The 57,671-nt window shown below is 59.9% G+C and carries 53 protein-coding genes; 31 read left to right on the forward strand and 22 right to left on the reverse strand.

The window, feature by feature from the left end:
- A partial coding sequence (locus KGA85_RS15955) for an Ig-like domain-containing protein (RefSeq protein WP_223543219.1) occupies positions 1-5,987 on the forward strand: 5,987 nt, incomplete at its 5' end.
- A gap of 391 nt (positions 5,988-6,378) precedes the next feature.
- Here KGA85_RS15955 and KGA85_RS15960 read toward each other — a convergent pair.
- The 5 genes from KGA85_RS15960 to KGA85_RS15980 all read right to left on the reverse strand — a co-directional run bounded on the left by KGA85_RS15960 (position 6,379) and on the right by KGA85_RS15980 (position 11,529).
- The gene (locus KGA85_RS15960) at positions 6,379-7,620 is read right to left on the reverse strand and encodes a carboxypeptidase-like regulatory domain-containing protein (RefSeq protein WP_223533294.1); all 1,242 of its coding nucleotides are present in this window, start codon (positions 7,618-7,620) and stop codon (positions 6,379-6,381) included.
- 134 nt (positions 7,621-7,754) lie between these two features.
- Entirely contained in the window at positions 7,755-9,695 is a 1,941-nt protein-coding gene (lapD, locus tag KGA85_RS15965) for a cyclic di-GMP receptor LapD (protein ID WP_223533295.1), read from the reverse strand.
- A 22-nt stretch (positions 9,696-9,717) separates the two neighbouring features.
- On the reverse strand, positions 9,718-10,425 hold the full coding sequence (gene lapG, locus KGA85_RS15970; RefSeq protein ID WP_223456407.1) for a cysteine protease LapG: 708 nt from the start codon (positions 10,423-10,425) through the stop codon (positions 9,718-9,720).
- Between the two features lie 110 nt (positions 10,426-10,535).
- Positions 10,536-10,931, reverse strand: coding sequence for a YbaN family protein (locus tag KGA85_RS15975; RefSeq protein WP_223456408.1), 396 nt, complete (start codon positions 10,929-10,931; stop codon positions 10,536-10,538).
- Positions 10,932-10,941: 10 nt separating this feature from the next.
- A complete protein-coding gene (locus KGA85_RS15980; protein WP_007975277.1) occupies positions 10,942-11,529 on the reverse strand; it encodes a YecA family protein in 588 nt (195 codons plus the stop codon).
- A gap of 372 nt (positions 11,530-11,901) precedes the next feature.
- Between KGA85_RS15980 and recQ the strand changes: the two genes are divergently transcribed.
- The 4 genes from recQ (at position 11,902) to KGA85_RS16000 (ending at position 16,281) form a co-directional block, all read left to right on the forward strand.
- Positions 11,902-14,028 (forward strand): DNA helicase RecQ, encoded by a 2,127-nt coding sequence (recQ, locus tag KGA85_RS15985; RefSeq protein ID WP_223456409.1) that lies wholly within the window; start codon positions 11,902-11,904, stop codon positions 14,026-14,028.
- A gap of 119 nt (positions 14,029-14,147) precedes the next feature.
- On the forward strand, positions 14,148-14,582 hold the full coding sequence (locus KGA85_RS15990) for a MarR family transcriptional regulator (RefSeq protein WP_150724407.1): 435 nt from the start codon (positions 14,148-14,150) through the stop codon (positions 14,580-14,582).
- Positions 14,583-14,709: 127 nt separating this feature from the next.
- A complete protein-coding gene (locus KGA85_RS15995) occupies positions 14,710-15,960 on the forward strand; it encodes a FimV family protein (protein WP_223533297.1) in 1,251 nt (416 codons plus the stop codon).
- Positions 15,961-15,993: 33 nt separating this feature from the next.
- On the forward strand, positions 15,994-16,281 hold the full coding sequence (locus KGA85_RS16000) for a SelT/SelW/SelH family protein (RefSeq protein ID WP_223456411.1): 288 nt from the start codon (positions 15,994-15,996) through the stop codon (positions 16,279-16,281).
- Here KGA85_RS16000 and KGA85_RS16005 read toward each other — a convergent pair.
- Positions 16,275-17,168, reverse strand: a complete 894-nt coding sequence (locus KGA85_RS16005; protein WP_056721458.1) for a DMT family transporter — start codon at positions 17,166-17,168, stop codon at positions 16,275-16,277. The two genes, KGA85_RS16000 and KGA85_RS16005, sit on opposite strands and share 7 nt — an antisense overlap.
- Before the next feature lie 71 nt (positions 17,169-17,239).
- On the reverse strand, positions 17,240-18,004 hold the full coding sequence (locus tag KGA85_RS16010) for a helix-turn-helix transcriptional regulator (protein ID WP_223456412.1): 765 nt from the start codon (positions 18,002-18,004) through the stop codon (positions 17,240-17,242).
- 136 nt (positions 18,005-18,140) lie between these two features.
- Between KGA85_RS16010 and KGA85_RS16015 the strand changes: the two genes are divergently transcribed.
- The gene (locus tag KGA85_RS16015; protein ID WP_223533298.1) at positions 18,141-18,956 is read left to right on the forward strand and encodes a UDP-2,3-diacylglucosamine diphosphatase; all 816 of its coding nucleotides are present in this window, start codon (positions 18,141-18,143) and stop codon (positions 18,954-18,956) included.
- Between the two features lie 127 nt (positions 18,957-19,083).
- Here the strand turns inward: KGA85_RS16015 and KGA85_RS16020 are convergent, their stop codons facing one another.
- Together KGA85_RS16020 and KGA85_RS16025 are read right to left on the reverse strand one after the other, a co-directional pair.
- Positions 19,084-19,674 carry an HD domain-containing protein gene (locus KGA85_RS16020; protein WP_223456414.1) on the reverse strand — a complete coding sequence of 197 codons (591 nt, stop codon included), beginning with the start codon at positions 19,672-19,674 and terminating at the stop codon, positions 19,084-19,086.
- A gap of 27 nt (positions 19,675-19,701) precedes the next feature.
- Entirely contained in the window at positions 19,702-20,013 is a 312-nt protein-coding gene (locus KGA85_RS16025) for an Mpo1-like protein (protein WP_223533299.1), read from the reverse strand.
- 160 nt (positions 20,014-20,173) lie between these two features.
- Here KGA85_RS16025 and KGA85_RS16030 point away from each other — a divergent pair, with 160 nt between their 5' ends.
- Positions 20,174-21,235: an AraC family transcriptional regulator gene (locus KGA85_RS16030; protein ID WP_223456416.1), complete on the forward strand. Its 1,062-nt coding sequence runs from the start codon at positions 20,174-20,176 to the stop codon at positions 21,233-21,235.
- Here KGA85_RS16030 and KGA85_RS16035 read toward each other — a convergent pair.
- Positions 21,192-22,646, reverse strand: coding sequence for a TrkH family potassium uptake protein (locus KGA85_RS16035; RefSeq protein ID WP_223456417.1), 1,455 nt, complete (start codon positions 22,644-22,646; stop codon positions 21,192-21,194). The genes KGA85_RS16030 and KGA85_RS16035 overlap by 44 nt on opposite strands.
- Before the next feature lie 121 nt (positions 22,647-22,767).
- Between KGA85_RS16035 and KGA85_RS16040 the strand changes: the two genes are divergently transcribed.
- A complete protein-coding gene (locus KGA85_RS16040; protein WP_223456418.1) occupies positions 22,768-23,334 on the forward strand; it encodes an NAD(P)H nitroreductase in 567 nt (188 codons plus the stop codon).
- A 108-nt stretch (positions 23,335-23,442) separates the two neighbouring features.
- Here the strand turns inward: KGA85_RS16040 and KGA85_RS16045 are convergent, their stop codons facing one another.
- The 6 genes from KGA85_RS16045 to KGA85_RS16070 form a co-directional block, all read right to left on the reverse strand.
- Entirely contained in the window at positions 23,443-24,786 is a 1,344-nt protein-coding gene (locus tag KGA85_RS16045) for an ATP-binding protein (RefSeq protein ID WP_223456419.1), read from the reverse strand.
- A gap of 189 nt (positions 24,787-24,975) precedes the next feature.
- Positions 24,976-25,425: an LTXXQ domain protein gene (locus tag KGA85_RS16050; RefSeq protein ID WP_223456420.1), complete on the reverse strand. Its 450-nt coding sequence runs from the start codon at positions 25,423-25,425 to the stop codon at positions 24,976-24,978.
- A 125-nt stretch (positions 25,426-25,550) separates the two neighbouring features.
- Positions 25,551-26,228, reverse strand: coding sequence for a response regulator transcription factor (locus KGA85_RS16055; RefSeq protein WP_056721476.1), 678 nt, complete (start codon positions 26,226-26,228; stop codon positions 25,551-25,553).
- 7 nt (positions 26,229-26,235) lie between these two features.
- Positions 26,236-26,649, reverse strand: a complete 414-nt coding sequence (locus KGA85_RS16060; protein ID WP_223533300.1) for a translation initiation factor 2 — start codon at positions 26,647-26,649, stop codon at positions 26,236-26,238.
- A gap of 123 nt (positions 26,650-26,772) precedes the next feature.
- Entirely contained in the window at positions 26,773-27,072 is a 300-nt protein-coding gene (locus KGA85_RS16065) for a YciI family protein (RefSeq protein WP_057715934.1), read from the reverse strand.
- Between the two features lies 1 nt (position 27,073).
- Positions 27,074-27,670, reverse strand: coding sequence for a septation protein A (locus tag KGA85_RS16070; protein ID WP_223456422.1), 597 nt, complete (start codon positions 27,668-27,670; stop codon positions 27,074-27,076).
- 87 nt (positions 27,671-27,757) lie between these two features.
- On the opposite strand from KGA85_RS16070, the gene KGA85_RS16075 reads away from it, so the two are divergent.
- From KGA85_RS16075 to arfB, 9 genes are all read left to right on the forward strand, one after another.
- Positions 27,758-28,621: a PHP domain-containing protein gene (locus tag KGA85_RS16075; RefSeq protein WP_046037738.1), complete on the forward strand. Its 864-nt coding sequence runs from the start codon at positions 27,758-27,760 to the stop codon at positions 28,619-28,621.
- Positions 28,622-28,634: 13 nt separating this feature from the next.
- The gene (locus KGA85_RS16080) at positions 28,635-29,264 is read left to right on the forward strand and encodes an L-threonylcarbamoyladenylate synthase (protein WP_223456423.1); all 630 of its coding nucleotides are present in this window, start codon (positions 28,635-28,637) and stop codon (positions 29,262-29,264) included.
- A 60-nt stretch (positions 29,265-29,324) separates the two neighbouring features.
- Positions 29,325-30,083 (forward strand): segregation and condensation protein A, encoded by a 759-nt coding sequence (locus KGA85_RS16085; protein ID WP_172435389.1) that lies wholly within the window; start codon positions 29,325-29,327, stop codon positions 30,081-30,083.
- Between the two features lie 11 nt (positions 30,084-30,094).
- Positions 30,095-31,084, forward strand: coding sequence for an SMC-Scp complex subunit ScpB (gene scpB / locus KGA85_RS16090; RefSeq protein ID WP_223456424.1), 990 nt, complete (start codon positions 30,095-30,097; stop codon positions 31,082-31,084).
- A 163-nt stretch (positions 31,085-31,247) separates the two neighbouring features.
- Positions 31,248-32,468: a 23S rRNA pseudouridine(2605) synthase RluB gene (rluB, locus tag KGA85_RS16095; protein ID WP_223456425.1), complete on the forward strand. Its 1,221-nt coding sequence runs from the start codon at positions 31,248-31,250 to the stop codon at positions 32,466-32,468.
- Positions 32,469-33,337: 869 nt separating this feature from the next.
- Entirely contained in the window at positions 33,338-34,759 is a 1,422-nt protein-coding gene (locus KGA85_RS16100; RefSeq protein ID WP_223543220.1) for an amino acid permease, read from the forward strand.
- 142 nt (positions 34,760-34,901) lie between these two features.
- Positions 34,902-35,402 carry an Hcp family type VI secretion system effector gene (locus tag KGA85_RS16105; protein ID WP_223533303.1) on the forward strand — a complete coding sequence of 167 codons (501 nt, stop codon included), beginning with the start codon at positions 34,902-34,904 and terminating at the stop codon, positions 35,400-35,402.
- Positions 35,389-36,066, forward strand: coding sequence for a DUF4225 domain-containing protein (locus KGA85_RS16110; protein WP_223533304.1), 678 nt, complete (start codon positions 35,389-35,391; stop codon positions 36,064-36,066). Before KGA85_RS16105 ends, KGA85_RS16110 begins: the two co-directional genes overlap by 14 nt.
- 460 nt (positions 36,067-36,526) lie before the next feature.
- Positions 36,527-36,940, forward strand: a complete 414-nt coding sequence (arfB, locus tag KGA85_RS16115) for an alternative ribosome rescue aminoacyl-tRNA hydrolase ArfB (protein WP_008021374.1) — start codon at positions 36,527-36,529, stop codon at positions 36,938-36,940.
- On the opposite strand, the gene KGA85_RS16120 is transcribed toward arfB, so the two are convergent.
- The 6 genes from KGA85_RS16120 to phhA form a co-directional block, all read right to left on the reverse strand.
- On the reverse strand, positions 36,937-38,136 hold the full coding sequence (locus tag KGA85_RS16120) for an MFS transporter (protein WP_223456426.1): 1,200 nt from the start codon (positions 38,134-38,136) through the stop codon (positions 36,937-36,939). The genes arfB and KGA85_RS16120 overlap by 4 nt on opposite strands.
- A 99-nt stretch (positions 38,137-38,235) precedes the next feature.
- Positions 38,236-38,421, reverse strand: a complete 186-nt coding sequence (locus KGA85_RS16125) for a hypothetical protein (protein ID WP_223456427.1) — start codon at positions 38,419-38,421, stop codon at positions 38,236-38,238.
- A 72-nt stretch (positions 38,422-38,493) separates the two neighbouring features.
- Positions 38,494-38,625: a hypothetical protein gene (locus tag KGA85_RS31155; RefSeq protein ID WP_256590294.1), complete on the reverse strand. Its 132-nt coding sequence runs from the start codon at positions 38,623-38,625 to the stop codon at positions 38,494-38,496.
- Positions 38,626-38,899: 274 nt separating this feature from the next.
- Positions 38,900-40,093, reverse strand: coding sequence for an amino acid aminotransferase (locus tag KGA85_RS16130; protein WP_223456428.1), 1,194 nt, complete (start codon positions 40,091-40,093; stop codon positions 38,900-38,902).
- Positions 40,093-40,449 (reverse strand): 4a-hydroxytetrahydrobiopterin dehydratase, encoded by a 357-nt coding sequence (locus KGA85_RS16135; protein ID WP_046037728.1) that lies wholly within the window; start codon positions 40,447-40,449, stop codon positions 40,093-40,095. Before KGA85_RS16135 ends, KGA85_RS16130 begins: the two co-directional genes overlap by 1 nt.
- 104 nt (positions 40,450-40,553) lie before the next feature.
- Entirely contained in the window at positions 40,554-41,345 is a 792-nt protein-coding gene (phhA, locus tag KGA85_RS16140; RefSeq protein ID WP_223456429.1) for a phenylalanine 4-monooxygenase, read from the reverse strand.
- Between the two features lie 279 nt (positions 41,346-41,624).
- Here phhA and KGA85_RS16145 point away from each other — a divergent pair, with 279 nt between their 5' ends.
- The 14 genes from KGA85_RS16145 (at position 41,625) to fliT (ending at position 57,580) form a co-directional block, all read left to right on the forward strand.
- Positions 41,625-43,184, forward strand: coding sequence for a sigma-54-dependent transcriptional regulator (locus KGA85_RS16145; RefSeq protein ID WP_223456430.1), 1,560 nt, complete (start codon positions 41,625-41,627; stop codon positions 43,182-43,184).
- Between the two features lie 326 nt (positions 43,185-43,510).
- Positions 43,511-44,251, forward strand: a complete 741-nt coding sequence (locus tag KGA85_RS16150; RefSeq protein ID WP_223456431.1) for a flagellar basal body rod protein FlgF — start codon at positions 43,511-43,513, stop codon at positions 44,249-44,251.
- Positions 44,252-44,296: 45 nt separating this feature from the next.
- Entirely contained in the window at positions 44,297-45,082 is a 786-nt protein-coding gene (flgG, locus tag KGA85_RS16155) for a flagellar basal-body rod protein FlgG (protein WP_015096282.1), read from the forward strand.
- 52 nt (positions 45,083-45,134) lie between these two features.
- On the forward strand, positions 45,135-45,830 hold the full coding sequence (flgH, locus tag KGA85_RS16160; protein WP_223456432.1) for a flagellar basal body L-ring protein FlgH: 696 nt from the start codon (positions 45,135-45,137) through the stop codon (positions 45,828-45,830).
- Between the two features lie 18 nt (positions 45,831-45,848).
- Positions 45,849-46,958, forward strand: coding sequence for a flagellar basal body P-ring protein FlgI (locus KGA85_RS16165; RefSeq protein WP_095963833.1), 1,110 nt, complete (start codon positions 45,849-45,851; stop codon positions 46,956-46,958).
- Positions 46,959-46,969: 11 nt separating this feature from the next.
- On the forward strand, positions 46,970-48,256 hold the full coding sequence (flgJ, locus tag KGA85_RS16170; protein WP_223533306.1) for a flagellar assembly peptidoglycan hydrolase FlgJ: 1,287 nt from the start codon (positions 46,970-46,972) through the stop codon (positions 48,254-48,256).
- Positions 48,257-48,279: 23 nt separating this feature from the next.
- Complete coding sequence (gene flgK, locus KGA85_RS16175; RefSeq protein WP_223543221.1) at positions 48,280-50,292, forward strand: flagellar hook-associated protein FlgK; 2,013 nt, start codon at positions 48,280-48,282, stop codon at positions 50,290-50,292.
- A gap of 13 nt (positions 50,293-50,305) precedes the next feature.
- Positions 50,306-51,898 (forward strand): flagellar hook-associated protein 3, encoded by a 1,593-nt coding sequence (locus KGA85_RS16180; protein ID WP_223533308.1) that lies wholly within the window; start codon positions 50,306-50,308, stop codon positions 51,896-51,898.
- Between the two features lie 300 nt (positions 51,899-52,198).
- Complete coding sequence (locus KGA85_RS16185; protein WP_223456436.1) at positions 52,199-53,128, forward strand: ketoacyl-ACP synthase III; 930 nt, start codon at positions 52,199-52,201, stop codon at positions 53,126-53,128.
- A gap of 247 nt (positions 53,129-53,375) precedes the next feature.
- A complete protein-coding gene (locus KGA85_RS16190; protein ID WP_223456437.1) occupies positions 53,376-54,821 on the forward strand; it encodes a flagellin in 1,446 nt (481 codons plus the stop codon).
- 74 nt (positions 54,822-54,895) lie between these two features.
- Positions 54,896-55,246, forward strand: a complete 351-nt coding sequence (locus KGA85_RS16195) for a flagellar protein FlaG (protein WP_223456438.1) — start codon at positions 54,896-54,898, stop codon at positions 55,244-55,246.
- Between the two features lie 81 nt (positions 55,247-55,327).
- Complete coding sequence (fliD, locus tag KGA85_RS16200) at positions 55,328-56,713, forward strand: flagellar filament capping protein FliD (RefSeq protein WP_223456439.1); 1,386 nt, start codon at positions 55,328-55,330, stop codon at positions 56,711-56,713.
- 156 nt (positions 56,714-56,869) lie between these two features.
- Positions 56,870-57,259: a flagellar export chaperone FliS gene (gene fliS, locus KGA85_RS16205; RefSeq protein ID WP_223456440.1), complete on the forward strand. Its 390-nt coding sequence runs from the start codon at positions 56,870-56,872 to the stop codon at positions 57,257-57,259.
- A 24-nt stretch (positions 57,260-57,283) separates the two neighbouring features.
- Complete coding sequence (fliT, locus tag KGA85_RS16210) at positions 57,284-57,580, forward strand: flagellar protein FliT (protein ID WP_223456441.1); 297 nt, start codon at positions 57,284-57,286, stop codon at positions 57,578-57,580.
- The last annotated feature ends 91 nt before the right edge of the window (positions 57,581-57,671 follow it).

Consider the following 57,671-nt stretch of genomic DNA (forward strand, 5'->3'; position numbering starts at 1 on the left):
GCGGTGCCGACTTTAAAGCCCTGCACGGTGGCGGCAATGGCAGCGAATCCTTCACCTACACCCTCACCGACTCGGACGGCGACAGCAGAACCGCGAACCTGGTGCTGCAGATCCACAACAACAATGACTCGATCACGATTGACGGATTGAACGTCGAGGGCGGCGAGTTGACCGTCTTCGAGAAAAACCTCAGCGATGGCAGCGCACCGGACTCCACGGCGTTGACCCAGAACGGCACCTTCACCGTCACCGCACTGGACGGCGTCACGAGCCTGAGCGTGGGCGGTATCGCCGTGGTCAGCGGTGGCGTGTCCGCCGGCTTCCCGCAATCGATCACCACGCCGTTGGGCAGTACCCTGACCATCACCGGGTTCAATGCCGCGACCGGTGTCGTGAGCTACAGCTACACCCTCAACGATAACGAAGCCCACCCTAACGCCAACGGCGCCAACACCCTGCCTGAGCAGTTCGCCGTCACCGTGGTCGATGACAACGGCACCACCGCGACGGGCAGCCTCGACGTGAACATCGTCGACGACCTGCCAAAAGGCGTGTACGACAGCAATGCTTCAACGGCCTCGGAAACCCTGCTGACCCTCAACGGCAACGTACTGACCAATGACGTGCAAGGCGCTGACCGAATGACGGTCGGTGAAAACACCGGCCCGATCACCCCCGGCACCTTCACTGGCGCTTACGGCACCCTGGTGCTGAACGCCAACGGCACTTACACCTACACCCTGAACACCAGCGATGCCGATTTCAAAGCCCTGCACGGCGGTGGCGATGGCACCGAATCCTTCACCTACACGATCACCGATTCGGACGGCGACAGCAGCACCGCCAACCTGGTGTTGAACGTCTACAACAACGACGATCCGGTGACCCTCAACGGTCTCAACGTGTATGGCGGTGAGCTGACGGTCTACGAAAAAAACCTCAGCGACGGCAGCAGCCCCAACACGCCGGCCCTGACTCAAAGCGGCACCTTCACCGTCAACGCACTGGACGGCGTGACAACCCTGACCGTCGGCGGCATTGCCGTGGTCACCGCTGGTGTGGCCGCCGGTTTCCCGCAATCGATCACCACGCCGTTAGGCAGCACCCTGACCATCACCGGGTTCAATGCCGCGACCGGTGTCGTGAGCTACAGCTACACCCTCAACGATAACGAAGCCCACCCTAACGCCAACGGCGCCAACACCCTGCCTGAGCAGTTCGCCGTCACCGTGGTCGATGACAACGGCACCACCGCGACGGGCAGCCTCGACGTGAACATCGTCGACGACCTGCCAAAAGGCGTGTACGACAGCAATGCCAATACCGCTTCGGAAACCCTGCTGACGCTCAACGGCAACGTGCTGAGCAATGACGTGCAAGGCGCGGACCGGGTGACGGTCGGCGAAAACGCCGGCCCGATCACCCCCGGCACCTTCACCGGCGCTTACGGCACTCTGGTGCTCAATGCCAATGGCACCTACACCTACACGCTCAACTCCAACGATGCGGACTTCAAAGCCCTGCACGGCGGTGGCGACGGCAGCGAATCTTTCACCTACACCATCACCGATTCAGACGGCGACAGCAGCACCGCCAACCTGGTGCTCAACGTCTACAACAACGACGATCCGGTGACCCTCAACGGCCTCAACGTGTATGGCGGCGAGCTGGCGGTTTACGAAAAAAACCTCAGCGACGGCACCAGCCCCAACACGCCGGCCCTGACTCAAAGCGGCACCTTCACCGTCACCGCACTCGATGGCGTGACAACCCTGACCGTCGGCGGCATTACCGTGGTCACCGCTGGTGTGGCCGCCGGCTTCCCGCAATCGATCACCACCCCGTTGGGCAGCACCCTGACCATCACCGGGTTCAATGCCGCGACCGGTGTCGTCAGCTACAGCTACACCCTCAACGATAACGAAGCCCACCCAACCGCCAACGGCGCCAACACCCTACCTGAGCAGTTCGCCGTCACCGTGGTCGATGACAACGGCACCACCGCGACGGGCAGCCTCGACGTGAACATCGTCGACGACCTGCCAAAAGGCGTGTACGACAGCAATGCCAATACCGCTTCGGAAACCCTGCTGACGCTCAACGGCAACGTGCTGAGCAACGACGTGCAAGGCGCCGACCGGGTGACGGTCGGTGAAAACACCGGACCGATCACCCCCGGTACCTTTACCGGCACTTACGGCACCCTGGTGCTCAACGCCAACGGCACTTACACCTACACGCTGAACCCCAATGATGCCGACTTCAAAGCCCTGCACGGTGGTGGCGACGGCACCGAATCCTTCACCTACACCATCACCGATTCGGACGGCGACAGCAGCACTGCCAACCTGGTGCTCAACGTCTACAACAACAACGATACGGTGACCCTCAACGGCCTCGACGTGTATGGGGGTGAGCTGACGGTCTACGAAAAAAACCTCAGCGACGGCACCAGCCCCAACACGTCGGCCCTGACCCAGACCGGGACGTTCACCGTGGCTGCCCTCGACGGCCTGCAGACACTGACCGTGGGCGGCATCACTGTGGTCAGCGGTGGCGTGGTCGCCGGCTTCCCGCAAACCGCCGTCACGCCACTGGGCAGCACTCTGACCATCACCGGGTTCGCCGCCGCCACCGGGGTGATCAGCTACAGCTACACGCTGAACGATAACGAAGCCCATCCAACGGCCAACGGCGCCAACAGCCTCACCGAGAACTTCAACGTCGTGGCCACCGATACGGACGGCGACAGTGCGACCGGGCAGATCAACGTCAACATCGTCGATGACCTGCCGAGCGCCAAACCTGACTCGTCGTCGGTAGTGGAGGGCGGCACCGTCAACATCAGTGTGCTGGGCAACGACATCAGCGGCGCCGATGGTCCGGCGACGGTGGTCGGCGTACGCGCCGGCAGCAATACCTCGACGTCGGCCATCGGCGGGCTGGGCAACCCGATCAACGGCACTTATGGCTACCTGACCCTCGATGCCAACGGCAACGCGGTGTATCACAGCAACCAGAACTCGGTCGGCGATGCGGGGGCCACTGATACGTTCACCTATACCGTGCGTGATTCCGATGGCGATGAAAGCACCACCACCATCACCATCGACGTGGCCGACAGCATTATCAAGGCCAACCCCGATAGCGACGTGACGGTCTACGAAAAAGCCCTCGACCTGAGCAAGGACGGGCAGGACCTGGCCGCCGGCACCGTCACCGGCAGCGACCCGGGCAACACTGGCGAAACCGCGTCCGGGACCCTGGTCGGTTCGGTCTCGGGTGGCAGCGGCGCGCTCACCTACACCCTGGTCGGCAGCGCCACCGGCACCTACGGGCAGATCCTGCTCAACCCCGACGGCAGCTACACCTACACCCTGACCTCGGCACCGAAAACCTCGCCTAATGCCAACGACGGGCCGAACAGCCTGAGTGAAAGCTTCACCTACAAAGCCACCGATGCATTGGGCAACAGCAGCACCAGCACCATCGTGGTCAACATTGTCGATGACGTGCCCAAGGCGGTGGCAACGGACCGCTCGGTGGCGGCGGTGGAGATCGATTCCAACCTGCTGATCGTGCTCGACGTCTCCGGCAGCATGGCCGACCCTTCCGGTGTGTCGAACCTGTCGCGGCTGGATCTGGCCAAGCAGGCCATCAGTGCCTTGCTGGATAAATACGACGACTTGGGGGATGTGAAAGTGCAGCTCGTCACCTTCAGCAGCAGCGCCACCGACATGACCTCGGTGTGGGTCGATGTAGCGACCGCCAAGACACTGCTGGCCGGCCTCATCGCGAACGGCGGCACCAACTACGACGCGGCCGTGGTGACCATGCAGACCGCGTTCAACACCTCGGGCAAACTGACCGGTGCGCAAAACGTCGGCTACTTCTTCTCCGACGGCAAGCCCAACACTGGCCTGGAAATCGGCACCGCCGACGAGACCGCGCTGAAAGTCTTCCTCAATGCCAACAACATCAAGAACTACGCGATCGGCCTGGGCAGCGGTGTGAGCAATGACAATCTCAATCCACTGGCCTATGACGGCAGCAGCCACACCGACACCAATGCGGTGGTGGTGACCGACCTCAACCAGCTCAACTCGGTGCTGTCCGGCACGGTGATCGGCGCACCGGTAACCGGTTCGCTGCTGGGCGAGGGCGGCACATTCGGCGCCGATGGCGGCTTCATCAAGACCATCACGGTGGACGGCACCACGTACACCTACGATCCGAGCGGCAATAGCAATCAGGGCTCGCTGAGCTTCAGCGGCGGGCTCAACCACAGCACGTTCAACACCGTGGACAACACGTTGAGCATTGCCACCAACAACAGCGGTACCTTGCAGATCAATCTCGACACCGGTGAATACGCCTACATTTCGCAGAAAACCACGTCGGTGTTGATCACCGAAAACATCGGATTCACCGCCAGCGACAACGACGGCGACCTGGCCAGCGCCACCCTGACGGTCAAAGTCATACCGAATGCACCGCCAGTGGCCGCCGATGATAACGTCATCACCAACGTGCTCTCGGGCACTGTCGTGGTGCCGGGCGAACTGTTGCTGGCCAACGACACCGACCCCAATGGCGATCAACTCTCGGCGACTCCGACCTCGTTCAACACCGGCTGGATAGCGAAGGGCGCGGACTTCACTGGCACCGGCGCGATCAGCTTCACCGGCACCAACAACAACCCCGCCAACCAGAGTCTGGCAGACGTGCGCAATGCCTTTGCGGCCAACGCGGCGACCATGACGGCGCTGCTGGTGATCAGTGGCTATCTCGGCGCAGCGAACAACTCCAATGGCAACAATGAAGACCTCATCACGGTCAAGCTGAAACAAGGCGAGACGCTCAATCTCGATCACAACCTGGATGCCGGGCACGTCACGATGGAGTATTCGCTCAACGGTGGGGCGTTCGTCAGCATCGCCGATGGCGGCACCATCACCGCAAGCGCGGATGGCACCTACCAGATCCACCTGACCAACATCACCAACCCCGGTAACGGCAATACGAATGCGGCGGAAGACTATCAGCTGACCATGACCGTGAATTACGCCGGGGCACACGACGTCACCCCGGACTACCACGGCACCTACACCGCCAACGACAACCATGGCGGCAGCGACTCGGCCAACCTGACCATCAGCTATCAGGACGGCCACACCCTCACGGGCACCAGCGGCGATGACGTACTGGTGGCAGGCCCGGGCAACAACATCATCAATGCCGGCGACGGCAACGATGTGCTCACTGCCGGCTCCGGCAACAACGAGATGCACGGCGGCGCCGGCAATGATCTGCTCTTCAGCGGGCAGGGCAATGACATCCTCGATGGCGGTACGGGCATCGACACGGCCAGTTACGCCCATGCCAGCGCCGGAGTGACGGTCGACCTCAGCCTGCTCGCTGCACAGAACACCCTGGGCGCGGGCTCGGACACCCTGACCGGTATCGAAAGCCTAACCGGCTCAAACTTTAACGACACCCTGACCGGTGACAACAATGGCAACGTGATCAATGGCGGCCTGGGCAACGACATCCTCAACGGCGGGGGCGGCGATGACTTGCTGATCGGCGGCCTGGGCAACAACACCCTGACCGGCGGAACCGGGGCCGATACTTTCCAGTGGCTCAAGGGCAACAGTGGCCATGACGTGATCACCGACTTCACGCCCGGCACCGACAAGCTCGATCTGTCGCAACTGCTGCAAGGGGAGAGCGGCACCACGGCTTCACTGGATGACTACCTGCACTTCACCGTCACCGGTAGCGGGCCGTCGACGGTGACCAGCATCGACGTCAGCGCCATGGCCGGCGCCGCGCCAAACCAGACCATCGACCTGGCTGGCGTCAACCTCGCCAGCCATTACGGTGTAACGCCGGGAGCGGGTGGGGTGATCGCGGGCGGGCATGACACGGCGACCATCATCAACGGCATGCTCAATGACCATTCGTTGAAGGTGGACACCGTGTGATCTGAAAAACCATTAAAGAACCCGCCATCCCTGTGAAGGAGTGGCGGGTTTAATGAGATGGTCAGCCTGACCGAGAAGCCCTGCAGGTTTACGCTTGCAGGGCTTTTCTCGTTTTCGGGCGTATGTCAGCTTTTTCGAACAACCGCCGGTTTTTGATTTTACCGGGCGTCAGATAGCTACACCGTTGGCGCATTGTGTCCGGTCACGGAAAGGAACTACGAAATGTCGACATTCAAAAAATTGTCTGCTCAACAGCAACGGTTGCTCGATTACAAAGCGATGCTGCGCGGGCGCCGATCTTGATCTACAACCAGGAGCGCCCGCACCTCTCCTTTGAAATACAAAACGCCCGATGCGGTGCATCGGGCGTTAGGGTGAAACAGGTGTAAACCTATTTCAGGACTAGGCAAGGATCGGCACGAAGGCGCTCGCTTTCTACAGAAATAGTCCATGAATCGGACTCTGAATTTTCTCCATACTCTGCCACCGCACGGAATTCATAAGTGGTTCCGTAGTTCAGATTTGAAACGAGTCTGGCCCATTTACCCTTATCGTCGGTCGCTTCCGGCCTAGGGTCGGTGACGTCGTTGATTTTCAGCTTGATCTCGGCTGACGGTTCAGCATCACCCCTGACAACGACATAGTTGTATCGGGTATTACCGTTGTCTTCGATCAGGCCGTCCGTATCGTACACCCGGGTATTGTGCGGCTTGATGGTGGATTCCACGGTAAAGGTGCGTGGCGGCTTGGAAATCTCGCTCTCGTCATCAAGCGCCTGAGCGTCAAGGCTGTACGAACTGGGGGACACCTCAAGTACGATTTCCCAGAGTCCGTCGCCCTCCCGGGCGGTCGCCGTTGCTCCGTCGATGGGGGTCTCGTTATTGCGCAGTTGCACCTTTTTGCCGGGCTTGGCATAGCCACTGACCGTAACCTTGTCGTCGTAGGTGGTGGTGCCTTCAGCGATCACCCTCCCCTCGGAATCGAGGACCGTATCAAGGATCAGTTTTACATCCGATACGACGCGGAATTCGAACACGCTGGACGCTTTGCCATTGGTTGCCTTGATCTTGATGCTGTAGGTGCCAGCGGTAATCCCATCGAAGGTGAGATTGAACAGGCCGTCACGATCAACAGTGGCTTTCTTGCCCGTGGATGTGTCGCTGTTGAAAGCTACAACTTCCATATCGGGAGGTGCGTAGCCGGAGATCACCAACCAGTCGCCGTCGTAGATCGCGCCACTTTCAATCGGACCATCCTTGCCAGTGACTTTGTCGATGATCGGTGTCTCGGTCGCCAGAACGAACGTATACGATGTGGAGAAGTCGTAAGGTCTCTTTGTTTCAATAGCACTAAGGCTGTAACGCTTGAATCCCTGTTGAAAGTCGAGTTCTTTGTTCCAGTTTCCTGTACTACCGCTGGTCACATTACTGATAGGGGATGAGCGATCGCGAATATTGAGCTCCCTATCAGGGGCGGCGGTACCCCTTAATTCCAGGATTGGGTCAAAAGTAACGCTGTTTTTGTCAACGAGAGCACCGCTGCTGTCTAGGATTTCATCGAGGGTTACTCTAGCGATTACTTCACTCTGTGTGTCTGGCGTGAGTGCTGAGGTGTTCGGTGGTTTAGCAGTCATGATGATGACTCCGGGTATTGAAAAGTGAGGGTGCCGGAGTGATTTAAAACCTGGTCAGATAGCTTGCCTACTGTCATAAATAACAGCTGCAGGTTGGTTTCCAATCAATGGTTGAAGTTGTATAGGCTGCCTTGCTACGTTGGCTTCGGTGGTCCGATTAACCTCCCCATCGCCCCGAATACGCCCAACTCCCGGATGATTTCCAGTTCCCCCGGTGTCTCGACCATCTCGGCAATCAGCGGCAGATCAATGTTGTGGGTCGCGCGAAAGATCGCGTCGATGAACAGCGGCTTGTCAGGCTGCTCGTCGATGTTGCGAATGTAGGCCCCATCGATTTTCAGGTACGCCAACCCCAACTGGGTCAGGTTGCCGATCTGGCTGAAGCGCCCGCCAAAGTGCTGCAGGCCGACTCGATAACCGGTCTTGAGCAATGTTCTGCAAAGGTTCTGCAGCACTTCGGGGGATGGCAACTGGCGCTCGTCGATTTCCAGGGTCAGCAGCGGCGCCAGTTCGGGAAGGGAATCAAGCAGGTCGAGGATTGTTCGCCATTGCACCTGGTCGCGCAGGGTGCTCCCGGACAGGCTTAGCGCCAAGGGCCTGCGGTTGACCACCAGGTCGTCCAGCGTGGCTTCGAGCATCGCCAGGTCGAAGCGTGCCGACCAGCCGAGACGCTCGATCCATGGCAGGAAATGTCCGGCGGTAATCGCCTCGCCCTGCGGGTCGAGCAGGCGTGCGAGCACTTTGTGATGCAGCACCTGGCGGGTGTCGGCGCATTGCACGACGGGCTGGAAGTACAACTGCATTTTGCCGTGGGTCAGGGCGTCGTCGATCCAGGTGCGCCAGTCGTGCTGGGAGTGATTCGGCGCCGTGTCACGATGGCTCAAATGAACCCAGGGTCGTTCGGGATGCTGCCGGGACTCGGTCAGTGCCTGATCAAGGCGCAGGAGTACGGTGCTGATCGGCTCACCGGGGTGGTAGGCGACAACGCCCAGATGGGCGACCGGCATGCAATCGCTGGCGCCGGTCAGGTGCAGGTTCTCCAGGCTGACGCTGACATCGGCAGCCAGGCGCGCGGCACTTTCAGCATCCAGACCCGGTGTCAGCAGGCTGAATTCGCCGCCACGGTTGCGCGCCGCCAGCCAGGTGTGACGCTGCGGCAATTGAGTCAGGCGCTTGAGCAATTCACCGACGGCAGTGATCAGCGCGTCAGTCCGTTGGCCACCCAGGCGCTGGTTGAGGCCGTTCAGGTCGTTGATCCGCAACATCAGCAAATGGCCGTCGCGGCTCTGTTCGCACACGCGTAAATGGTCGGTCAGTTGCTCGTCGAGCAGGCGCCGGTTGGCCAGGCCGGTGAGGCTGTCCAGATAGGATTCGGCCCGCAGTTTTTCGCTGCGCGCAGCCTCTTCGACGAACAGGGTCTTGAGCTTCTCGACCATTTGGTTCATCGCCAGCACCACCCGTTTCAGTTCCGGTGTGCGCGGCAGTTTCGGCAGGCTGAGAAACTCGCGTTTACTGATGGCCTCAGCCTGTCGGACCATGCTGTCGAGTGGGCGAAATTGCCGGCGCAGCATCCATCCACCAATCACCGCGCTGAACAACCCGCACAACAGCAACCAGATCAGGCTGCCGAGGGTGCTGTCCCAGAGCTTGGCCAGGGCGAATTGCGGATTGCTCAGCACTTCGACCCGTGCCAGTTGTTCCCAGCCGCGCATGATCAGTGCATCGCCACCTTCCGGGCGCAGGTCGACCAGGTTGACGAACCAGTCAGGCACACCGTCGACTTTTGTCGGTGCGGTGCGTTCCACCAGGGTTTGCTGATCCTTGAGCCTGATGACGCGAATGCTGCTGAAATAGCCGCTGTCGAAAATCGAACTGACCATCAGCTCCATTATTGCCGGGTCATCGACCTGTGCCGTCAGCGACAGCCCCAGTGCGGTGGCCGCGTCCTGGGCGTGGGCGCGCAGCTGGCTGAGCGTTTGCTCGCGGGAGCTTTCCAGGCTGGCAAAAAAACTGCCGCTGAACGCCACCAGCAGGAACAGGCAGATGGCCAGGAACAACTGTTTACGCAGTGTCATGCTTCGCTCCTTGCCAAGGCGGTTAACCGTCGCCGATGTCGAACCCTTCGGCCTGCATCTTTTTCAACACGTCCTGCCAGCGCGACAGCTTTTTCGAGTCGCTGCTGCGCTGACCGCCGTTCTTGCCCGGCAAGTACAGCCCTTCGGCGTTGAAGGCGTATACCGGCAGCAAGTCTTTGCGTTGGGATGCGGGGCGGATATCGCCAATCAGGTTGTCCAGCACCAGTGGGTCGCTCGTGGGGGTGCTGTAGAACGTCAGCACCATGTGCGCCTGGTTCTGGCTCAGGGCCTTGACGTAGGTGATGCGCAGTTTTTCGCTGGGAATACCGAGTCGGCGCAGGCTTAAATACTTCGCCAGAGCGTAGTCCTCGCAATCGGCGGCGCCCTTGATCAGGGCTTCGACGGGCGTGGCCCAGTAATCGTTCTGTTGCCAGATGCGCGTGTCGTCCTGGAAGTTCAGCTGCTGATCGAAGAAACGGTTCACCGCGTTGAGCTGATCGCGTTCGGGGGCGCCGCGTGCACTTTGCAGCATTTGACTCCACGCCTCGATCCGGCCACGCGCCGGTCCGAGCGGGCCGTAGCGTTTTTCAACGGTTAGCAGAATCTGCGCAAAATCCCAATCGGCCCGGACCCCGTTGAATGCGACCAGTAGCAAACCTGCCAGCAGTAACCACCCGCCGAGCCGAAGTCGGAGCGTTGGCCATCCTGGACTACGCAGACTGCGGGCCATGTCTGGCTGCTCGAGTGTAGATGGGTGAAGTTTAGGTGGGGTTTTTGCGGGGGGAGGGCAGATCGTCGGGATTGCGCAGAGCCCCCTCGCCACAAGGGTCCCGGGAGACTTCAGGATTTGCGCAGGGTTTTCTGCTTGAGGATGTAGACGGTCACCAGCACCGCACTGGTCAGCATGAAGCTCCGTGCCCAGGGAAGCGGCACCAGGTAGCAGGAGAACAGGATGCTCGCCCACATCAGGCCGATGGCGTAGACCTTGCCCTTGAGCGGGATGCCGTTGCCATCGAGGTAATCGCGAATCCACGGGCCAAGCCGTGGATGCTCAACCAGCCATTGATAGAAACGCGGAGAGCTGCGGGCGAAGCAGGCGGCCGCCAGTAGCAGGAAAGGGGTGGTGGGCAATACCGGCAGGAAAATCCCGATTACCCCCAGCGCCACGCTCAGCCAGCCGATGGCCAGCAGCCCGTAGCGCAACATCAGGGGGCGGTTGCCTATGGGGTTGTCCATAGGCAGAACCTTAGTGGTGACGTGGCTTGAGGATCGCCGGTTTTTCGTCTGGTGCGTTGCACAGCAGGTACAGCGCGGTCAGGGCTTCCGGGATCTGCACGATCATGTCGTCCATCAGGTTGGCATCGGCGGCAATGTCGGAGAACTCCGGTTGCTCGTCGAACAGGCCCGAACCGACCATGATCGGCAGCAGCATTTCGCTGACTTCGTCTTCGGCGGTTTCGAACCAGGCTTCTTCGCGCAGGAACACGCCTTCCATGAAACCGATGCACCAGCCGCGCAGTTCGGAATCGTCCGGGTCGTCGCCCAGGTCGAGGTCGCACGGCAGCTCGAATTCTTCGTCGGAGGCCAGTTGACGGGCGATGTGAGCCTTGAGGCCGATCAGCGTGGCTTCGATCTCTTCGCGCTGGGCTTCGCCGCTGTAATGCGGCTCTTCGGCGAAGAGGGCATCGATCCATTCGCGGTCCGGAACCACTTCGGAGCAGATCGACAGCGCAGTGAGGTAGCCGTGGGCGGCCACGTAGTCCAGCGCCTCGTCATGCAGTTCATCAGCATCGAGGAAGACTTGCAGGCGGGTTAGTTGCTCAGCGAAGGACATTAAAGGACTACCTTGGGGAATGTTCGATGCGGGAATTCTAGGCCTTCTTGAGCGCTTGGGCCAGCCGCACGGCATATTTGCACCTTTGTGGGAGTGGGCTTGCTTGCGAAGGCGGTGTGCCAGGCTGCATTAATGTCGACTGACACTCCCTCTTCGCGAGCAAGCCCGCTCCCACAGTCCGATTGTGTGAGTCTTATCAGCGGCACCCTTTGCCGAACGGGGCTCGGGTATACTCGCGCGTTTTGTGATGCCCTGCTGGCGTTACGGCTGAAATGTGAAGCGTCATGCAATGCGCACTTACGATTTGTCGGTGCAGCATCGCGGGTTCTGAACCAGCATTGCAGGGATGTTTCGGTGATTTTTGGAGTTTCTATGCTCGAACAGGCTCAACGCGTCCTCAAGGACATCTTCGGCTACGACAGTTTCCGTGGCCGCCAGGGTGCAATCATTGAGCGCGTGGCCAGTGGCGGCGATGCCCTGGTCCTGATGCCTACCGGTGGCGGCAAGTCCCTGTGCTTCCAGGTCCCGGCGCTGTTGCGTGAAGGCCTGGCCGTGGTGGTCTCGCCGCTCATCGCACTGATGGACGATCAGGTCGCCACCCTCGAAGAGCTGGGCGTGGCGGCCGCCGCATTGAACTCCACCCTCAGCGCCGAGCAGCAGCGCGATCTGGCCGCCCGCATCCGTCGCGGTGAAGTGAAAATGCTCTATCTGGCGCCGGAACGTCTGGTCCAGCCGCGCATGCTGTCATTTCTGCAGGGGCTGAACATCTCCCTGTTCGCCATCGACGAAGCACACTGCGTGTCGCAATGGGGCCACGATTTCCGTCCGGAATACCTGCAACTGGGCCAGTTGGCGGAAATGTTCCCCGACGTGCCGCGCATTGCCCTGACCGCCACGGCCGACAAGCGCACCCGGGAAGAAATCGTCACCCGTTTGCACCTGCAAGACGCCGAGCGCTTCCTGTCGAGCTTCGACCGGCCGAACATCTTTTATCGCATCGTGCCCAAGGAACAGCCGCGCAAGCAGTTGCTGGCATTCCTCGCCGAGCGCCGTAGCGATGCGGGCATCGTGTATTGCCTGTCGCGCAAGAAAGTCGAGGAAGTCGCCGCGTTTCTCAGCGAGCAAGGCTTCCCCGCGCTGCCGTACCACGCCGGCCTGCCCAATGATTTGCGGGCCTACCATCAAAAACGCTTCCTCAATGAGGAAGGCTTGATCATGGTCGCGACCGTGGCGTTCGGCATGGGCATCGACAAGCCCAACGTGCGCTTTGTCGCGCACCTCGACCTACCGAAATCCCTTGAGGCCTATTACCAGGAAACCGGTCGCGGCGGTCGTGACGGCCTGCCAGCGGATGCCTGGATGGCCTACGGCCTGCAAGACGTGGTGATGCTCAAGCAGATGCTGCAGAACTCCGAAGGCGACGAGCGTCACAAACGCCTGGAGCAACACAAGCTCGACGCCATGCTCTCGCTCTGCGAAGAAACCCGCTGCCGTCGGCAAACGCTGCTGGCCTACTTCGACGAAGACATGCCCGAGCCTTGCGGGCATTGCGACAACTGCGTCGACGGCGTGCAGACATGGGATGCCACCGAGCCGGCGCGTCAGGCGTTGTCGGCGATCTACCGCACCGGTCAACGCTACGGCGTCGGGCACCTGGTGGATGTACTGCTCGGCAAGGACAACGAAAAGGTCCGCAACTTTGGCCATCAGCACCTGTCGGTGTTTGGTGTTGGCAAGGCGATGGCTGAGGGCGAATGGCGCTCGTTGTTCCGCCAACTGGTGGCCCGTGGTCTGGCGGACATCGACCTCGAAGGCTACGGCGGCTTGCGCCTGAGCGACAGTTGCCGGCCGCTGCTCAAGGGCGAAGTGACCCTGGAGCTGCGCCGCGATCTCAAGGCGCAAACCGTGGCGAAAAGCAGCAAGAGCCAGGCGAGCCAACTGGTCCGTGGCGAGGAGCGCGAACAATGGGAAGCCTTGCGCGCCTTGCGGCGCAAGCTCGCCGAAGAACATGGCGTGCCGCCGTACGTCATCTTCCCCGACTCGACCTTGCTGGAGATGCTGCGCAGCCAGCCGACCTCGCTGGCGGAAATGGCCACGGTCAGCGGTGTCGGCGCGCGCAAGCTGGAGCGTTATGGCGAGGCCTTCCTCGAAGTGCTTGGCGGCCAGGTCGAGGCGCCGAAACCGGTGGCCGACGTGCGTCATGAACTGATCACTCTGGCGCGGGCCGGGATGACGCCGGTACAGATCGCCGGTCAATTGCAGTGCTCGGAAAAGAACGTCTACACCATGCTGGCCGAAGCGATCGGCAAGCAGCAGTTGTCGTTGGAGCAGGCACTGGATCTGCCTGAAGACCTGATGGGTGAAATCCAGGACGCCTTCCTCGACGGTGAAGGCGAATTGCCGGCGGTTTCCGAGATCGCCGCGCTGTTTGCAGGCAGGGTGCCGGAAGGGGTGTTGTACTGCGTTCGTGCTGCCTTGCAGTCGGAGTTCGAGATTTGAGGCATCTGTTGTGCTGATGTAACGATTCAGTGCAGATCAAGCCTTGCCTCAAGCCGAGGCTCATGCTTAGCTGACTAATAATTAGTTTTTATTTATTTCAGTCTAATCATGAGTGTTTTATGCCGTTAACCGATCAACACCGCTTTGGCATGCAATTGGCCCAGATGTCCCGTGGCTGGCGTGCCGAACTGGACCGCCGACTGGCGGGCATGGGCTTGTCCCAGGCGCGCTGGCTGGTGCTGCTGCACCTGGCGCGTTTCGATGAAGCACCGACCCAGCGTGAGCTGGCACAAAGCGTTGGCGTCGAAGGCCCGACCCTGGCCCGTTTACTCGACAGCCTGGAAAGCCAGGGCCTGGTGCAACGCCAGGCGGTGCTGGAAGACCGTCGGGCGAAGAAAATCGTGCTCTGCGCGCCGGCGCGTCCCCTGATCGAACAAATTGAAACCATTGCCACACAACTGCGTCACGAACTGTTCGAAGGCGTCGATGAGGCGGACTTGAAGGTGTGCATGCGGGTTCACGGGCACATCCTGGGCAACCTTGAAAAGTCTTGAGGCATAACCGAACGCCAGGTTTTTGAGATACCGCATTGGGCAAACTATAAGAACTACTCGGCAATATCGTGTTCGTAACGGATGTACGAACGCGTACGGGTAGTTTCTGTAGATCTCAAGGATGCTCATGCTCAAGTGTTGGCGATTGGTTTTACGCGGTGGTTCTCAGTGGTTGCTGGCCGGGGCCGCAGTCACTTACTCGGCATGGGCACCTGCGCTGGGCCTGGGTGAAATCACCCTGCATTCGGCGCTGAATCAACCGCTGCGTGCCGAGATTGCACTGGTGGATGCGGCTGGCTTGGAAGAGAACGAGTTGTCGGTGAGCCTGGCAACGGCGGACGAGTTCAGCCGTGCCGGGGTTGACCGGGTATTTTTCCTCAATAACCTGAAGTTCACCCCGGTCCTGCGCGGTAATCGCAGCGTGATCCAGGTGACCTCCAGCAAACCGGTCAGTGAGCCGTTCCTGAATTTCCTCGTACAGCTCAATCGGCCTAATGGGCGATTGCTGCGTGAGTACACGGTACTGATCGATCCGCCGGGTTCGTCGGGGGTTGTTCCCGCCGCCGATGAACTGGTTTCCCGTTCCCCTGCGTCCGCATTCCCCCGTGTTCAACCGGTCGTACCGCCGTCACCCGAGACAAAGACGACGTCAGAAACGGACGTCGCCGTGGTTGATCCCGCTGTTGAACAACTGGCCGCCAGCGCCCTGCAAAACCACCAGTTGCAAACCACTGTCGATGAGCTCAACGCGAAGCTTCAAGACCAGGATGAGCTGATCACCGGCCAGAAAAAACAGTTGGCCGAACTGCAAACCCAACTGGCGGAGCTCAAGAAGGTAAAGGCGCAACCCATTGCTTCCGACGCAGTGGCGCCAGCCCCCGCTATTGCTGAAAACCCCGGGATTGGCTGGCTGCCGATCGCTGGTGTGGCGGCGCTGATGTTGCTGGTACTGGGCTGGTTTGTTCGCCGCCAGCGCCAGCAGCACCAAGCCACAGCGTCAGAGGCTCTGTCGTCGCAGCATGAGCCATTGGCTGAACTCCTCTCCGAGCCAGTGATGTGGCCCCCCGTCATGCCACCGTCCACTGCGCATCGCGACGGAGTGCCGGCCAACGATGAGCTTGAGCGGGTCGATAGCCGTCACTCCATGCCGATCGCTGCCGCCGTGGCGGTGGTTCCGGGTTTGGCGATGTCCGGCGAATCCGCCACTGACGATGAGTACCGGCTCAACCTGGAGGAGCTGTCCATGGCGTCGAGTTGGGACGTGATCAGCCCGAACGAGAACAGGCAGTCAGTTGCTCTGGCCATGATCGAGCCTGCGTTCGAGTTGGAGGCGCAACCCGCGCCGCCGTCTCGGCAGCCACCGGTCGGGCTATCATAGCGGCGTCGTCAAACTCTGGAGTCAATTCCCATCATGACCGTCAGCAAACCGGAAATCATCATCACCTATTGCACGCAATGCCAGTGGCTGTTGCGTGCGGCCTGGCTGGCCCAGGAACTGCTCAGCACCTTTGGTGATGACCTGGGCAAAGTCTCCCTGGTGCCGGGTACCGGCGGGGTCTTTCATATTTACTGTGACACCGTGCAGATCTGGGAGCGCAAGGCGGACGGTGGCTTCCCCGAGGCCAAAGTGCTCAAGCAGCGAGTCCGTGACCAGATCGACCCGGACCGCGACCTGGGGCACAACGACCGCACTCAGTGAGACGCGGCCTCGGCTGCAACGGCCTTCTTGCTTGTACCACTTGAGAACCGGCTGGACACCACAATCGCCACAATGATCAGCGCGCCCCCCAGCAACATGCGCAGGGTCGGGTTTTCGTTGAACAGCAGCCAGGCGACGGTGATGCCGTAGACCGGCTCCAGGGCGAACACCACGGCGGCAGTGCGTGCCTTGATCACCGCGAGGCTGGCGACGAACAGGCTGTGGGCGACACCGGTACAGAACACACCGAGCAGGCCGATCCACAGCCAGTCGATGGCGCGCACTTCGCTCAATTGAGGCGCCGCCACCGGCAGCAGGCACAGGGCAACCACCACGTTCTGGCACAGCGCCGCTTGTACCGGCGGGACCCGCCCGGAGCTGGCACGGTTGGTCAGTGACAGCAGGGCGAACAACAACCCGGAACCTACTGCCCAGAGCAGACCGGTGGTGGCGCCGCTGGCCAGATCAAAGTCAGGCGTGACCAGCACCAGGCCGACACTCACCAGCAGCACCAGCACAATTTCATTGGCGCGAATGCGCTCGCGGAAGATCAGCCCTTCGAGGATCACGGTAAAGGCCGGGAAGCTGGCGAAACCGAGCGTCGCAATCGCCACGCCTGCGACTTTCACTGCAATGAAGAAGCTCACCCAGTGTCCGGCCAGCAACAAGCCGCTGAGCAGCAGCCGACGCCAGTCCACAGCCTCGAGTTTCTGCCAGCGCGTCTGGCTGGCGAACCGTGCAAAGAACGCCAGCGCGAGCACGGCAAAGGCGGCACGGCCGAAAACGATGATCGCCGGTGACGCGGCAGCCAGTTTGCCGAACACACCGGTCAGGCCGAACATCAATGCGCCTATATGCAAGGCGCCAAGGGCGGTACGGGGAGTCATTGCAATCCTTAACGACAAACGAACAGAGGCCTCATTGAAGCGCGTAATGGCCCATCAAGTCTGTCGGCAAACTATCGTCCTTTGTCGCCAGCCTCGCGCCGCAGTTTCCCGGGCGATGCTCCGAACTCGCGCAACACCGCCGCCGCGAAGGCACTCTGGGAGCTGTAGCCGACGCGGCTGGCAATCTCGCCGATGGGCAGCGCCGAGTTGCGCAGCAAGCCCACCGCGATGTGCAGGCGTCGGCTACGGATGTAGTCCATCGGCGTCTGCCCGCATTCGGTCACGAACCGTGCATGCAAACGGGCACTGGAAAGGCCGGCCACCCGGGCCAGGTCGGCCACTTGCAGCGGGTACGCCGCGTACTGATCGATGTGTGCATTCAGCGCCGCATAGGGCAGGCGCCGACCGCCGACGGCATCGGGCCTGGCGTTGTTGAGACTGGCCAGCAACAGCACCGCGCCTTGTTGAGCGATCAACGGATCATCGACCGGACTGTTCGCCAGCCAACTGACCAATTGGCTTTGCCCGGCGTCCAGGGGCAGCCGGCCGGCGTTGTCGAGCAAGCGTCGGCTGGACTCGGCGTGATCGCCCAACGACTGGGCAACCCATTGTTCGCCGGGTACATCCAGCACCAGGCAGCGGCTGCCATTGGCGCTGCCACACGCGTGATGCGCTCCGGAGGGCACCACCACGAAACTCTGCTGGACTACCTGGCTGCCACGGCCGTCGACCTCGAAATCCAGCGCGCCCGAAAGCCCGAACACCAATTGTGCGTGTTCGTGGCTGTGGACGATCAGGTCGTGGCTGTATTGGCGGAGCGTGAGGATCGGTCTCATCGCAGGTCTCCCGTATCAGGCCGCCAGTCTACACCCGGGCAGGCTGATAAGCGCTGTCACACGACTGACTTGGTGTTGTCATGGACCATTAACTCGACCAGCGCAAACTTTACAAAACATGTCCAGAGGGTTGCCCATGACCAGCGCCGAGCTCGCCAAACCCACCCGTAAACAACGCGTACGGACTTTATGGATTTCCGACGTGCATTTGGGCACCCGGGATTGCCAGGCTGAACACCTGTCGCAGTTTCTCAAAAGCTACCACGCGGACAAGATCTACCTGGTCGGCGACATCATCGACGGCTGGAAACTGCGCGGCGGCATGTACTGGCCACAAGCGCACACCAACGTCATCCGTCGCCTGTTGACCATGAGCAAGCGCGGCACCGAGGTGATCTACGTCACCGGCAACCACGACGAATTCCTGCGCCGCTATTCGAAGCTGATCCTGGGCAATATCCAGTTGGTCGACGAAGCCGTGCACGTCACCGCCGACGGCCGGCACCTGCTGGTAATTCATGGCGACCAGTTCGATGTGATCACCCGTTACCATCGCTGGCTGGCGTTTCTCGGTGACTCGGCCTACGAACTCACCCTGACCCTCAACCGCTGGCTCAATCATTGGCGCGCGCGATATGGCTACGGCTACTGGTCGCTGTCGGCCTACCTCAAGCACAAGGTGAAAACCGCGGTCAGCTTCATCAGCGACTTCGAAGAAGCCATCGCCCATGAATGCGTCAAGCGCGAGCTGCACGGCGTGGTGTGCGGGCACATTCACCATGCAGAGATTCGCAAGGTCGGCGAGGTGGATTACCTCAATTGCGGCGACTGGGTGGAATCGTGCACGGCGCTGATCGAGCACTGGGATGGTTCGATCGAGTTGTATCGCCTGGCGGATGCCCAGGCGCGTGAGGCGCAGTTGAAGGCGGCCAGGGTGGCAGAGTTGGCCTGAAAATTATCCGGTGTGTGTGCTGGCCTCTTCGCGAGCAAGCCCGCTTCCACAGGGTTGTGAGCAACTCCGGCCATTGTGGGAGCGGGCTTGCTCGCGAATGGACCGCGAAGCGGTCCCACTGGATCTGTCAGGCCGGTGCGTGTTCTTCCATCGCCGCCTTGTAGATCGAATCCCTGGGGTGCGCAAACAAGCGCTCCATCATCGGCTCGAAAAAGCTCAACGGCAGCGTGTCGTACGCCGGGTCAAACGCCGCCGCATCGTATTTGGCGCAGAATTCGACGGTCGCCTGGTACTGCGGATGGTCCTGGAATTGCTCACGCAGATGCCGATCCATGCCCAGGTGATGGAAGAAGTAGTAGCCCTGGAAAATCCCGTGCTTTTCCACCATCCACAAGTTCTCGGCGCTGACGAACGGCTTGAGGATCGCCGCCGCGATGTCCGGGTGGTTGTAGGAACCCAGGGTGTCGCCGATATCGTGGAGCAGGGCGCAGACCACGTACTCTTCGTCGCGGCCATCGCGCCAGGCGCGGGTGGCGGTTTGCAGGGAGTGGGTCAGGCGATCCACCGGGAACCCGCCAAAATCACCCTCCAGCAACCTCAGGTGCGCCACGATCCGTGTTGGCAATTGTCTTGCGTAGGCACTGAAGTCCGCGGCGATGATCGCCCAGTCTTCCTGCGTGCCGTCCTTCATGTGGGTGAAGCGGGCATTGGCATTCATAGGCAACTCTCTTGTGACGGATGTCAGCTAGAACGGAACGCGCCCCATAACCATGTCCCGGTACATGACAAAATCGCCGAGCAGGCTATAGAAGGGGTGTTGGAACGTTGCCGGGCGGTTCTTCTCGAAGAAGAAATGCCCGACCCAGGCAAAGCTGTAACCGGCCAGTGGCAGGGTCCACAACAGCACCCATGCTCCGCGACCAATGGTCAGCGACAGAATCAAGATAACCAGGGTCGTGCCGATAAAATGTAAACGGCGACAGGTGCTGTTGCTGTGCTCGCTGAGGTAGTAAGGATAGAACTCAGTGAAGCTGTTGAATCGTTTGACGTTTTCCACGACTGCGATCTCTGTGGTTATTGTTCTTGCTGCAAGTTGTTCTGCGGGTAGCTTATTTGAGTCTAGAGTGATCAATGGCATCAGCCAGTGACAATAGGCGCCACTTTAGTATCCTTCGGTCAATAGCCGTAGCATGCGGCTCACCATGTAAGAAAACGCCATGAGCGAACGAACGACTTCTGCAAGCTGGGCGATGGGGATTGTCAAAGCGCTGGAGATGGACGGCCTCGATTGCCGGGCGCTGTTCAAACAGCTGGGGCTCGACTACGCGGCACTGGATGATCCGGATGCACGCTTCACGCAAGATTCCATGACCCGGCTGTGGCAGCGCGCGGTCGAACTGTCCGGCAACCCGGCCATCGGCCTGAACATGGGCAAGTTGGTGCGACCGGCGCAGTTTCATGTGACCGGTTACGCCTTGATGTCCAGCCAGACCCTGGCCGAAGGCTTTCAGCGACTGGTGCGCTATCAGCGGATCATCGCCGAAAGTGCCGACCTGAGTTTCCAACTGCTGGAAGAAGGCTACGCATTGATTCTGACGGTGCATGGCGATCATCTGCCGCCGACCCGGCAAAGCGCCGAAGCTTCACTGGCCTGTGCCTTGGCGCTGTGCGGCTGGTTGACCGGGCGTACGTTGCAACCACGCAAAGTGTTGTTGCAAGGCGCCGAGCCGGCCAACCTGGAACCCTATAAACAAGCCTTCCATGCACCGCTGGTGTTCAACGCGCCTTACGATGCGCTGATTTTCGAACGCGCCGATATGGAAGCGCCGCTGCCGACGGCCAACGAGGCCATGGCGTTGCTGCATGACCGCTTTGCCGGTGAATACCTGGCGCGTTTTTCCGAAAGCCGCGTGACTCACAAGGCGCGGCAGGTGTTGTGCCGCCTGTTGCCCCAAGGCGAGCCCAAGCGCGACACCGTGGCGCAGACGCTGCATCTGTCCCAGCGCACCTTGCAACGGCGCTTGCAGGAAGAGGGCACGAGTTTTCAGGTGCTGCTGGACGATACCCGGCGCGAGTTGGCCGAGCAGTACCTGGCGCAACCGAGCATGACCTTGCTGGAAATTGCCTACTTGCTGGGGTTTGCCGATCCGAGCAACTTCTTCCGTGCTTTCCGCCGCTGGTTCGATGCCACACCCGGCGAGTACCGGATGCGGCTGATGCAAACACCTGACGCGGTCAATGACGCCAAAATGCCGGAATACAAAGCACAAACACCGTAATGATCTCCAGCCGGCCCAGCAGCATGCCGAACGAGAGAATCCACTTGGCGGCATCCGGCAGGGTGGCGAAGTTGCCCGCCGGGCCGATGGTTTCGCCGAGCCCCGGGCCGACACCGGACACGGTACTGGCCGCGCCGGTGAGGGCGGTCATCCAGTCCACGCCGAGCAGCGACAGCAGCAGCGCAATCACGCAGATGGTGATCGCAAAGAAGAACGAAAAGGTCAGGATCGAACGCACGATTTCTTCGTCGAGGCGGTGACCGTTGTACTTCTGCTTGATCACCGCGCGCGGGTGAATCAGCTGGTTAAGGTTGGCCTTGAGCAGGATATAGGCCACCTGAAAGCGGAAAATCTTGATACCGCCCGCGGTCGAGCCGGAGCAACCGCCGACAAACCCCAGATAGAAGAACAGCATCAGCGAGAAATTGCCCCACAGGCTGTAGTCCCCCAGTGCAAAACCAGTGGTGGTCACTACCGACGTCACGTTCAGCGCCACATGCCGCAACGCCTCCAGCCAATGCAGTTGGGTAGTCCACCAATACCAGGTGCCGAGTACCAGCCAGGTCACCAGCAGCATGCCGAGCAGGCCTTGAACCTGTTCATCCTTGATCAGCGCCCGACGGTTACCACGCAACATGGCGACATACAGGGTGAACGGCAGGGCACCGAGAATCATGATGACGATCGCGACCCAATGCACCGCAGGCTCCGGCCACTTGGCCAAAGACTGGTCGGAGGTGGAGAAGCCGCCGGTGGAAATCGCCGACATCGCATGGTTGATGGCGTCGAACAGGCTCATCCCGGCCCACCAGAACGCCAGGCTGCCGACAATGGTAATGCCGACGTAGGCCGCCACGATCAGCCGCGCCACCATGTGCGAGCGGGGCATGACTTTTTCCGAGCGGTCCGACGACTCGGTCTGGAACAACCGCATGCCACCAATACGCAGCAGCGGCAGAATCGCCACCGCCATGCCGATGAAGCCGATGCCGCCGAGCCAGTGCAGCAACGAGCGCCACATCAGGATGCCGGGGGACATTGTGTCCAGGCCGCTGAGTACGGTCGAGCCGGTGGCGGTGATGCCGGACATGCTTTCGAAGAATGAGTCGGTGTAGCTGATGTGCTGGGTCAGCAGGAACGGCAGCGCGGCGAAGATGCACACCACCAGCCAACTACTGACGGTCAGCAGGTACATGTCCCGGGGGCGCAGGTGAATGTGTTCGGGGCGCCCCGGAATCACCAGCGCCAAACCGGCGACAAAGGTGATCATGCTGGCCCAGAGGAACGACGGCAGATCGCTGGTACGGTCGAAAATGACCAGCGTGGCCATGGGCACGACCATGGAGATCGCCAGCGTTATCAGGAAGATGCCGATGATGAAACCAATGATCCGTAAGGTCGGCAACGCCATGAGGTCCGCTCGGCTGATAGTGGAAAGGGCGCCATTCTACCTGCGAGGCAGGGCATGTAAACCGGCACTGCTGCGGCAGTTACCGCTAGAATAGCCGCACAAATTTTTCAGGAGGTGGCCGATGCAGGCTCTCGACGCTTTGCTCAACCGTGTTTCCGTTCCACGACTGATTGACCCTGCACCCACTGCCGAACAGCGCGAGGTGCTGTTCGGCGCCGCCATGCGCGCCCCGGATCACGGTCACTTGCAGCCTTGGCGTTTCTTGACGGTGGAAGGTGCGGCGCGCGAGCAAATGGGCGAGTTGCTGGCCGAAGCAGCGAAGCTTTCGGACAGCGAAGTCAGTGAAGCGGCCATCGACAAGGCGCGCAATGGTCCGCTGCGGGCACCGTTGGTGGTGGTGGTGATCGCTCGCGTGCAGGATCACGTCAAGTATCCGAAGTCCGAGCAGTTACTTGCGGCGGGCTGCGCGGCCCACGGGATTTTGCTCGCGGCCTATGCGCAGGGCATTGGCGCGGTGTGGCGTACCGGTGACCTGGCTTATTCGCCCCATGTGGCCAAGGGGTTGGGCCTGGCGGAGGGGGAGGAGGTGATTGCTTTCCTGTATCTGGGTACGCCGCAGAAAGAACCGCGTGTGGCCGAGAAAGTCGACCTGACCGAATTCGTCAGCGCCTGGCCCGGTAAAGCCTGACACCACACATCCAGTGTGGGAGCGGGCTTGCTCGCGAAGGCGTCGGCACATTCAACATCGTAGTGACAGCCAAACCGCTTTCGCGAGCAAGCTCGCTCCCACAATGGATCAGGGCTGTACTACAGCCCCGGGCACCAACGGCAATTCCAGGCTGGCAATAAACCCGCCTTCCGGGTGATTGGCCAGCACCAGGCTGCCGCCATGGCGCTCCGCCGCGCGCCGGGCGATGGCCAGCCCCAGGCCATGTCCGGCCGCTGTCTGCCCCGGCGCCCGATAGAACGGCTCACCGAGCTGGTTCAAATATTCGGCACTGACACCCGGCCCGTGATCGCGCACGGTCACGACGATCCGCTCACCCTGACGCAGCGCCTGCATTTCGATCGGCAGGCCACCCACCGGATTGAAGCGCTGGGCGTTGCGCAGCAAATTGTCCACGGCCCGTTCGATCATGGTCGGCCAGCCCTTCAGATTCAGTTGCGACTCGGCTTCGAGGTGGACCAGTTGCTCGGGTGAACCGAGTTGCGCATCCTTTTGCAGGGTGTTGAGCAAGGCGTTCAGGTCCACCTCTTCGGCACTGGCGTTATCGGAGTCGACCCGCGCCAGTACCAGGATTTCGCTGATCAGCGCTTCCAGTCGGTCGCACTCACGGGTCAAGCGCGGCCACAGCTGTTCCCGTTCCTGCGAGGTGGCCCGTTCGGCCAGCGCCAGCGCGATACGCAGGCGGGCGAGGGGCGAGCGCAGTTCGTGGGACACATCCCGCAGCAGTTGTCGCTGACTGCCAATCAGGCTTTGCAGGCGCGCGCCCATGCGGTTGAAATCGTTGGCCAGGACGCCGAACTCGTCACGACGGTTGGCCAGCTTGACCAGGCTGTTCTGTTGATACGTGGTTTGTCCCAGGTCATGCACCGCTCCGCGCAGACGGCTGAGCGGGCGAGTGATGGAAAAGGTCACCAGCAGGCTGAACAGGGTCAGCACCACCAGGGCGATCCCCAGCGCACTGAGCGGCCAGAGCAGGCTCTCGCGGTGCCAGGCGTCCAGTTCCGGGTGTGGAATGCGGTAGATGAACAGGAAGGTGTCACCGGTTTTTTCGCTGGTGAACTCATCGGTCAGACGCCGCCATGGCAGGCGCCGGTCCTCGTTGTTCTGGCGCGCCTCAAAGGCCGCCGCTCGTTTGGGGAAGGTGCCGCGCACGACAGGGTCGCCGCTTTCGTTGAGCACCTGAACGTCGATGTGATACTGGCGTTTACGTTGCTGGAGAATGTCCTGGGCGGCGTCTTCGCCCTGACTTTCGTAGGTTTGCGTCCACTGTTCGGCCAGTGTGTTGAGGCCCGGGTGGCGGCTGAGAATCCAGGCGTCCTGGTTGAGCATGTGCCCGAGCAGGATGGAAAGCCCTGCAACCAAAGCGATGGCCAGCCAGAAGCTGGCCAGGATACGCCAGAACAATGAACGCACAGGAAATCCTCAAACGATCACAAATCCATGTGGGAGCGGGCTTGCTCGCGAAAGCGATTTGTCAGCCAAGAAAATGGTGACTGATACTCCGCCTTCGTCGGAGCGCCGCCCGGAGCAAGCCCGCTCCCACATTAAATCGGGTGGTGCCAGACCCAGCGGTGAAAAACCGTTGGGTCCGGAGTTAGCGCATTATTGCGCTTTTTGCGGTTGCTGCGCTTTCCAGGCCTTGAATTCAGCCCACTCGGCGCGACGTTCAGCCTGTTTTTTCTGGATCTCGTCGAACTTCTTCTGTTGATCCGGTTTCAGCAAGGCGCGCACGTCCGCTTCAGCCTTCTTGTGGTTGGCGGCCATCTCGTCTTTCATGGCTTTCTGGTCAGCTGGCGAGAGTTTCTCCAGGTACTTTTCGACCAGTTGCTTACGCTCGTGCATCTGCTCGCCCATGATCTTGCGGATCTGCTCGCGCTGTTCGCGGCTCAGGTCCAGTTCACTGTACGGGCCTTTGCCGTGCATGCCGTGCATCTGACCGCCGTGGCGCGAACCGTCCATCGGCCCATCCATGGCGCCGGTGCCTTCAGGCATGGCCATGGCAACGGTCGGCAGGGCAGCAGCGAACATCAGAGCGATAAGAGTCTTGCGCATGGTGTATCTCCTTGTCTCGTTCCCGGTACGTTCCGGATGAGTACAGATTACGCAGATCAAGGTCAGCGGCGGTCAGCGGAGGGTAAAGCTTGGGTAAAGACGATTTCCCGCCGACCTGACAAAACTTACAGGCTGTAGTAGTAACCGCGGCTGCGCAGGGCGACGATGCGCGGTCGGCCATCGGGGTGTGGGCCGATCTTCTTGCGCAGGTTGCTGACGTGCATGTCCAGGCTGCGATCGTACAGGGTCAGCTTGCGGCCGAGGGCGATCTGCGCCAGTTCCTGTTTGTCCAGGGGCTCGCCGGGCTGCTTGAGCAAGGCTTCCAGCAGGCGGCTTTCGGAGACGGTGAGGGTGAATTCCTGTTCGTCGATGCTGACCACGCCGCGCACCGGGCTGAAACACAGGTCGCCCAGTTCGATCTGGCTGGACACCGCTGCCGGGTGGCTACGACGCAGGACTGCGCGCAGGCGGGCGGTCAGTTCCCGTGGATCGCAGGGTTTGGCCAGGTAATCGTCGGCGCCGAGTTCCAGGCCGAGGATACGATCCAGGGGCTCGCCCCGGGCCGAGAGCATCAGTACCGGCAAATCCGGGTGATCGCTGCGCAACTGCTTGAGCAGTTCCAGGCCGCTGCCATCGGGCAACATCACATCCAGCACCACGGCCGCCGGGGCGGTTTCGGCCAGCGCGCGGCGTGCGCTCTGGCCGTCGTGACAGGCACGTACCTGAAACCCTTCCTGGCTCAGCCAACTGCTCAGGAGCTCGCACAGCTCCTGGTCATCATCAATAAGTAACAGCTCGCTCATGACTCACTCAATTTAGCCATTGTCGACGTTTTCGACTTGCTCCACTGGCGAAGATACCGCAGAGCAGAGCCAATAGCGCTACCCCGGCGCCAATGACGAACCATTGTTGCTGGTCGGTCAGCAGGCGCGGCAGCGGACTGCTGGCCTGGGCTTCCTTGAGTTGCAGCTTCAAACGCTGGTTCTCCTGGCGCAACCGGGCCAGCAGCGGGCTTGCGCGTTCGCCATCGGCAGTTTGCAATTGTTTGTTCAGATCTTCCCGTTGCCGTTCGCTTTCTTTCAAGCGTTGTTGCAGCTCGGTGATCTGGCTGCCGGCGCTCAAGGAAAGCGGCGTCGAATTGCCACCCTCGACTTGTTCTTCACCGTGGGCGGGCGCCCCGATCGACAACGTGACCAACATCAGACACAACGGACCCTTGCGCATCTCGACTCCTGATTCCAATACGAGTATTGGGCAAGTTGTCGGCCGGCAAACGAGAATAATGAGCGATTGAGAACGCGATGAACCGACAAGGTTCACCGCGTGGGGGCAGTTGAAAGAAGAAAGTTACGGAAGGACTTGCTTGAACGGCTTGACCAGAACGTTGGCGTAGACGCCCGCGGCGATGTACGGATCGGCGTCGGCCCAGGCCTGGGCGGCGCTCAGGGAATCAAATTCGGCAACGATCAGGCTGCCGGTGAAACCCGCCGCGCCCGGATCATTGCTGTCGATCGCCGGGTGTGGGCCGGCCAATACGATGCGACCTTCGCCCTTGAGCACTTGCAGGCGCTCGAGGTGTGCAGGCCGTGCGGCCAGGCGGGCTTCCAGGGAGTTGGCGACGTCTGTGGCAATGATTGCGTAAAGCATGTCAGTCCTCGGTTTTTGGCGTTGTGGTGTCGGCATCGTGCAGATGGCGGGACAGGTAGATGCCCTGGCCGACCAGGAACAGCAAAGTCATGCCCAAGCTGCCGAAGACCTTGAAGTCGACCCAGTAGCTCTGGAAGGTGAACGCGACAAACAGGTTGGCGGCACCGCAAAACAGGAAGAAGACGATCCAGGCGATGTTCAGGCGCGTCCAGACCGGCTCCGGCAGGGTCAGCGCGTGGCCCATGATGCGTTTGATCAGCAGGCTGTCACCGACGAAGTGGCTACCGATGAATGCCAGGGCGAACAGCCAGTTGACCACCGGGGCTTTCCACTTCAGGAACGTCTCGCTGTGGAACGCCAGGGTCAGGCTGCCGAAGACCAGGCAGGCGATCAGGGTCAGCCACTGGCTCTTCTCCAGCTTGCGCTGTTTGATGAACAGTGTGCCGTAGACCACCAGGGAACTGACGATCAGCATCGCGGTGGCGCTGTAAATACCGCCTACAGTGACCTCATGGCCGGCGATGTCGACGACCCGTGGATCGATTTTGAAGACGATGAAAAACAGCAGGAGCGGGATGAAATCGATGAATTGTTTCACAGTGGCAGCCAGAAGCAGGATGTGGCGGCATAATAACAAACATATGGGCGCGCGATAGCGCCAGCTGATTTGAGGTTACAAAGCCCTGTGAATGTTGATTTGCACTGCCATAGCACGGCCTCCGATGGCGCCCTGGCGCCTGCGGTTCTGGTCGCGCGAGCGTTCGAGAAAGGCGTGCGAGTCCTGGCCTTGACCGATCACGACACCCTTGAGGGCCTCGACGAGGCCCGGCACGCGGCCACCGCGCTGGGGATGCAACTGGTCAATGGCGTCGAATTGTCCTGCACCTGGGGCGGCGCAACCATTCATGTCCTGGGCTACGGTTTTGACGTGAACGCCGCGCCGTTGGTCGAGGCCATCGCCAGATTGCATGATGGCCGCTGGCTACGCTCCGAGGAAATCAGCCGCAAACTGGCGCTCAAAGGCATGCCGGGGGCGCTGGATGGCGCTCGGGAGATCCAGCAGGAGCTGGGCGACAGCGGTAACGCGCCGGCCCGCCCGCATTTCGCCGACTGGATGGTGCGTGAAGGTTTCGTCAAGGATCGCGCCGAGGCGTTCCGCAAATGGCTGGGCGCCGGCAAGCTGGGCGACGTCAAGCAACACTGGCCGACCCTGGAAGAAACCGTCGAAACCCTGCGCGCAGCCAAGGCCTGGGTCAGCTTGGCACACCCATGGCACTATGAATTCACGCGCAGCAAGCGACGTCGTCTGATTGCCGACTATATTCAAGCAGGGGGCCACGCCATCGAAGTGGTCAATGGTTACCAGCCTGCCGAGCAAGTGGGCAGCCTGGCCATTCTGGCCCGCGAGTTCGGTCTGCTGGTCAGCGCCGGCAGTGATTTTCATGGCCCTGGAGGCTGGTCGGAGATCGGTGAATACCGGCCACTCCCGGAGGATCTGCCGCCGCTATGGTGTCGATTCAAACATGACCCAGTTATTGCCGCCGTCTGAACAGGTAGAGAATGTGAGTCAATTTTTCCAGATTCATCCGGAAAACCCGCAAGCGCGCCTGATCAAACAGGCAGTCGAAATCATCCGCAAGGGCGGGGTGGTGATTTATCCCACGGACTCTTCCTACGCCATAGGTTGCCAGATCGGCGACAAAGTGGCCGTGGAGCGCGTTCGGCGCCTGCGACAGCTGGATGAAAAGCACAACTTCGCGCTGATCTGCAGCGACCTGTCGCAACTGGGCCTGTTCGCCAAGATCGACACCGGCACGTTCCGTATTCTCAAGGCCCATCTGCCGGGACCGTATACCTTCATTCTCAACGCCACCCGCGAAGTGCCACGGCTGTTGCTGCACCCGAAAAAACGCACCATCGGCCTGCGCGTGCCGAGTCATCCGATTGCCCTGGCACTGCTGGAACAGCTGGGTGAGCCGCTGATGAGCGTGACCCTGATCATGCCAGGCGATGAAGATCCTTTGAGCGACCCGCACGAAATGCGCCAGTTGCTCGAACACCAGGTCGATCTGATCATCGACGGCGGTTTCGGCGGGATCAAGGCGTCCACCGTGATCAACCTCGCCGACGGCGAGCCGGAAGTCATTCGCGTTGGTTGCGGCGACCCTGCGCCGTTCATGGTCGAGGCCTAGATGTCCGCAGTAGAACCCGTCGACAGTCAGGCCGGAGCCCAGCAGGAGCTGCCCTTCGCCATGGTCTATGGCCAGGCGGTCATGGAAATGCCGCTGGACCTGTACATCCCGCCGGATGCCCTCGAGGTCTTTCTCGAGGCGTTCGAAGGCCCGCTCGACCTGCTGCTGTACCTGATCCGCAAACAGAACATCAACATCCTCGACATCCCGGTGGCGGAAATCACGCGCCAGTACATGGGCTACGTCGAGTTGATGCAGTCGGTGCGCCTGGAGCTGGCCGCCGAGTACCTGGTGATGGCCGCGATGCTGGCCGAGATCAAGTCGCGGATGCTGCTGCCACGGGCCGAAACCGTCGAAGACGAAGAGGAAGACCCGCGCGCCGAACTGATCCGCCGCTTGCAGGAGTACGAGCGTTTCAAGGCTGCCGCCGAAGGCATCGATGGCCTGAGTCGCGTTGGCCGTGATGTGGTGGTGCCCAAGCTTGACGCCCCGGAAGCTCGGGCGCGCAAGCTGTTGCCGGATGTGCGCTTGTCAGAGCTGCTGTTGTCCATGGCCGAGGTGTTGCGCCGTGGCGACATGTTCGAAAGCCATCAGGTCAGCCGCGAGGCGCTGTCGACACGCGAACGCATGAGCGATGTGCTGGAGCGGCTCAAGGGCGGCGGTTTCGTGCCGTTTGTCGAGCTGTTCACCGCTGAAGAAGGGCGCCTGGGGGTGGTGGTCACCTTTATGGCGATCCTCGAGCTGGTCAAGGAATCCCTGGTCGAGCTGGTGCAGAATGAGCCATTTGCCGCGATCCACGTGCGAGCCCGAGCCGAATAACGAGTCGAAACATGAACCTGACTGAACCCCGTGATCTGGCACCCTTGCTTGAAGCCTTTCTGTTGGCCTCGGGAAAACCGCAATCCCTGGAAAGCCTGTTCGAACTCTTCGAGGAAGGCGAGCGCCCGGAACCGCCGGTCTTCAAGAAGGCCCTGACGATTCTCGCCAAGTCTTGCGATGGCCGCGCGTTTGAACTCAAGGAAGTGGCCTCGGGGTATCGCCTGCAAATTCGCGAGAAATTTGCGCCGTGGGTCGGGCGTCTGTGGGAAGAGCGCCCGCAGCGTTACTCCCGGGCCATGTTGGAAACCATGGCACTGATTGCCTATCGCCAGCCGATCACCCGCGGCGAAATCGAAGACGTGCGGGGCGTGGCGGTCAACAGCAACATCGTCAAGACCTTGATGGAGCGCGAGTGGATCCGCATCGTCGGTTACCGTGACGTGCCCGGCAAACCGGCGATGTTCGCCACCACCAAGGCGTTCCTCGATCACTTCAACCTGAAGAACCTCGACGACCTGCCGCCGCTGGCGGAACTGCGCGAGCTGGAACCGGATCCGGTGCTCGACTTCGACGACGCCCCCGTACCCGCCGGGCTGCAAGCGTTGGCCGACGCCAGCGCCGAGCCGGAAGAGCCGAAAGAAGAAACCAGTTTCCACACGCTGTTGCTGGAGCTGGACAGCATGGAGGAGGGGATCAAGACCGATTTCGACGACTTGTTGCGTGATGGGGCGTCGCCTGAGTTTGATTCGGAACAGTCGGTTATCGAGCCAGAAGTCGAAGCGGCACAGCCCGAGCCTGAACCGGAAGGCGAGCCTGAGCCTGGCATTGAACCGGAGCAAGAAGACGACATCCTCGGTGTTGCCGAAGCCCGGGAAAAACTGCTGGCCGCTGTAGCCGCCCTCGAACAACCGAACCCCGAGCCGGAACTGTCGGACGAAGAAGCTGAAGCCCGCGCCCTGGCCGAAGCCATCGAAGCCGAACGCCGCGAGTTCGAAGACTGATGCCAGAAAGGTGCGGACCACCGGTCAGCGGAAAAACAAATAACCTTGCCTTGATCAGCTAGTCTCTGATGCGCAAACGCCCTCATGCGCGTATGATTCGCGACCCTTCGGCGATCCCTTCGCCCAAGTACCCAGTTTTCAGACCACACCGGGAGGTGCCCAGATGAGTATCAAAGACCAGCAAGACGACCAGCCAATCGGCCCAGCAGGCGAAAAACTGCAGAAAGTCCTCGCCCGTATCGGCGTTGGCTCGCGCCGTGACGTGGAAGCCTGGATCAGCCACGGCCGCATCAAGGTCAACGGCAAAGACGCCACACTTGGCCAGCGCGTCGACATGCACGACGCCATCACCATTGATGGCAAGGTGATCAAGCGCGAAGAAGCCGCCGAGTCGGTGCGCCGCGTGATCATGTACAACAAGCCCGACGGCGAGATCTGCACCCGTGTCGACCCGGAAGGCCGTCCGACCGTGTTCGACAAGATGCCGCGCCCTAAAGAGGGTCGCTGGATCAACATCGGTCGCCTGGACATCAACACCACCGGTCTGCTGATGTTCACCACCGATGGTGAGCTGGCCAACCGCCTGATGCACCCTTCCTACGAAATGGACCGTGAATACGCGGTACGTGTGCGTGGCGAAGTCGATGACGAGATGATCGAGCGTCTGAAGGCTGGCGTTGTCCTTGAAGATGGCCCGGCCAAGTTCACCGACATCAAGCAGGCGCCAGGCGGTGAAGGTTTCAACCACTGGTACCACTGCGTGGTGATGGAAGGTCGTAACCGCGAAGTTCGTCGCCTGTGGGAATCCCAGGGCCTGGTGGTCAGCCGTCTGAAGCGCGTGCGTTTCGGTCCGGTATTCCTCAACTCTGACCTGCCGATGGGCCGCTGGCGCGAAATGAGCCAGTACGAAGTCGACATTCTGAGTGCCGAGGTCGGCCTGACGCCGGTCGCGATGCCGCAGATGAACGCCAAGAGCAAGGACAAGCTTGACCGGATGCAGCGCAAATCGTCGCGTCCGATGGCCAAGACCGAGCGTGTGCGTACCCTGCGTCCGGCCACTGGCGCAGCCGCCGCACCTGCCGCACCTCGTGCCAGCCGCGAGCCGCAGATCGAAGGCGAGCGTCCAGGCCGCAAGCCTGCTGCCCGTCAGGACGGCGAACGCGGTCCACGCACGCCACGTCCGGCCAACGGCCGTACTGAGCGTGGCGAAGGTCGTGGTACGCCGGTAGCCGATCGTCCGGCCGACACCAAGCGCCCGGCCAAGCCTGCACCGAAGCGTCCGGGGATCAAACTGGTCGACGGTGATGCGCCGTCGGGCAAGCGCCGTGGCGCACCGGCAGGTTCCGGTCAGCGTCCTGGCTTTGGTCGTCGTAAGCCGGAGTGAGGCAGTTGTAAGCTTCGAGCTGCAAGCGACAAGTAAAAAACGCCAACCTTCGGGTTGGCGTTTTTTTTGGTCTGGCTTTAGCGATGAGGTGTTTTCAAGGGCCTCTTCGCGGGCAAGCCCGCTCCCACAGGGGACGGAGTTGTTTGGTCGAAATGCGATCCATTGTGGGAGCGGGCTTGCCCGCGAAGACGTCAGCGGCAACACCACACTCTCCCGAATGGAAAACCGATGTTACGCCCTGTAAAGAAAACCTGACAAAATCCACCGATTAACCCCGTGGATTCGCCACTTCCTGGATGCCGTAAGAAAACGCTTACGCATCATCGCCTTCCTTCCTCATTCAAACCCTCTAGCCCGCTTGTTTCAACACTCCATGCAGGGTGTTATGCGCGCCATGCCTGTCGTGCAGGTGCATAACAAAAAGGAGGCGCAATGAACGCCGTATTCCATATCCATCTCTCTGCGAGGGGCGGTTTACCTGCCTTTCCCGTCGATGATCCGCAAGGATCTGACCCAATTTTTGCAGCCGCCCGAGCCTCTCGGGGCGGATACAGGCAATCCCGGCCATAGACACGCTTGTCCAGCGGGTCTGGCAGCAGGGGGTTACGGGTGTACAATGCGCCGCGTTTTACCTGTGACCTCCTGCGCATCTGCGCAAACCTCAAGGCTATCCGCCTTGTTCACTCCGTCGCGTCACGAGCGTGTCGGGTTCGATTTCGTCACAGATAAAAACAAACAGGTGACGCATGACCGTTGTAAATACGCTGAACTCCCGGTGCCTGCGCTGGGGTTTGATCGGTGCCGCTTAACGCCTTTCTTGAGCAGCAACGTCTACTGAACATCATCAAACCTTGCGTGAGACCCTTTTCATGAGTGGACAAAACCCGCAATCAGGCGAGCTGAAACGCGGCCTGAAAAATCGCCACATTCAATTGATCGCCCTCGGTGGCGCGATCGGTACCGGCTTGTTCCTCGGCTCGGCCGGGGTACTGAAATCCGCCGGCCCGTCGATGATCCTCGGCTACGCCATCTGCGGCTTCATTGCCTTCATGATCATGCGCCAACTGGGCGAAATGATCGTCGAAGATCCGGTGGCCGGCTCCTTCAGCCACTTCGCGCACAAGTATTGGGGCGGCTTTGCCGGCTTCCTGTCGGGCTGGAACTGCTGGATTCTGTACATTCTGGTGGGCATGTCCGAGCTGACTGCGGTCGGCAAATACATCCACTACTGGGCGCCGGACATCCCGACCTGGGTCTCCGCAGCTGCTTTCTTTGTGCTGATCAACGCGATCAACCTGGCCAACGTCAAAGTGTTCGGCGAGGCCGAGTTCTGGTTCGCAATCATCAAGGTCGTGGCAATCGTCGGCATGATTGCTCTGGGCAGCTACCTGCTGGTCAGCGGCAATGGCGGCCCGCAAGCAGCGGTCAGCAACCTGTGGTCCCACGGTGGCTTCTTCCCGAACGGCGTCAGCGGCCTGGTGATGGCCATGGCTTTCATCATGTTTTCCTTCGGTGGTCTGGAAATGCTCGGTTTCACCGCAGCCGAAGCCGACAAGCCGAAAACCGTGATCCCGAAAGCCATCAACCAGGTGATCTACCGGATCCTGATTTTCTACATCGGCGCCCTGGTCATCCTGCTGTCGTTGACGCCATGGGACAGCTTGCTGACCACCCTGAACGCCTCGGGTGATTCCTATAGCGGCAGCCCGTTCGTGCAAGTGTTCTCGATGCTGGGCAGCAATACCGCCGCGCACATCCTCAACTTCGTGGTCCTGACCGCGGCATTGTCGGTGTACAACAGCGGCACCTACTGCAACAGCCGCATGCTGTTGGGCATGGCCGAGCAGGGCGACGCGCCGAAGGGCCTGGCGAAGATCGACAAGCGTGGCGTGCCGGTGCGTTCGATCCTGGCCTCGGCCGCCGTGACCCTGATCGCGGTACTGCTGAACTACCTGATTCCGCACAGCGCGCTGGAACTGCTGATGTCGCTGGTGGTGGCCACCCTGGTGATCAACTGGGCGATGATCAGCTACTCGCACTTCAAGTTCCGCCAGCACATGAACAAGACCAAACAGACGCCGCTGTTCAAGGCCTTTTGGTACCCGTACGGCAACTACATCTGCCTGGCGTTCGTGTTGTTCATCCTTGGCGTGATGCTGTTGATTCCGGGGATCCAGACATCGGTGTACGCGATTCCGGTGTGGCTCGTGTTCATGTGGGTCTGCTACGGCATCAAGAACAAGCGCAGTGCTCAACGCGTGTTGAATAGCGCTGCCCCTGCTGTGAAGTAAGCGAGTCTGGTTTCAACGATCAACCCGGCCATGTGCCGGGTTGATTCTTTCTGGATTCATACAGGAAACTCAGAAACAGCCTACAACCGATGTTTTACTTTTTGTCTTAGTCTGCCTCTCCGAACACAAAGGAGGGGGGCGTATGGCCAGTCACAGCTACATGAGCATTACCGGAAAGCGTCAAGGTTTGATTTCTGCCGGTTGCTCCGGTCTTGATTCTATCGGCAACAAATGCCAGATCGGTCACCAGGATGAAATCATGGTGCTGGCTTATTCGCACGACATGCTCACGGGCAATGACGGTAGCGTGGCAGGTGGGCGTGGCAAGCACATGCCGATCATGATAACCAAAGGTATCGACAAGTCATCACCATTGCTGGCAAGTGCGCTGCATGAGGGTGAAGAAGTTGATTGCAAGATCAATTTTTATCGAACCTCTTCGGTTGGCGGCCAGGAACGATACTATTCAATCCATCTGTCAGGTGCGCGTATCGCTCATATCAGCTTGCAGGTTCCCCACGCGATTCGCATGAATGACGCTGAGCCGCAAGAGCTAGTGTCCATTCGTTATAGGGACATTTCCTGGGCGCATGTTCCAGGGGCTACCAGTGCCTATAGTTCCTGGGGGAATGAAGGTGAATGAGGACTCTTGCGATATTCATGATGTAACCAGATCGGCTTCCGATCTGGTTGCAGTTGGTTGCAGCATAGGCATGTCGCATATTCCTGATGGCTTTGCGCGACTTCGATTTGGCTCGATTGTCTCTGCCTATGTTGATGAAATAATTCAGGCGGTTGATGAAGGGGCTATTAGTGCGTGGCGAGCGGTGCAGGAAATAACAGCTGAATATGAGGACTTATCGGCGAAGGCGCGTTTCTATCTACAAAATGGTGTTGGGGTTGTGGCAGGGGTGATGCAGGTGAGGACAGGGGGCGCGATTGTCGTAGGCTCGACAGGGTTTGGTTCGATACCGGGCGGACTCATGGTTGGGCATGGAATTAATAATATCTACGAAGGTTTGGGGAATATTTATCGCGGGCCGAATGCTCCAGGCACGGTTGGGCCTGTTAGATATTTTTATAGGGATATGTTGGATGAAGAACGGGGGGACATGGTTTACTACTCAACGGACTTGTTTCTTTCTGTAGTTGGGGTGTTTAGGTCGGTGTCAAAGCCCGGTTCGGTGGAGTTGTTCAGGCGTGATCCAATTAATTACGAGCGAGCTTATCATCAAATGGGGAGATTGGCTTTGTCTTTTGAAGTGATGGTTGATGCTTTTACGATAGATTCGATACTTTCAGAGTAGGTTTCTTATGTGTGTAGTGAAGTGGTGTGATAGGGTGTGAGTTTCGCTTATATTACGCCACGCATTCTTGGGACATAGATTATCAAACCAAGAATGACGAGGATTATATATGTTGTCAGGTAGGTGGCGTCTAGGTGGTTTTCATCTATGTGAATTATTTTTCTTATTCCGAATACAATAATTCCAGCTGGTAGTCCAGAGCAGCCTAAAACTAAAAACGTCACTGAGATATAGTATCGAATGTTTTCAAAGTTCATTGATCATCATGTCCTGCTGATGTGAGCCACTAGATTAGTATGGCTATTCGAAACAGTTCAACGTTTCTTCACTAGGCTAAGAGCAATATTTGTAAATGAATTTGACTGGCAGCGAGGCCCGATGTTAGCGATTCGCCATGATGACCGCTATTGCGAACGTCATTCGCGGTATCCTGAACACCCTCGAATACGGACGCTTTTCCATGCTGGTCATTTCCAACAACGTGCATCTGCCGGATGCCGAGATCGAGTTGACGGCCATTCGCGCCCAGGGCGCCGGTGGGCAGAACGTCAACAAGGTCTCCAGTGCCGTGCACCTGCGCTTCGACATTCCGGCGTCGTCCTTGCCCGAGTTCTACAAGGAGCGGCTGCTGGCACTGCGCGACAGCCGCATCACCAGCGACGGTGTGTTGATCATCAAGGCCCAGCAGTACCGGACCCAGGAGCAGAACCGTGCCGATGCGCTGTTGCGGCTGACCGAGTTGATCCTCAGTGCCACCAAGGTCGAGAAGAAGCGCCGTCCGACCAAGCCGACCCTCGGCTCGAAGACCCGTCGCCTCGAGTCCAAATCCAAGCGCGGCAACATCAAGGCCGGGCGCGGCAAGGTCGATTTCTAAGGAGTGTCCCGCGCTTCGCGTTGCTTTGGTGCCTGCCGGTACAGGTAAAGGCTCAGCATCAATCCGCTCAAGGCAGCGAAGGCAGCAAACAGGAAGATCGAAGCGAAACCGAACCCGGCCGCAATCGCCCCGGCCAGCGGCCCGGTGATCCCCAGCGACAAGTCGATGAACAACGAATAGGCGCCGACGGCTGCGCCACGGCTGGACGCCGGCACCAGGTTGACCGCCTCAACCCCCAGTGCCGGAAACACCAGCGAAAAGCCGAAGCCGCTCAGCGCCGCACCCGCCAGAGCCCAATGGGCATCCGGTGCCAGCCACAGCAACAGCAATCCCAGGGTTTCCACCGACAGGCAGGCAATGGCGACACGAAAGCCGCCGAGGCGGTTGATCAGGTTGCCGAACAGCAAACGCGCGCCGATGAAACTGGCACCGAACAGGCTCAGGCACAGCACGGCGTTGTCCCAGTGTCGCGTGGCGTAGTACAGAGTGATGAAGGTGGCGATGGTGCCGAAGCCGATGGAGCCCAGGGCCAGGCCACAGCCGTGGGGGAACACCCGCCCGAGTACATGCATGAACGGCAGACGCTCACCGGCAACGATCGGCGCGGCGGTTTTCGGCCAGGCCAGCAGCAAGCCGAGGATCGCCAGCAACACAATACTCACCCCCATGCTCCACAAGCCCAGTTGATGGACGAGCAACACGCCCAAGGGCGCGCCGACCGCCAACGCGCCGTAGCTGGCGATACCGTTCCACGAGATGACTTTGGCCGTGTTCGCCGCGCCGACCCGGCCGATGCCCCAGCCAATCGAGCCCGAGCCCACCAGGCTTTCCGCGCTGCCGAGCACCAGCCGGCCGATCAACAGGCTGATCAGGCTCAAGGTCGGCAGGCTTTGGGTCCAGGCCGAGATCAGCATGAACACACCGCTCAAGCCGCAACCGGCCAGGCCATACATCACAGCCAGCTTGCTGCCCTTGTTGTCGATGATTTTCCCGGCATAGGGGCGGCTGAGCAGAGTGGCCAGGTATTGCACGCTGATCACCAGGCCTGCGATCACCGCGCCGAAGCCCAGGTCGCTGTGGACGTAACCGGGCAATACGGCCAGGGGGATGCCGATGTTCAGGTAGCCGATGAAGGTGAAAAGGACGATGGAAACAACTTGCAGCGTGACCGCCAGGGGGCGCTGGTTTTCAGGCATGGGTAAAGGTCCACGGTAAAGCGGGATAGATAGGCTGCTTATGATAGCGGTGTGGACGGTCGTAGGTTGTGAAAAAGTAAAACTATTTGCCGGGCGGCGTCATTCAGGTTTGGCGGGAGCGACCAGTTGCGTGGTGACCAGGGCGGCCAGCGCATTTTCCTGGGTGCCGAAGCGGGCGAGCAAGGCGGCTTGTTTTTCGGGGGAGAGGCGATTCCAGATCTCGATCATTTTCTCGGCGGTGCCGATCAGGACGCTGGCCTGCGCTTCGCTGAATTCATCGGTCATGGGTAAAGGCTCTTTCAGGCAGTGTGGAAAGCGCATGTTAGCGCTTTCCACACGGTCTGTACGGCGGGTGTTTCAGTCTTCGCTGTCAGCCTGGCGGCTGCCAGTGGCTTCTTTCGGCTCGGGCTGTTGGGCTCCGGCTTGCTGCGTGGTCGTCTGCTCAGGTTCGTGCAGGCTTGGGAAGGGGAGATTAGGAATCTCGTGCATGGTTGCGCTCCTCGCTAAGTCTGTTGACAGATCTGGTAGATCCGCGCTTTAAAAAAAGCCTGGAAAGGATACAGCACTGAAAATGACAAACGGACTTTTATATCCATTTGTTTCGACGGGTGGGATTGTCTAGACATGACTGGAGGAGCGACACAAAACAAATGTGGGAGCGAGCCTGCTCGCGATAACGGAGTGTCATTCAACGGTGATGTTGACTGATAGACCGCTATCGCGAGCAGGCTCGCTCCCACAGGGGGCTTGCAGTGCCTGATGGTTACTTGCAGGCGCTGGCAATCGCCTCGGCCAGCAGATCCAGACGCGTGGCATCAATGCCTGCGACGTTGGCCCGGCCCGAGCTGACCATATACACGCTGTGGTTGTCCCGCAGGTTCTTCACTTGCGCAGGCGTCAAGCCGGTGTAGGAGAACATCCCGCGTTGCACGCCAATGTGCGCAAAGCGCTCGCGCAAACCGTGAGGCTCCAGCGCTTCCACCAGACCGCTGCGCAGTTGGGCGATACGCTGGCGCATGGCTTCCACTTCGTCGGCCCAGAGGTTTTTCAGCTCCGGGTCGCCGAGGATGGTCGCGACCACGGCCGCCCCGTGATCCGGTGGCGTCGACCACAGATTGCGGGCGATGTTGGCCAGCTGGCTGCGGATGTCGGTGAGCTTGTCGGCGGTTTTCGCGCAGACAATCAGCGCGCCGGTGCGATCGCGGTACAGGCCAAAGTTCTTCGAGCAGGAACTGGTGATCAGCAGTTCCGGCAACTCGGCGGCGAACAGCCGGGTCGACCAGGCATCCTGTTCCAGGCCATCGCCGAATCCTTGATACGCGAAGTCGATCAGTGGCAGCAGTTCGCGCTTGCGTACTACCTCCAGCACCCTCTGCCAGTCATCCTGGGACAGGTCGAAACCGGTCGGGTTGTGGCAGCAGGCGTGCAGCAACACCACGTCACCCTTGGGCGCTTCATTGAGTGCCGCCAGCATGCCGTCGACGTCGAGCCGGTTGTCACTGCCCACGTACGGGTAGTGGCTGACCTTGACCTTGGCTGTCGCAAAAATCGTTTCGTGGATCGGCCAGGTCGGGTTGCTCAACCATACGCCGCGCCCCGGCAGGCACTGGGCGATAAAGTCCGCGCTCAGGCGCAACGCCCCGGTGCCGCCCGGAGTCTGGGTGGCGCCGGCGCGTTGTGCGCTGATCAGCTTCGAGTCGGCGCCCAGCACCAACTCATTGATCGCTTTGCCGAACGCCGGCTCGCCATGACCACCGATGTAGGTCTTGGTGGACTGGCGATCCACCAGGCGTTGCTCGGCAAGTTTCACCGACTGGAGAATCGGCGTCAGGCCCTGGGCGTCTTTGTAGACACCCACGCCCAAATCGAACTTGCGCGGGTTCGGGTCCTGCGCGTAGGCCTCCATCAGGCCGAGGATCGGGTCGCCAGGTACTCGACCGATGGCGTCGAAATGCATTACTTGCGCCCCTCAGCGTCCTTCGCCACTTCGTCAGTGCGCGCGGCCATGATGAAGTCGTTGCGGTGCAGGCCCTTGATCGAGTGGCTCCACCAGGTCACGGTGACTTTGCCCCACTCGGTCAGCAGGCCCGGGTGGTGGCCTTCGGCCTCGGAGATTTCACCGACGGCGTTGGTGAACGCCAGGGCGTGCTTGAAGTTCTTGAACAGGAAGACCTTTTCCAGCTGCATGATGCTGTCACGTACTTCGATGTTCCAGTCCGGGATCTGCTTGATCAGGATCGGCAGTTCTTCGTCGCTGACTTGTGGGGCGTCAGCGCGGCAGGCTTCGCAATGGGCTTGAGTTAATGCGGTCATGATGTGTTCCTGAAATCGAATGTTGGGAAATCGGCCCTCAGTGCTACCACGCTAATCCAAAGCGATGGATTCTGACAGGCTCACTTGATTCTAAAAGCGGCGGATCACGCGGCTTTTGGTTTTGGCGGAAATTTCGGTGCGTGCAGACCCATCTGCATCGCTTGCTTGACCATGCCCATGATGTCTTCGTGAGCGAGGTCGAACAGACGCTTGAGATTTGGCAACGCGAAGTACAGTGGCTGCAAGATGTCGATGCGGTAGGGCGTGCGCATGCATTCCAGCGGATCGAACGCCTGATGCTCAGGCTCGTCCGACAGGCAATACACGGTCTCTTTCGGAGAAGACAGAATGCCGCCGCCGTAGATGCGTTGGCCTTGCGGGGTGTCGACCAGGCCGAATTCGATGGTCATCCAGTACAGGCGCGCCAGGTACACGCGTTCTTCCTTGGTCGCCTTGAGGCCGAGCTTGCCGTAGGTGTGGGTGAATTCGGCGAACCACGGGTTGGTCAGCAGTGGGCAGTGACCGAAGATCTCGTGGAAAATGTCCGGCTCTTGCAGGTAGTCCAGTTCTTCGCGGGTACGAATGAAGGTCGCCACCGGAAACTGCTTGCTGGCCAGCAATTCGAAAAAGGTCTGGAAGGGAATCAGTGCGGGAACCCGGGCAACCTGCCAGCCGGTGGTTGCACCGAGGACCTTGTTGATTTCGCCGAGTTGAGGAATGCGGTCGTGGGGCAGACCGAGTTTTTCGATACCGTCCAGGTACTCCTGGCACGCACGCCCTTCGATCACCTTCAGTTGACGAGTGATCAGCGTGTTCCACACCGCGTGTTCTTCGGCGGGGTAGTCGATAAAACCTTGCGCATCGGGCTCGCGAGCCACGTATTGCGTCTGCTTCATGCTGCTCTCCTGCTAGGGGATTTCGTTCTTGTTATGTACTGCTATGGACCTAGAAATACCCCAAGGATTGCACTGTTGCAGCAGGTGGGCAGCGACACGCGTAGGAAAAAACCGTAAATTTCGTAAAGATTTCGTTACGAATTGATCGCGATCGCGCAGCTATTGAGATTTCCCGGTTTGAAAAACGCTTTGCCTGTCACATAATCTTGACGACTATCTGAGCGCCTCAGCAGAAATTATCCCTGCGCACCTTACTCACCGTTTTTTCAGGCCATTCATATGCGTATCAAAGTCCACTGCCAGAACCGCATCGGCATCCTGCGCGACATTCTCAATCTGTTGGTGGAGTACGGGATCAACGTGGCCCGCGGTGAAGTGGGTGGTGAGCATGGCAATGCCATCTACCTGCATTGCCCGAACCTGATCAACATTCAGTTCCAGGCCTTGCGTCCGAAATTCGAAGCGATTGCCGGGGTCTTTGGCGTCAAGCGTGTAGGGCTGATGCCCAGCGAGCGTCGGCACATGGAGCTCAATGCACTGCTCGGTGCGCTGGAATTTCCGGTGCTGTCGATCGACATGGGCGGTTCCATCGTCGCGGCCAACCGGGCAGCGGCGCAGTTGCTCGGGGTGCGGGTCGACGAGGTGCCGGGGATTCCCCTGTCGCGCTACGCCGAGGATTTCGATTTGCCGGAACTGGTGCGCGCCAACAAGTCGCGGATCAACGGGCTGCGGGTCAAGGTCAAGGGTGACGTGTTCCTGGCCGACATCGCGCCACTGCAATCGGAGCATGACGACAGCGAAGCCATGGCCGGTGCGGTGCTGACATTGCACCGCGCCGATCGGGTGGGCGAGCGCATCTACAACGTGCGCAAGCAGGAATTGCGTGGCTTCGACAGCATCTTCCAAAGCTCGAAAGTCATGGCCGCCGTAGTGCGCGAAGCGCGGCGCATGGCGCCACTGGATGCGCCGCTGTTGATCGAAGGGGAGACCGGCACCGGCAAAGAGTTGCTGGCGCGGGCCTGCCATTTGGCCAGTCCTCGTGGGCAGTCGCCGTTGATGGCGCTCAACTGCGCCGGTCTGCCGGAGTCCATGGCCGAAACGGAATTGTTCGGTTACGGCCCGGGTGCCTTTGAAGGGGCGCGAGCCGAAGGCAAGCTCGGGCTGTTGGAGCTGACGGCGGGCGGCACACTGTTTCTCGATGGCGTCGGGGAAATGAGCCCGCGCTTGCAGGTGAAATTGCTGCGCTTTTTGCAGGACGGCTGCTTCCGCCGTGTGGGCAGTGATGAAGAGGTCTACCTCGACGTGCGAGTGATCTGCGCGACCCAGGTCGACCTGTCCGAATTGTGCGCTCGCGGCGAGTTCCGCCAGGACCTCTATCACCGCTTGAACGTGTTGTCGCTGCACATCCCGCCGTTGCGCGAATGCCTCGACGGCTTGACGCCGCTGGTGGAGCACTTCCTCGATCAGGCCAGCCGGCAGATTGGTTGCCCGTTGCCGAAACTGGCCCCGACAGCCATGGAGCGGCTCAGCCACTACCGTTGGCCGGGCAACGTCCGGCAACTGGAGAACGTGCTGTTCCAGGCGGTTTCCCTGTGCGACGGCGGCACGGTCAAGGCTGAGCATATTCGCCTGCCGGATTATGGCGTGCGTCAGCCCCTTGGCGATTTTTCGCTGGAGGGTGGGCTGGACGAGATCGTCGGGCGTTTCGAGAAGGCGGTGCTGGAGCGGCTGTATTCCGAGCATCCGAGCAGTCGGCAACTGGGCAAGCGGCTCGGGGTTTCGCATACCACCATTGCCAACAAGTTGCGTGAATATGAGGTTGGCAAGACGGAGTCTTGACTGAAATTTGCGACGTATGTGCCGGCCTCTTCGCGAGCAAGCCCGCTCCCACATTTGGAATGCGTTCCCCTGTGGGAGCGGCGGTGCGGCGATCCGACTTGCTCGCGAAGGCGATAGATCAGTCACTCAAGAGGCCGGCACTTGCCACCCACCGGCATGACACCGCCGGTTTTTCGTCTCTGATACAAATCACCAATCCCCCCTGAATCCCCCAAGTCCCCTGTTTGCCGGGCCTCGCGCCGCCAAAAACAAGTTGGTCTGCAAATTGCTTATGGCTCAGCAGTACAGCAGTGGGCGGCAAACGTCCGGCAGGCAGAGGAAAGAGTGTGGACAAGTACCTTTATGTGGCAATGACCGGCGCCAGCCAGAATGCACTGGCGCAAAAGGCGCATGCCAACAACCTCGCGAACATCTCCACCAACGGCTTCCAGAAAGACCTGGAGCAGGCCCGTTCGATGCCGGTGTTCGGTGACAGCTTTCCGGCGCGAGCGTTTGCCATGTCCGAACGCCCGGCCACCGATTTTTCCCCGGGCTCACTGGTGGAAACCGGTCGCGACCTCGACGTTGCCGTGCAAGGCAACGGCTGGATTGCCGTACAGACGCCCGATGGCGGTGAAAGCTACGTGCGCACCGGCAGCCTGAACGTTGACGCCCTGGGCGTGCTGCGCGCCGGCAACGGCATGCCGGTCATGGGCAATGGCGGGCCGATTGCCGTGCCGCCGGAGCAGCAGATCGAAGTTGGCGAGGACGGCACCATCAGCATCCGCGCGATGGGCGAAGGTCCCCGGGTGATGGCTGAAGTCGACCGCATCAAGCTGGTCAACCCAGACCTCAAGAACATGACCAAAGGCCTGGATGGTTCGATCCACACCAAGGACGGCCAGCCGGCGCAGGCCGATGCCGGCGTCAAGCTGGTGTCCGGGTTCCTCGAGTCGAGCAACGTCAATGCCGTGGAAGAGATGACCTCGGTTCTGGCTTTGTCCAAGCAGTTCGAGCTGCACATCAAGATGATGAACACCGCCAAAGACGATGACCAGGCCATGGCTCGGGTCTTGCAGATTAGCTAATTACCAGAACGTCGCGCCGTAAAACAGGCGCACGAGGAGAATCGAATGCTTCCGGCTCTATGGGTTGCCAAGACAGGTCTGTCCGCCCAGGACACCAACCTGACCACCATTTCCAACAACCTGGCCAACGTGTCGACCACGGGTTTCAAGCGTGACCGCGCCGAGTTCCAGGACCTGCTCTACCAGATCAAGCGCCAGCCAGGCGCCCAGTCGACCCAGGACAGCGAACTGCCGTCGGGTCTGCAACTGGGTACCGGTGTGCGCATCGTCGGCACCCAGAAAAACTTCACCGCCGGCAGCCTGCAAACCACCGAGCAGCCACTGGACATGGCCATCGACGGTCGCGGTTTCTTTCAGATCCTGCAACCGGACGGCACCACGTCCTACACCCGTGACGGTACGTTCCACCTGGACTCCAACGGCCAGATCGTCAACGCCAGCGGCTTTGCCCTGGAGCCGGCGATTGTCATTCCGAACGACGCGCAGACCTTCACGGTCGGCCGCGACGGCACCGTGTCCATCACCATTGCCGGCAACCCGGCTGCCCAGGTGATCGGCAACCTGCAAACCGCCGACTTCATCAACCCGGCCGGCCTGCAGGCAGTGGGCAACAACCTGTTCCTGGAAACCGCCGCCAGTGGCGCGCCGCAAGTCGGCACTCCGGGTCTGAACGGTTTCGGCACCACGCTGCAGAACACCCTGGAAACGTCCAACGTCAGCACCGTTGAGGAGATGGTCAACATGATCACCACCCAGCGCGCCTACGAGATGAACTCCAAGGTGATCTCCACCGCCGACCAGATGCTCTCGTTCGTAACGCAGAATCTGTAATCAAGTCTATGGGGCGGCCATGAGGCTGCCTGCTACACCGTGAGGTAGGGTCATGAATCGCTATGTATCTGTACTGGCACTGAGTGGGATCACCGCGCTCGCAGGTTGCGTGCCTGCGACGCCCAAGCCCAATGACCCTTACTACGCGCCGGTGTTGCCGCGCACGCCGTTGCCGGCGGCGGCGAACAACGGTTCGATCTATCAGGCCGGCTTCGAGCAGAACCTCTACGGCGACCGCAAGGCGTTCCGGATCGGTGACATCATCACCATCACCCTGAACGAAAGGACCCAGGCCAGCAAAAACGCCAACTCGCAAATTGGCAAGAACAGCAAGGCCAACATCGGCCTGACTTCGCTGTTCGGCAGCAGCGCCACCACCAACAACCCGTTCGGCGATGGCGACCTGAGCCTGAGTGCCAGCTACGAAGGTGACCGCGCGACCAAGGGTGACAGCAAGGCGGCGCAGGGCAACACCCTGACCGGTTCGATCACGGTCACCGTCGCCGATGTGTTGCCCAACGGCATCATCGCGGTACGCGGCGAGAAGTGGATGACCCTCAACACCGGCGATGAGCTGGTGCGGATTGCCGGCCTTGTTCGCGCCGATGACATCTCTACCGACAACACCGTGTCGTCGACCCGTGTCGCCGATGCGCGCATCACCTATTCGGGCACCGGTTCGTTTGCCGATGCGAGTCAGCCAGGCTGGTTCGACCGTTTCTTCCTCAGCCCGTTGTTCCCTTTCTAGGTGGCTTTCCAGTTGAGCATGTTGAACTTTAAACATCTGATGGTGGCCGCCTTGATGCTGTCCGCCGCGTTCAACGCGCAGGCCGAGCGCCTGAAGGACATCGCGAGTATTTCCGGCGTGCGTTCCAACCAATTGATCGGTTACGGCCTGGTGGTCGGGCTTAACGGCACCGGCGACCAGACGACGCAAACCCCGTTCACCCTGCAGACCTTCAACAACATGCTCTCGCAGTTCGGCATCAAGGTGCCGCCGGGCTCGGGCAACGTGCAGTTGAAGAACGTCGCGGCAGTGTCGATCAGTGCCGATTTGCCGGCATTCGCCAAGCCGGGTCAGCAGGTCGACATCACCGTTTCGTCCATCGGTAACTCCAAGAGTTTGCGCGGCGGCACCTTGCTGCTGACGCCACTCAAGGGTATCGACGGCAACGTCTATGCGGTGGCCCAGGGTAACCTGGTGGTAGGCGGTTTCGATGCGGAAGGGCGAGACGGCTCGAAGATCACCGTCAACGTTCCGTCGGCCGGTCGCATCCCGGGTGGTGCGTCGGTGGAACGCGCGGTGCCGAGCGGTTTCAACCAGGGCAACAGCCTGACGCTGAACCTCAACCGTTCCGACTTCACCACCGCCAAACGCATCGTCGACAAGATCAACAACATGCTCGGCCCTGGCGTGGCCCAGGCCATCGACGGCGGTTCGATTCGCGTCACCGCGCCGCTCGATCCGAGCCAGCGCGTCGACTATCTGTCGATCCTGGAAAACCTTGAGATCGATCCGGGCCAGGCGGTGGCGAAAGTCATCATCAACTCCCGTACCGGCACCATCGTGATCGGCCAGAACGTCAAGGTTTCTCCGGCCGCCGTGACCCACGGCAGCCTCACCGTGACCATCACCGAAGATCCGATCGTCAGTCAGCCCGGCCCTCTGTCCAATGGCACCACGGCGGTGGTACCACGTTCGAAGGTCAACGCCCAGCAGGAAGCCAAGCCGATGTTCAAGTTCGGCCCAGGCACCACCCTCGACGAGATCGTACGAGCGGTGAACCAGGTCGGCGCGGCACCGGGTGACTTGATGGCCATCCTCGAAGCGCTGAAGCAGGCCGGCGCCCTGCAAGCCGATCTGATCGTGATCTGAGGACGGCCATCGTGGATATGCGCAAGAGTGGTCTGGTCAGCAGCAGCGATTCGGGCTCCTATTCGGACCTCAATCGTCTGAATCAGCTCAAGGTCGGCGACAAGAACAGCGACGGCAACATGCGCAAGGTGGCGCAGGAGTTCGAATCGCTGTTCCTCGGTGAGATGCTCAAGTCCATGCGCTCGGCCACCGAAGCGCTGGGGCAGGACAATCCGATGAACACCCCGGCGGCCAAGCAGTACCAGGAAATGTACGACCAGCAACTGGCGGTTTCCATGTCCCGCGAGGGTGGCGGTATTGGTCTGGCGGACGTGCTGATGCGCCAGATGTCGAAGAACAAACCGATGGCGCCGGGCGAGGCCGCCGCTGCGTCGCTGGCCAAGCAAGAGGCTGCCAAGGCCGCCGTGCAAACGCCGGTGGCGGCAGGCACGGTCGCAATCAACGGGCCGCTGTCGCGGGTCAATGGCCAGCGTCCGTTGTGGGCTTCGCGTTCAGTCCATACGTCACAAGAGGCGGGTGAGGGTGGTCATCGCAATGACATGGCGCTGATCAATCAGCGGCGCTTGGCGCTGCCGCCGAAACTGGCCGACCGTTTGCTGGCGGGGCTGGTACCTTCGGCGACGACCGCCGCTGCAACAGCCAACGCAACCCAATTGCCGCAGCGCACGACCACCAGCGGTACCGGTCCGTTGTACAACGGCGACTGGCTGGCGAACGCCCAGCAGTCCTCCGGTGCCGGCATGCAGATTTACGGTCGCGCCATGGCGCAGATTCCTCTTGCGCCGGCGAAGAAAGCCTTCAGTTCCGCCGACGATTTCGTCAACACCATGTTGCCGATGGCCAAGGAAGCGGCGGCTCGCATTGGTGTCGATCCACGTTACCTGGTGGCCCAGGCGGCCCTCGAAACCGGCTGGGGCAAGTCGGTCATGCGTGCTCAGGACGGCAGCAGCAGCCACAACCTGTTCGGCATCAAGGCCGGCAATAGTTGGCAGGGCAATTCGGCGCGGGCGATCACCAGCGAATTCCGCAACGGGCAGATGGTCAAGGAGACGGCCGAGTTCCGCTCCTACGATTCCTACAAGGACAGTTTCCATGACCTTGTGACTTTGCTGCAGACCAACAATCGCTATCAAGATGTCGTGAAGTCTGCCGATAACCCAGAACAGTTTGTACGCGAGTTGCAGAGAGCCGGTTACGCAACCGACCCGGACTACGCAAGCAAGATTTCGCAGATAGCCAGGCAGATGACGAGTTACCAGAACTACGCGGCGGCGGGCGTTTCCACCACGCCTTTATAGGCACAAGGTATAAGGTTTGAACCATGAGTTTGCTCAATATCGGGATGTCGGGTTTGTCCGCCAGTCACGCTTCGTTGGTGACTACGGGTAATAACATTTCCAACGTCGATACCGTCGGGTACTCGCGCCAGCAAACTGTCCAGGGCACCAAAAGCTCTATACAGAATGGCAATGTGTTCATCGGCACTGGCACTACTCTGGCTGATGTGCGTCGGGTCTATAACAGCTACCTTGATGCACAATTGCAGAGCACCACTTCGCTCAACGGCGATGCGCAGGCTTATCTTGGGCAGGCGACGCAAGTGGACAAGTTGCTGTCCGACAGCGGTACCGGTATTACCAAGACACTGCAGTCATTTTTCTCGTCACTGCAAACGTTGTCCGGCAACGCCAACGACAACGCTTCGCGCCAGGCTTTGTTGACCAATGCCCAGGGCTTGAGCAGCCGTTTCAATGCGATGTCCCAGCAGTTGAAGCAGCAAGGTTCGTACATCAATGATCAGTTGGGCTCGATGGCCGATCAGGTGAACAAACTGGCGTCGACCGTTGCGGCCTACAACAAAAAAATTGGTGAAGTCAGTGGTTCGGGTGGAACGCCCAATGAATTGCTGGATCAGCGTAACGAAACTATCCGCCAGCTCAACGAACTGGTCGGCACACAGGTCACCGAAACCGACGGCCGACTGGATATCTACCTGGGTAGCGGCCAGCCGTTGGTTATCGGCGACACGGTCAATAAATTGCGCGTGGCGGCAGACCCGACCGACCCTGTTCGTGCCTCGATCATCATGGATCGAGGCAGTTCGTCGATCGATATCACCGGTGTGATGAGCGGCGGCCAGATGGGTGGATTGTTGCGCTATCGCACTGAAGTTCTGACGCCCGCAGTCAACAACCTGGGGCGTATCGCCATGGTTGTGGCCGATCAGGTCAACAAGCAGCTGGGGCAGGGCCTGGATCAGAGCGGTAACTTCGGTGCGGCACTGTTCAACAACATCAACAGTGTGGCGGCCATCAGCCAGCGCAGTATTGCCAATGCCAACAACAATCCGGCGTCCGGCAATCTGAATGTCACCATCAAAGACACCAGCAAGCTGCAAGCCAGCGATTATCAGGTGACGGTCACTGCTTCGGGCTACAACGTGCGTCGACTGTCGGATAACACCGACATGGGTAACTTCGCTTTCGCCACGCCTCCTGCGGCCAATCCGGTCATCGATGGATTCAGCCTGAGCTTGAACAGTGGTTCGGTCGCCGTCGGGGACTCCTTCAAGATTACCCCGACCCGCAGTGGTGCTGCGGACATGACCACGGTCATGACCGATACCAAAACCCTGGCTACGTCCGCACCGCTGACCTCCACCAAGGCCTCGGGGAATGACGGCACCGGTGCTGTCAGCCAGCCGAACCTGACCACCACTTTGGATATCTACGATCCGGTCCAGCGCCTGGAAGTGCAGACGGCGGTCAAGGCATCGATGCCCGTGCGCATGCTGATGACCAGTGCTACCGCTTATGAAGTGTTCGATTCCAAGGGCAACAGCATCGGTACCGGCAACATCGTGCCAGGTCAGAACAACGACCTGAGTATCGCAGTGCCTTACACCGATGCCGGTGGTAACGCCAAAACCTTCAATGTGGGAATGACCGTCAGCGGCAGCCCTGCTTCGGGGGACAGCTTCAACATTTCCATGACTGCGGCCGACAGTACCGACAACCGCAATGCCCAGGCCTTGCTCGGTCTGCAAACCAAGGCGACAGTCGGTGCAACTGCGACCAGTCCGGGTGTGAGCTTTACCGATGCGTATGGTGGTCTGGTATCGAAGGTCGGCTCGCTGACCAAGCAGGGGCAACTGGATGCAACGGCTACCGATACCATCTTGACTGGCGCTCGAAACGCCCGCGACTCGCTGTCTGGTGTCGATCTCGATGAAGAGGCTGGCAACCTGACCAAGTTCCAGCAGTACTACACGGCCTCTTCGCAGATCATCAAGACTGCGCAGGAAATTTTCAGCACCCTGATCAATGCCCTTTAAGGAGCCGTAGAACATGCGCATTTCTACAGCACAGTATTACGCCACGACGGCCGCCAACTATTCTCGCAACCTCAACAATGTGATGAAGACGGCCGAGCAGGCCAGCAGCGGCGTGAAGCTCGAGACCGCGGCGGACGATCCTGTCGGCGCGGCGCGGTTGCTGCAACTCGAGCAACAAAAAGCCATGCTGGGGCAGTACACCACCAACATCAGCGCGTTGAACACCGCTCAGGCGCAGGAAGAGAGCGTGCTGGACAGCATCAACAACGTGCTGCAAAAAGTCAGTGAGTTGGCGATACGAGCCGGTGGCGGTTCGTTGAACGACGATGACCGTAAATCCATCGCCGCCGAACTCAAGCAGTCCGAAGAGCAATTGCTGAGCCTGATGAACAGCAAGGATGCCAGCGGCAAGTACATTTTCTCCGGCGCGAGTAACAACACTCAGCCGTTTGTACGCAACAGTGACGGCACCTACAGCTATCAGGGCGACCAGACCCAGCTGGAACTGAAGATCGGCGATTCGATGTCCCTGGGCCTGAACGATACCGGTTGGGACGTTTTCCAGCAGGCAATCAATGCCGCCCGCAGTTCGACCACCATGACAGCACCTGCCGTTAATGACGGGCGGGTGGACTTGTCCCCGGGACTGGTAAATTCCGGTCCGGCCTTCGATGCGAGTTTCCGCAACGGTCAGCCTTACACCATGTCGTTCACCAGCAGTACCCAGTTCGTGATTACCGATGCGCTGGGTAATGACGTGACGGCGGAAGCGACCGGTGGTGGCAAATTTGATCCGAATGCCAAGGGCGGTTCCGACGTCAACTTCCGTGGTGTGACTTTTAAGCTGGACATCACTTTCCAGGCGGGTGACACACCTGCCGACTCCGCCAGCGCCGACGCCGTGATCGCCGGTCACAGCTTCCAGTTGACGGCCAAGCCGGACAGCTTCGTCGCCAACCGCGCCCCGAACAACCCATCGACGGCGATCATTACCCAGACTGCGGTGACCAATGCCACCGATTACAAGAGCTTCTTCCCCGAAGGCGGGGCGGTGCTGAAGTTCACCGGTACCGGGACCTTTGAGCTGTACGCGCGCCCATTGACCAGCACCAGTACCCCGGTTACCACCGGGACTGTAGTGGCAGGCGTGGCGACGGCGGCGGGTGTCAGCTTCACTTTGGGCGGCACACCGTCGACGCCGGCGGCAGGCGATCAGTTTGATATCGCGGTCAATACACACCAGACCCAGAACGTCCTCGATACCATCAGCCAGCTGCGTTCGGCGCTCGACGCGCCGACCCAAGGCAACCCGGTCGCCCAGCGTTTTATGGAAGACACCGTCGCTTCCGCCATTGCCAACCTGAACAACTCCAAGAACCAGGTTGACCTGGCGCGTGGGGCGATCGGTGCCCGGGGCAATGTGATGGACATGCAGACTGATCAGAACACCAGCTCCCGCCTGATCAACGAATCGACCGGCAACTCGATCAAGAATACCGACCCGGCGGAAGTGCTGACGCGTCTGACTTTGCAGCAAACCATGCTGCAGGCCGCGCAACTGGCGTTCGCCAAGGTTTCCCAGTTGAGCCTGTTCAACAAGCTTTGAGTCGGTCTTGATCGCTCGCGGCCAGTCCCTTTCATAGGGGGCTGGCTTTTTTTTGCCTTTTTTCGGCGCGTCGCGTAGCAGGGTGGGGCGGGATCCGGACCATAAAATCAAATAAAGCACTGATCTCTGAGTGACCCGCCAGTCAAAACGCGCATCTTCACTGTATCCTGTCTGCGGGCGGTGAAAGGTGGCGGACTGTTCAAGGTGTTTGCTTGAGCGCCGACGATGCCAGGCCCTGACTGTAGACGCCCTCGATTCAGCGAGCGGCGATGTTCAGCTGTTTATTATTGGGAAGCCATAATGATTGGCATAAAAAATATTGCGAGTTACGTGCCGGCAGCCGGGGTTGATAACTACGCCCAGGGTGCAAAGTTCGACAAGGACGAAACCTTCATCCTCGGCAAGATCGGTTCGGCGTTTTTGCCGCGTATGGATGCCGATCAGGAAACGTCCGACCTGTGTGTCGAAGCCGCCAATGCGCTGTTCGCCGCCAGCCCCGAGCTCAAGCGTGAAGCCATCGATTGCCTGATCGTCGTCACCCAGAACGGTGATGAAGAAGGGTTGCCGCACACCGCTGCGATCGTTCAGGACAAGCTGGGCCTGCCGACCCATGTCGCCGCTTTCGATATTTCCCTGGGCTGTTCCGGCTATGTGTACGGCATCTACGCGATCAAAGGCTTTATGGAAGCGACAGGTCTGAAAAACGGCCTGCTGATCACCGCCGATCCGTATTCGAAGATCGTCGACCCGGAAGACCGCAACACCACCATGTTGTTCGGCGATGCCGCCACTGCGACCTGGATGGGCGAAAACGCTGTCTGGCAGTTGGGCAAGTCGAAGTTCGGCACCGACGGTTCCGGCGCGCCGCACCTGAAGGTCACCGACGGTGTGTTCTTCATGAATGGCCGCCAGGTCTTCAACTTCGCCTTGTTGAAAGTCCCGGCGCATTTGCATGAGCTGCTGGATGAGTCGAACTTGCAGGCCAGCGACATCGATGCCTTCTGCATTCACCAGGGCAGCGCGGCCATCGTCGATGCCGTAGCGCGCCGCTTCGAAGAAGGTGAGCCGGAGAAGTTCGTCAAGGACATGCTCGAAACCGGCAACACGGTTTCCTCCAGCATCCCGCTGCTGCTGCAAAACCATGTGTTCGATTCGAAATGGACGCGCGTGGCCATCAGCGGCTTCGGTGTAGGTCTATCGTGGGGCTCGGCGATTCTCTATCGCGGTTGATGGCTGGAATACAGGCATAAAAAACGCCCGGTAACGTAAGTTGCCGGGCGTTTTGCTTTTTTATGGCGCCGATTTTCTGGCTGTAAAGCCTTGAAAATAAAGGGCTGGCACGCTGCCACTAAAAATCTGCAAAAAACCGCTCAAGCAAAGCCTCTTCACGACGATAACTATTACGTAGGTTCTCTAGGCCAAACCCGACGGATGTCAGGGCCGGAAGCCGAAGTATCCATCCAACGAGGATTTCGTCATGGCTTTAACAGTAAACACCAACCTTGCATCGCTGAACGTTCAAAAGAACCTGACCCGTTCGTCTGACGCTCTGCAAACTTCGATGCAACGCCTGTCTTCCGGCCTGCGTATCAACAGCGCTAAAGATGACGCTGCTGGCCTGCAAATTTCCAACCGTCTGACCAGCCAGATCAACGGCCTGCAGACCGCTATCAAGAACGCCGGTGACGGTATCTCCATCGCGCAAACTGCTGAAGGCGCGATGCAAGAATCCACCAACATCCTGCAGAAAATGCGTACCCTGGCCCTGGCTTCCGCGAACGGCTCGCCTAGCGCCGAAGACCGTAAGTCGAACAACGCTGAATACACCGCACTGACTGCTGAGCTGACCCGTATCGCTACCACCACTACCTTCGGTGGTCGTAACCTGCTGGACGGTTCCTTCGGTACTACCCAGTTCCAAGTGGGCGCCAACGCCAACCAGACCATCAACATGACTCTGGGCGACGTATCGGCTAACAACATCGGTTCCCAGCAGCTGAAGTCCGTGGCCATCGCGCCAAGCGCTACCGGTGTTGCCGGCGGTGCTCTGGCTATCACTGGTGGTGGCCAGACCGCTAGCGTAACTGTTGCTGCCGGCCAGTCTGCCAAGGCTACCGCTGCTCAACTGAACGGCGCTATCGGTGGCCTGTCGGCTACTGCCAGCACTGAAGCCCAGTTCACTGTAAACACCGCTGCGATCCTGGCCGCTACTCCAGCCAGCGCCAACTTCTCCATCAAGGTAGGCAGCGGCACCGCAGTCAACATGGTTGGTGTTACAGACACTGCTGGCCTGGCTGACCAACTGAAGTCCAACGCTGCCAAGCTGGGTATCAGCGTTAACTACAACGCCACCACCAACAACCTGCAAATCAAGTCCGACACCGGTGAAAACATCACTCTGGACACTGGTGACGCCGGCGCAATCGCTGGTATCACCGTTGCTGCCAAAAACGGTGCTGGTGCCTACGGTACTGGTGTTGCTGCCGCTGCTGGTCCAATCCAGGTTACCGGTGCAGTATCGCTGAACTCCACCAACAGCTACTCGCTGAGCGGTGCTGGTGCAACCGGTCTGTTCGTTGCTGCCGGTACTACCGTCAGCTCGGCTAAAACTACCGTCAACAACACTGACGTGACCACTGCCACCAACGCGCAAAACGCTGTTGACGTGATCACCCAGGCCATCGCCAACATCGACTCCCAGCGTGCTGACCTCGGTGCTGTACAAAACCGTTTCGATAGCACCGTGGCCAACCTGCGCAGCATCTCGGACAACTCCACCGCTGCTCGTGGCGTGATCCAGGACGTCGACTTCGCGTCGGAAACTGCTCAGCTGACCAAGCAACAAACCCTGCAACAGGCTTCCACCGCGATCCTGTCCCAGGCTAACCAGCTGCCATCCGCTGTACTGAAGCTGCTTCAGTAATTCCAGCGCTTGGTGACTGACGGAAGGGCGCGTTTACGTGCCCTTTCGTCTTTTCCGTGATGAGGAGATTTAGCATGGACATGAGCGTCAAGTTGAACCTGTCTTATCCGGCCGTTGCGCCGCAGAGCGCAGCGCCGATTGTCACTGCCAAACAGGATCAGCCCAAGGTTGAAGCCGTTGCGTCATCGGGTTCCGAACCCAAGCGCGACGACCTGGAAAAGGCTGTGACCGATATTCAGGAATTCGTCCAGGCTGCCCAGCGCAAACTGGATTTTTCCATTGATGATTCCACCGGCCGGGTCGTGGTCAAGGTCATTGCCACCGATACCGGTGACGTGATTCGCCAGATCCCTTCGGAAACCGCACTGAAACTGGCACAAAGCCTGTCGGACGCCAGTAGTTTGTTGTTTGAAGACAAAGTCTGAACTGGCATGAATTTTGTTGCTGTCGATGATTAGCACACGCGTAATCAAGAAGTCGGCAGCCACTGGATAAGGAGAGAGATGATGGCGGGTACAACGGTTAGCGGTGTTGGTTCGAACATTGATACCCAGTTGATCGTGAAGTCTTTGGTGGACGCGGAACGAGCGCCCAAGCAAACGCAGATCAACAATCAGACGCTGAAAGCAACCACCTCGCTGTCGTCCATCGGCAAAATCCAGGCAGCGCTGGATGCCTTCCGCAGTGCGTTGGACAACATGAAAACCGCATCTAGCTTCAGTGGCTTGAGCGGTTCGTCCTCCGATGAAAAAGTTGCCACCATAACCACGGGTACAGGCGCGGCGGCTGGCAGTTTCTCGCTGCTGGTCACCAAACTGGCAACCGCGTCGAAGATTTCCACCCAGGTTTATGCCGGCGGTGCTTCTTCGGTGGTCAACGCCGGTTCGGTGCCAACCACGCTGAGCATCAAGCAGGGCAGCAACACCTTCGACGTCAGCGTTCCTGCCGGCGCGACGTTGCAGCAAGTCCGCGATTCGATCAACTCGCAGTACGCCAACCAGGGCTTGAGTGCCAACATCCTGACCGACGCCACTGGCTCTCGGATGGTATTGACCTCGACCACGACCGGTGTTGGTACGGATCTGACACTGTCGGGCAACTCAGGCCTGCAAACGGGTGTCACCGTCCTTGCTCCCCCGCAAAACGCCGAGTACGTTCTTGACGGTGTGTCGATGACCTCCAAGTCCAATACCATCGCCGATGCCGTGAGCGGGATCACGGTCAAGCTGACTGGTGTGTCGCCGACGCCGTCAGGTGGTGGCGCAGCGACGCCGGCAACCATCACGGTGTCTGCGAGCACAGCGACGCTGAAGTCGGCGGTCAAGGGGTTCGTTGATACCTACAACGCCCTGATCAAGGCTTCAAATGCCGAGACTCAAGTCACCACCAGTGCCGATGGTTCCGTGACGTCTGGCGCGCTCACGGGCGATGCCTCCCTGCGTTCATTGATGTCGGCGGTGCGTACCGAACTGAATGCGATGGGCGGAACCGGTCAGTTGAAATCGCTCGCTCAGTTCGGCGTCAAGACCGATCAAAAAACCGGGATGCTGTCCGTCGACGATAAATTGTTCGACGCCGCAGCGCTGACCAATGCCGCCGACATCAACGGTATCTTTACCGGCGACACCGGTTTGCTGGCCCGCATGAAGTCCGCCACCGACAGCTTTGCCCTGAGCAAGACCGGTGTGTTCGCTGCCCGTTCGGCAACCCTGACCGACAGCCTGAACGACTTGAAAAAGCAGCAGGACTCCCTCGATGCACGAATGGCCGGCCTGCAAACCAGCCTGACTGCCAAGTACACCGCCATGGACTCCCTGGTGGCCAAACTGCGCGCTCAGAGCGATAGCATCATGACCACGCTCAATGCGCTGAACAATCCGAAGTCGGACTGATCCGGATCAGGCATAAAAAACCCCAGGCAGTCTGTAATGACTGTGCCTGGGTTTTTTCATTGGTGGTCGGACTGGGTTAAAGTTATGTGTCCCTCAGTCGACATAAAGATCAGAGCCTTCCCAATTTCAAGCTGTTGTCCGTCACGAGGTAGAAACATGAACCCCATGAGAGCCCTTCGCCAATACCAGAAGGTCAATTCCCATGCTCAGATCTCTGAAGCCAATCCTCATCGCCTGGTACAGCTGCTGATGGAGGGCGGGCTGGACCGCATGGCCCAGGCCAGAGGTGCGATGGAGCGGGGCGACATCGCACTCAAGGGATTGATGATGGGCAAGGCCGTGGACATCATCATCGGCCTGCGCGATGGCTTGAATCCCGAGAAAACCGATGACCCGGCGTCGCTTCAGCAGCTCGACAACCTGTACGCCTACATGATGACGCGTCTGATGGAAGCCAATCGTGACAACAATGCCGAAATCATCGACGAAGTATCGGGTTTGCTCGAAACCCTGAAAAGCGGTTGGGATGCCATTGCCAATCAATAGGCCCGAGGGTCTGAGGATGACGTCATGAGTCAAGCACTGCGGCGGATTGAAGAAACCCGTGAAGCCCTGGTCGACGCTCTGGCGGCGCGCAACTGGGATGCCATTGGCGAGCTGGATGCGGCTTGCCGGGAGTGCGTCGATGAAGTGCTCAGCGAGGCGCCGATCGACGAAGAGGCATTGCGGACAAATCTCGAAGGGTTGTTGGCGGTGTATAAAGATTTGCTGACAGCGACAATGGGGGAGAGGCAGGCGATAGTCGATGAAATGTCCCAGATCCAGCAAGCGCGGAACGCAGCAAAGGTTTACCATCTGTTTGGTTAATTAACCCCAAGTTAATCCAGATATGTGCGCCATAAATTTGACTGTGCGCGGTTTTTTGACTTAACTAGTGGCTGGTTCCAGATTTCAGTCG

This window comes from Pseudomonas sp. GL-B-12 (assembly GCF_019955895.1).
Classification (GTDB): Bacteria; Pseudomonadota; Gammaproteobacteria; order Pseudomonadales; family Pseudomonadaceae; genus Aquipseudomonas.

Bases quoted from the DNA above. Each gene is read 5' to 3' on its own strand.
- KGA85_RS16040 (WP_223456418.1), top strand. From the start codon at position 22,768: ATGCAGGCTCTCGACGCTTTGCTCAACCGTGTTTCCGTTCCACGACTG.
- KGA85_RS16120 (WP_223456426.1), bottom strand. From the start codon at position 38,136: ATGCCTGAAAACCAGCGCCCCCTGGCGGTCACGCTGCAAGTTGTTTCC.
- KGA85_RS16145 (WP_223456430.1), top strand. From the start codon at position 41,625: ATGCGTATCAAAGTCCACTGCCAGAACCGCATCGGCATCCTGCGCGAC.
- KGA85_RS16130 (WP_223456428.1), bottom strand. From the start codon at position 40,093: ATGCATTTCGACGCCATCGGTCGAGTACCTGGCGACCCGATCCTCGGC.
- KGA85_RS16020 (WP_223456414.1), bottom strand. From the start codon at position 19,674: ATGAATGCCAATGCCCGCTTCACCCACATGAAGGACGGCACGCAGGAA.
- flgG (WP_015096282.1), top strand. From the start codon at position 44,297: ATGCTTCCGGCTCTATGGGTTGCCAAGACAGGTCTGTCCGCCCAGGAC.
- KGA85_RS16000 (WP_223456411.1), top strand. From the start codon at position 15,994: ATGACCGTCAGCAAACCGGAAATCATCATCACCTATTGCACGCAATGC.
- flgK (WP_223543221.1), top strand. From the start codon at position 48,280: ATGAGTTTGCTCAATATCGGGATGTCGGGTTTGTCCGCCAGTCACGCT.
- KGA85_RS15990 (WP_150724407.1), top strand. From the start codon at position 14,148: ATGCCGTTAACCGATCAACACCGCTTTGGCATGCAATTGGCCCAGATG.
- KGA85_RS16105 (WP_223533303.1), top strand. From the start codon at position 34,902: ATGGCCAGTCACAGCTACATGAGCATTACCGGAAAGCGTCAAGGTTTG.
- flgH (WP_223456432.1), top strand. From the start codon at position 45,135: ATGAATCGCTATGTATCTGTACTGGCACTGAGTGGGATCACCGCGCTC.
- arfB (WP_008021374.1), top strand. From the start codon at position 36,527: ATGCTGGTCATTTCCAACAACGTGCATCTGCCGGATGCCGAGATCGAG.
- KGA85_RS16190 (WP_223456437.1), top strand. From the start codon at position 53,376: ATGGCTTTAACAGTAAACACCAACCTTGCATCGCTGAACGTTCAAAAG.
- scpB (WP_223456424.1), top strand. From the start codon at position 30,095: ATGAACCTGACTGAACCCCGTGATCTGGCACCCTTGCTTGAAGCCTTT.
- KGA85_RS16050 (WP_223456420.1), bottom strand. From the start codon at position 25,425: ATGCGCAAGACTCTTATCGCTCTGATGTTCGCTGCTGCCCTGCCGACC.
- KGA85_RS16100 (WP_223543220.1), top strand. From the start codon at position 33,338: ATGAGTGGACAAAACCCGCAATCAGGCGAGCTGAAACGCGGCCTGAAA.
- KGA85_RS16055 (WP_056721476.1), bottom strand. From the start codon at position 26,228: ATGAGCGAGCTGTTACTTATTGATGATGACCAGGAGCTGTGCGAGCTC.
- KGA85_RS16180 (WP_223533308.1), top strand. From the start codon at position 50,306: ATGCGCATTTCTACAGCACAGTATTACGCCACGACGGCCGCCAACTAT.
- KGA85_RS16015 (WP_223533298.1), top strand. From the start codon at position 18,141: ATGACCAGCGCCGAGCTCGCCAAACCCACCCGTAAACAACGCGTACGG.
- KGA85_RS16135 (WP_046037728.1), bottom strand. From the start codon at position 40,449: ATGACCGCATTAACTCAAGCCCATTGCGAAGCCTGCCGCGCTGACGCC.
- KGA85_RS16060 (WP_223533300.1), bottom strand. From the start codon at position 26,649: ATGCGCAAGGGTCCGTTGTGTCTGATGTTGGTCACGTTGTCGATCGGG.
- KGA85_RS31155 (WP_256590294.1), bottom strand. From the start codon at position 38,625: ATGCACGAGATTCCTAATCTCCCCTTCCCAAGCCTGCACGAACCTGAG.
- fliT (WP_223456441.1), top strand. From the start codon at position 57,284: ATGAGTCAAGCACTGCGGCGGATTGAAGAAACCCGTGAAGCCCTGGTC.
- KGA85_RS15975 (WP_223456408.1), bottom strand. From the start codon at position 10,931: ATGGACAACCCCATAGGCAACCGCCCCCTGATGTTGCGCTACGGGCTG.
- KGA85_RS16035 (WP_223456417.1), bottom strand. From the start codon at position 22,646: ATGGCGTTGCCGACCTTACGGATCATTGGTTTCATCATCGGCATCTTC.
- KGA85_RS16010 (WP_223456412.1), bottom strand. From the start codon at position 18,004: ATGAGACCGATCCTCACGCTCCGCCAATACAGCCACGACCTGATCGTC.
- KGA85_RS15960 (WP_223533294.1), bottom strand. From the start codon at position 7,620: ATGACTGCTAAACCACCGAACACCTCAGCACTCACGCCAGACACACAG.
- lapD (WP_223533295.1), bottom strand. From the start codon at position 9,695: ATGACACTGCGTAAACAGTTGTTCCTGGCCATCTGCCTGTTCCTGCTG.
- fliS (WP_223456440.1), top strand. From the start codon at position 56,870: ATGAACCCCATGAGAGCCCTTCGCCAATACCAGAAGGTCAATTCCCAT.
- KGA85_RS16030 (WP_223456416.1), top strand. From the start codon at position 20,174: ATGAGCGAACGAACGACTTCTGCAAGCTGGGCGATGGGGATTGTCAAA.
- KGA85_RS16195 (WP_223456438.1), top strand. From the start codon at position 54,896: ATGGACATGAGCGTCAAGTTGAACCTGTCTTATCCGGCCGTTGCGCCG.
- lapG (WP_223456407.1), bottom strand. From the start codon at position 10,425: ATGGCCCGCAGTCTGCGTAGTCCAGGATGGCCAACGCTCCGACTTCGG.
- KGA85_RS15995 (WP_223533297.1), top strand. From the start codon at position 14,710: ATGCTCAAGTGTTGGCGATTGGTTTTACGCGGTGGTTCTCAGTGGTTG.
- phhA (WP_223456429.1), bottom strand. From the start codon at position 41,345: ATGAAGCAGACGCAATACGTGGCTCGCGAGCCCGATGCGCAAGGTTTT.
- KGA85_RS16185 (WP_223456436.1), top strand. From the start codon at position 52,199: ATGATTGGCATAAAAAATATTGCGAGTTACGTGCCGGCAGCCGGGGTT.
- recQ (WP_223456409.1), top strand. From the start codon at position 11,902: ATGCTCGAACAGGCTCAACGCGTCCTCAAGGACATCTTCGGCTACGAC.
- KGA85_RS16085 (WP_172435389.1), top strand. From the start codon at position 29,325: ATGGTCTATGGCCAGGCGGTCATGGAAATGCCGCTGGACCTGTACATC.
- KGA85_RS16165 (WP_095963833.1), top strand. From the start codon at position 45,849: ATGTTGAACTTTAAACATCTGATGGTGGCCGCCTTGATGCTGTCCGCC.
- KGA85_RS15980 (WP_007975277.1), bottom strand. From the start codon at position 11,529: ATGTCCTTCGCTGAGCAACTAACCCGCCTGCAAGTCTTCCTCGATGCT.
- KGA85_RS16110 (WP_223533304.1), top strand. From the start codon at position 35,389: ATGAAGGTGAATGAGGACTCTTGCGATATTCATGATGTAACCAGATCG.
- KGA85_RS16125 (WP_223456427.1), bottom strand. From the start codon at position 38,421: ATGACCGATGAATTCAGCGAAGCGCAGGCCAGCGTCCTGATCGGCACC.
- rluB (WP_223456425.1), top strand. From the start codon at position 31,248: ATGAGTATCAAAGACCAGCAAGACGACCAGCCAATCGGCCCAGCAGGC.
- KGA85_RS16065 (WP_057715934.1), bottom strand. From the start codon at position 27,072: ATGCTTTACGCAATCATTGCCACAGACGTCGCCAACTCCCTGGAAGCC.
- fliD (WP_223456439.1), top strand. From the start codon at position 55,328: ATGGCGGGTACAACGGTTAGCGGTGTTGGTTCGAACATTGATACCCAG.
- KGA85_RS16005 (WP_056721458.1), bottom strand. From the start codon at position 17,168: ATGACTCCCCGTACCGCCCTTGGCGCCTTGCATATAGGCGCATTGATG.